This is a genomic window from Dermacoccus abyssi, assembly GCF_003515945.1.
GTDB lineage: Bacteria > Actinomycetota > Actinomycetes > Actinomycetales > Dermatophilaceae > Dermacoccus > Dermacoccus abyssi.
Genome location: NZ_QWLM01000011.1, coordinates 56058 through 110361, shown reverse-complemented (window position 1 = coordinate 110361; position 54304 = coordinate 56058). Strand labels below are relative to the sequence as shown.

Annotated in this window: 63 protein-coding genes (2 of these 63 only partly in view); 30 read left to right on the top strand and 33 right to left on the bottom strand. The window is 68.0% G+C overall.

Annotation, left to right across the window (positions count from 1 at the left end; all coding sequences use genetic code 11):
• The 3 genes from D1832_RS10420 to D1832_RS10410 all read left to right on the top strand — a co-directional run.
• Positions 1 to 704: the 3' portion of a CPBP family intramembrane glutamic endopeptidase gene (locus tag D1832_RS10420; RefSeq protein ID WP_370448538.1), read on the top strand. Its footprint begins 148 nt before the window's first position; only the last 704 of its 852 coding nucleotides appear in the window; its start codon lies off the left edge, out of view; it ends in the stop codon at positions 702 to 704.
• Positions 705 to 785: 81 nt separating this feature from the next.
• A complete protein-coding gene (locus D1832_RS10415) occupies positions 786 to 2264 on the top strand; it encodes a long-chain-fatty-acid--CoA ligase (protein WP_118913860.1) in 1479 nt (492 codons plus the stop codon).
• A 75-nt stretch (positions 2265 to 2339) separates the two neighbouring features.
• The gene (locus D1832_RS10410; RefSeq protein WP_052946913.1) at positions 2340 to 2777 is read left to right on the top strand and encodes a MarR family winged helix-turn-helix transcriptional regulator; all 438 of its coding nucleotides are present in this window, start codon (positions 2340 to 2342) and stop codon (positions 2775 to 2777) included.
• Positions 2778 to 2857: 80 nt separating this feature from the next.
• Here the strand turns inward: D1832_RS10410 and ppk2 are convergent, their stop codons facing one another.
• A complete protein-coding gene (gene ppk2 / locus D1832_RS10405) occupies positions 2858 to 3883 on the bottom strand; it encodes a polyphosphate kinase 2 (RefSeq protein WP_118913858.1) in 1026 nt (341 codons plus the stop codon).
• Between the two features lie 146 nt (positions 3884 to 4029).
• Between ppk2 and D1832_RS10400 the strand changes: the two genes are divergently transcribed.
• From D1832_RS10400 to D1832_RS10390, 3 genes are all read left to right on the top strand, one after another.
• Positions 4030 to 5157 (top strand): App1 family protein, encoded by a 1128-nt coding sequence (locus tag D1832_RS10400; protein ID WP_047310785.1) that lies wholly within the window; start codon positions 4030 to 4032, stop codon positions 5155 to 5157.
• The gene (locus D1832_RS10395; RefSeq protein WP_118913856.1) at positions 5150 to 6010 is read left to right on the top strand and encodes an Fpg/Nei family DNA glycosylase; all 861 of its coding nucleotides are present in this window, start codon (positions 5150 to 5152) and stop codon (positions 6008 to 6010) included. Before D1832_RS10400 ends, D1832_RS10395 begins: the two co-directional genes overlap by 8 nt.
• 98 nt (positions 6011 to 6108) lie before the next feature.
• Entirely contained in the window at positions 6109 to 7005 is an 897-nt protein-coding gene (locus D1832_RS10390; protein ID WP_118913855.1) for a M15 family metallopeptidase, read from the top strand.
• A 131-nt stretch (positions 7006 to 7136) separates the two neighbouring features.
• On the opposite strand, the gene lepB is transcribed toward D1832_RS10390, so the two are convergent.
• Positions 7137 to 7802 carry a signal peptidase I gene (gene lepB, locus D1832_RS10385; protein ID WP_118913853.1) on the bottom strand — a complete coding sequence of 222 codons (666 nt, stop codon included), beginning with the start codon at positions 7800 to 7802 and terminating at the stop codon, positions 7137 to 7139.
• A gap of 224 nt (positions 7803 to 8026) precedes the next feature.
• Positions 8027 to 8344 (bottom strand): rhodanese-like domain-containing protein, encoded by a 318-nt coding sequence (locus D1832_RS10380; RefSeq protein ID WP_118913851.1) that lies wholly within the window; start codon positions 8342 to 8344, stop codon positions 8027 to 8029.
• Between the two features lie 117 nt (positions 8345 to 8461).
• Here D1832_RS10380 and D1832_RS10375 point away from each other — a divergent pair, with 117 nt between their 5' ends.
• Both D1832_RS10375 and pdxY read left to right on the top strand, forming a co-directional pair.
• Complete coding sequence (locus tag D1832_RS10375; RefSeq protein WP_147362676.1) at positions 8462 to 9106, top strand: hypothetical protein; 645 nt, start codon at positions 8462 to 8464, stop codon at positions 9104 to 9106.
• Between the two features lie 254 nt (positions 9107 to 9360).
• A complete protein-coding gene (gene pdxY / locus D1832_RS10370; RefSeq protein ID WP_047311190.1) occupies positions 9361 to 10209 on the top strand; it encodes a pyridoxal kinase PdxY in 849 nt (282 codons plus the stop codon).
• A 50-nt stretch (positions 10210 to 10259) separates the two neighbouring features.
• On the opposite strand, the gene D1832_RS10365 is transcribed toward pdxY, so the two are convergent.
• From D1832_RS10365 to D1832_RS10350, 4 genes are read right to left on the bottom strand one after another with little or no spacing between them, the layout of a single operon-like run.
• Positions 10260 to 10898 (bottom strand): LutC/YkgG family protein, encoded by a 639-nt coding sequence (locus tag D1832_RS10365; protein ID WP_047310780.1) that lies wholly within the window; start codon positions 10896 to 10898, stop codon positions 10260 to 10262.
• Positions 10895 to 12397: a LutB/LldF family L-lactate oxidation iron-sulfur protein gene (locus D1832_RS10360; protein WP_118913847.1), complete on the bottom strand. Its 1503-nt coding sequence runs from the start codon at positions 12395 to 12397 to the stop codon at positions 10895 to 10897. The genes D1832_RS10365 and D1832_RS10360 overlap by 4 nt, the downstream gene beginning before the upstream one ends.
• Positions 12394 to 13197 (bottom strand): (Fe-S)-binding protein, encoded by an 804-nt coding sequence (locus D1832_RS10355; RefSeq protein ID WP_118913845.1) that lies wholly within the window; start codon positions 13195 to 13197, stop codon positions 12394 to 12396. Before D1832_RS10355 ends, D1832_RS10360 begins: the two co-directional genes overlap by 4 nt.
• A 20-nt stretch (positions 13198 to 13217) precedes the next feature.
• A complete protein-coding gene (locus tag D1832_RS10350; protein WP_118913843.1) occupies positions 13218 to 14894 on the bottom strand; it encodes an L-lactate permease in 1677 nt (558 codons plus the stop codon).
• A 221-nt stretch (positions 14895 to 15115) separates the two neighbouring features.
• On the opposite strand from D1832_RS10350, the gene D1832_RS10345 reads away from it, so the two are divergent.
• The 4 genes from D1832_RS10345 (at position 15116) to D1832_RS10330 (ending at position 18908) form a co-directional block, all read left to right on the top strand.
• Positions 15116 to 15838 carry a FadR/GntR family transcriptional regulator gene (locus D1832_RS10345; protein WP_118913842.1) on the top strand — a complete coding sequence of 241 codons (723 nt, stop codon included), beginning with the start codon at positions 15116 to 15118 and terminating at the stop codon, positions 15836 to 15838.
• Positions 15839 to 15949: 111 nt separating this feature from the next.
• Positions 15950 to 17191: an ATP-binding protein gene (locus D1832_RS10340; RefSeq protein ID WP_118913840.1), complete on the top strand. Its 1242-nt coding sequence runs from the start codon at positions 15950 to 15952 to the stop codon at positions 17189 to 17191.
• A gap of 892 nt (positions 17192 to 18083) precedes the next feature.
• Positions 18084 to 18398 (top strand): VOC family protein, encoded by a 315-nt coding sequence (locus D1832_RS10335; protein ID WP_241510971.1) that lies wholly within the window; start codon positions 18084 to 18086, stop codon positions 18396 to 18398.
• Positions 18399 to 18497: 99 nt separating this feature from the next.
• Positions 18498 to 18908: a VOC family protein gene (locus tag D1832_RS10330; protein WP_047310773.1), complete on the top strand. Its 411-nt coding sequence runs from the start codon at positions 18498 to 18500 to the stop codon at positions 18906 to 18908.
• Between the two features lie 76 nt (positions 18909 to 18984).
• Here D1832_RS10330 and D1832_RS16215 read toward each other — a convergent pair whose 3' ends face one another.
• Positions 18985 to 19347 (bottom strand): DUF6226 family protein, encoded by a 363-nt coding sequence (locus D1832_RS16215; RefSeq protein ID WP_047310772.1) that lies wholly within the window; start codon positions 19345 to 19347, stop codon positions 18985 to 18987.
• 813 nt (positions 19348 to 20160) lie between these two features.
• On the opposite strand from D1832_RS16215, the gene D1832_RS10315 reads away from it, so the two are divergent.
• Positions 20161 to 20418 carry a hypothetical protein gene (locus D1832_RS10315; RefSeq protein WP_047310770.1) on the top strand — a complete coding sequence of 86 codons (258 nt, stop codon included), beginning with the start codon at positions 20161 to 20163 and terminating at the stop codon, positions 20416 to 20418.
• A 27-nt stretch (positions 20419 to 20445) separates the two neighbouring features.
• Positions 20446 to 21285 (top strand): hypothetical protein, encoded by an 840-nt coding sequence (locus tag D1832_RS10310; RefSeq protein WP_118913834.1) that lies wholly within the window; start codon positions 20446 to 20448, stop codon positions 21283 to 21285.
• Between the two features lie 146 nt (positions 21286 to 21431).
• Here the strand turns inward: D1832_RS10310 and D1832_RS10305 are convergent, their stop codons facing one another.
• The gene (locus D1832_RS10305; protein WP_118913832.1) at positions 21432 to 22001 is read right to left on the bottom strand and encodes an OBAP family protein; all 570 of its coding nucleotides are present in this window, start codon (positions 21999 to 22001) and stop codon (positions 21432 to 21434) included.
• Positions 22002 to 22022: 21 nt separating this feature from the next.
• The gene (locus tag D1832_RS15365; RefSeq protein ID WP_182434751.1) at positions 22023 to 22199 is read right to left on the bottom strand and encodes a hypothetical protein; all 177 of its coding nucleotides are present in this window, start codon (positions 22197 to 22199) and stop codon (positions 22023 to 22025) included.
• A gap of 166 nt (positions 22200 to 22365) precedes the next feature.
• On the opposite strand from D1832_RS15365, the gene D1832_RS15570 reads away from it, so the two are divergent.
• Positions 22366 to 23022, top strand: a complete 657-nt coding sequence (locus D1832_RS15570; RefSeq protein WP_206609389.1) for an MFS transporter — start codon at positions 22366 to 22368, stop codon at positions 23020 to 23022.
• On the top strand, positions 23013 to 23639 hold the full coding sequence (locus tag D1832_RS15565; protein ID WP_206609388.1) for an MFS transporter: 627 nt from the start codon (positions 23013 to 23015) through the stop codon (positions 23637 to 23639). The genes D1832_RS15570 and D1832_RS15565 overlap by 10 nt, the downstream gene beginning before the upstream one ends.
• 79 nt (positions 23640 to 23718) lie before the next feature.
• Here D1832_RS15565 and D1832_RS10295 read toward each other — a convergent pair whose 3' ends face one another.
• Positions 23719 to 25164, bottom strand: coding sequence for an APC family permease (locus D1832_RS10295; protein WP_118913830.1), 1446 nt, complete (start codon positions 25162 to 25164; stop codon positions 23719 to 23721).
• 286 nt (positions 25165 to 25450) lie between these two features.
• Positions 25451 to 27751, bottom strand: a complete 2301-nt coding sequence (locus D1832_RS10290; RefSeq protein WP_118913828.1) for an ArnT family glycosyltransferase — start codon at positions 27749 to 27751, stop codon at positions 25451 to 25453.
• Between the two features lie 185 nt (positions 27752 to 27936).
• Between D1832_RS10290 and D1832_RS10285 the strand changes: the two genes are divergently transcribed.
• The 4 genes from D1832_RS10285 (at position 27937) to D1832_RS10270 (ending at position 29762) form a co-directional block, all read left to right on the top strand.
• On the top strand, positions 27937 to 28275 hold the full coding sequence (locus tag D1832_RS10285; protein ID WP_147362675.1) for a hypothetical protein: 339 nt from the start codon (positions 27937 to 27939) through the stop codon (positions 28273 to 28275).
• Positions 28276 to 28323: 48 nt separating this feature from the next.
• Positions 28324 to 28632, top strand: coding sequence for a phosphatase PAP2 family protein (locus tag D1832_RS10280; RefSeq protein ID WP_118913824.1), 309 nt, complete (start codon positions 28324 to 28326; stop codon positions 28630 to 28632).
• A gap of 134 nt (positions 28633 to 28766) precedes the next feature.
• Positions 28767 to 29360 carry a phosphatase PAP2 family protein gene (locus tag D1832_RS10275; RefSeq protein WP_118913823.1) on the top strand — a complete coding sequence of 198 codons (594 nt, stop codon included), beginning with the start codon at positions 28767 to 28769 and terminating at the stop codon, positions 29358 to 29360.
• A gap of 207 nt (positions 29361 to 29567) precedes the next feature.
• Entirely contained in the window at positions 29568 to 29762 is a 195-nt protein-coding gene (locus tag D1832_RS10270; protein ID WP_118913821.1) for a hypothetical protein, read from the top strand.
• Between the two features lie 67 nt (positions 29763 to 29829).
• On the opposite strand, the gene D1832_RS10265 is transcribed toward D1832_RS10270, so the two are convergent.
• From D1832_RS10265 to D1832_RS10255, 3 genes are all read right to left on the bottom strand, one after another.
• Positions 29830 to 30222: a hypothetical protein gene (locus D1832_RS10265; protein WP_118913819.1), complete on the bottom strand. Its 393-nt coding sequence runs from the start codon at positions 30220 to 30222 to the stop codon at positions 29830 to 29832.
• Positions 30222 to 30575: a hypothetical protein gene (locus D1832_RS10260; RefSeq protein ID WP_147362674.1), complete on the bottom strand. Its 354-nt coding sequence runs from the start codon at positions 30573 to 30575 to the stop codon at positions 30222 to 30224. Before D1832_RS10260 ends, D1832_RS10265 begins: the two co-directional genes overlap by 1 nt.
• Before the next feature lie 182 nt (positions 30576 to 30757).
• Positions 30758 to 32239: a hypothetical protein gene (locus D1832_RS10255; protein WP_118913816.1), complete on the bottom strand. Its 1482-nt coding sequence runs from the start codon at positions 32237 to 32239 to the stop codon at positions 30758 to 30760.
• 222 nt (positions 32240 to 32461) lie between these two features.
• Between D1832_RS10255 and D1832_RS10250 the strand changes: the two genes are divergently transcribed.
• The 4 genes from D1832_RS10250 (at position 32462) to D1832_RS10235 (ending at position 35542) form a co-directional block, all read left to right on the top strand.
• The gene (locus D1832_RS10250) at positions 32462 to 33376 is read left to right on the top strand and encodes a class I SAM-dependent methyltransferase (RefSeq protein ID WP_118913815.1); all 915 of its coding nucleotides are present in this window, start codon (positions 32462 to 32464) and stop codon (positions 33374 to 33376) included.
• A 52-nt stretch (positions 33377 to 33428) separates the two neighbouring features.
• Positions 33429 to 34598 carry an RtcB family protein gene (locus D1832_RS10245; RefSeq protein WP_047310759.1) on the top strand — a complete coding sequence of 390 codons (1170 nt, stop codon included), beginning with the start codon at positions 33429 to 33431 and terminating at the stop codon, positions 34596 to 34598.
• 104 nt (positions 34599 to 34702) lie between these two features.
• Positions 34703 to 35062, top strand: coding sequence for an ArsC/Spx/MgsR family protein (locus D1832_RS10240; RefSeq protein WP_118913813.1), 360 nt, complete (start codon positions 34703 to 34705; stop codon positions 35060 to 35062).
• 36 nt (positions 35063 to 35098) lie between these two features.
• Positions 35099 to 35542: a YccF domain-containing protein gene (locus tag D1832_RS10235; protein WP_118913811.1), complete on the top strand. Its 444-nt coding sequence runs from the start codon at positions 35099 to 35101 to the stop codon at positions 35540 to 35542.
• A gap of 6 nt (positions 35543 to 35548) precedes the next feature.
• Here the strand turns inward: D1832_RS10235 and D1832_RS10230 are convergent, their stop codons facing one another.
• Entirely contained in the window at positions 35549 to 35788 is a 240-nt protein-coding gene (locus tag D1832_RS10230; RefSeq protein WP_047310756.1) for a hypothetical protein, read from the bottom strand.
• A 146-nt stretch (positions 35789 to 35934) separates the two neighbouring features.
• Entirely contained in the window at positions 35935 to 36561 is a 627-nt protein-coding gene (locus D1832_RS10225; protein ID WP_182434750.1) for a maleylpyruvate isomerase family mycothiol-dependent enzyme, read from the bottom strand.
• A gap of 73 nt (positions 36562 to 36634) precedes the next feature.
• Here D1832_RS10225 and D1832_RS10220 point away from each other — a divergent pair, with 73 nt between their 5' ends.
• The 3 genes from D1832_RS10220 (at position 36635) to D1832_RS10210 (ending at position 38692) form a co-directional block, all read left to right on the top strand.
• Positions 36635 to 36805, top strand: a complete 171-nt coding sequence (locus tag D1832_RS10220; RefSeq protein WP_182434749.1) for a hypothetical protein — start codon at positions 36635 to 36637, stop codon at positions 36803 to 36805.
• A gap of 29 nt (positions 36806 to 36834) precedes the next feature.
• Positions 36835 to 37695, top strand: coding sequence for a fumarylacetoacetate hydrolase family protein (locus D1832_RS10215; RefSeq protein WP_118913807.1), 861 nt, complete (start codon positions 36835 to 36837; stop codon positions 37693 to 37695).
• 172 nt (positions 37696 to 37867) lie between these two features.
• Positions 37868 to 38692: a gamma-glutamyl-gamma-aminobutyrate hydrolase family protein gene (locus tag D1832_RS10210; protein WP_118913874.1), complete on the top strand. Its 825-nt coding sequence runs from the start codon at positions 37868 to 37870 to the stop codon at positions 38690 to 38692.
• Positions 38693 to 38805: 113 nt separating this feature from the next.
• Here D1832_RS10210 and D1832_RS10205 read toward each other — a convergent pair whose 3' ends face one another.
• The 9 genes from D1832_RS10205 to D1832_RS10165 form a co-directional block, all read right to left on the bottom strand.
• Complete coding sequence (locus D1832_RS10205) at positions 38806 to 39390, bottom strand: GNAT family N-acetyltransferase (RefSeq protein ID WP_118913805.1); 585 nt, start codon at positions 39388 to 39390, stop codon at positions 38806 to 38808.
• Positions 39293 to 40666 carry an ADP-ribosylglycohydrolase family protein gene (locus tag D1832_RS10200; protein ID WP_118913803.1) on the bottom strand — a complete coding sequence of 458 codons (1374 nt, stop codon included), beginning with the start codon at positions 40664 to 40666 and terminating at the stop codon, positions 39293 to 39295. The genes D1832_RS10205 and D1832_RS10200 overlap by 98 nt, the downstream gene beginning before the upstream one ends.
• A gap of 182 nt (positions 40667 to 40848) precedes the next feature.
• Positions 40849 to 41949: a winged helix DNA-binding domain-containing protein gene (locus tag D1832_RS10195; RefSeq protein ID WP_118913802.1), complete on the bottom strand. Its 1101-nt coding sequence runs from the start codon at positions 41947 to 41949 to the stop codon at positions 40849 to 40851.
• Positions 41942 to 42481, bottom strand: coding sequence for a MarR family winged helix-turn-helix transcriptional regulator (locus tag D1832_RS10190; RefSeq protein WP_118913800.1), 540 nt, complete (start codon positions 42479 to 42481; stop codon positions 41942 to 41944). The genes D1832_RS10195 and D1832_RS10190 overlap by 8 nt, the downstream gene beginning before the upstream one ends.
• Positions 42482 to 42607: 126 nt before the next feature.
• The gene (locus D1832_RS10185; protein ID WP_118913798.1) at positions 42608 to 43003 is read right to left on the bottom strand and encodes a DUF779 domain-containing protein; all 396 of its coding nucleotides are present in this window, start codon (positions 43001 to 43003) and stop codon (positions 42608 to 42610) included.
• On the bottom strand, positions 43003 to 44046 hold the full coding sequence (gene adhP / locus D1832_RS10180) for an alcohol dehydrogenase AdhP (RefSeq protein WP_118913796.1): 1044 nt from the start codon (positions 44044 to 44046) through the stop codon (positions 43003 to 43005). The genes D1832_RS10185 and adhP overlap by 1 nt, the downstream gene beginning before the upstream one ends.
• Positions 44047 to 44094: 48 nt before the next feature.
• On the bottom strand, positions 44095 to 45618 hold the full coding sequence (gene adh, locus D1832_RS10175) for an aldehyde dehydrogenase (RefSeq protein WP_118913794.1): 1524 nt from the start codon (positions 45616 to 45618) through the stop codon (positions 44095 to 44097).
• 118 nt (positions 45619 to 45736) lie between these two features.
• A complete protein-coding gene (locus D1832_RS10170) occupies positions 45737 to 46855 on the bottom strand; it encodes a GAF domain-containing protein (RefSeq protein ID WP_118913792.1) in 1119 nt (372 codons plus the stop codon).
• A gap of 31 nt (positions 46856 to 46886) precedes the next feature.
• Positions 46887 to 47786 carry an acetoacetate decarboxylase family protein gene (locus tag D1832_RS10165; protein WP_241510970.1) on the bottom strand — a complete coding sequence of 300 codons (900 nt, stop codon included), beginning with the start codon at positions 47784 to 47786 and terminating at the stop codon, positions 46887 to 46889.
• Positions 47787 to 48003: 217 nt separating this feature from the next.
• Here D1832_RS10165 and D1832_RS10160 point away from each other — a divergent pair, with 217 nt between their 5' ends.
• A complete protein-coding gene (locus D1832_RS10160; protein WP_118913790.1) occupies positions 48004 to 49347 on the top strand; it encodes a glutamine synthetase family protein in 1344 nt (447 codons plus the stop codon).
• Positions 49348 to 49377: 30 nt separating this feature from the next.
• Positions 49378 to 50670 carry a cytochrome P450 gene (locus D1832_RS10155; protein WP_118913789.1) on the top strand — a complete coding sequence of 431 codons (1293 nt, stop codon included), beginning with the start codon at positions 49378 to 49380 and terminating at the stop codon, positions 50668 to 50670.
• Positions 50671 to 50894: 224 nt separating this feature from the next.
• Here the strand turns inward: D1832_RS10155 and D1832_RS10150 are convergent, their stop codons facing one another.
• From D1832_RS10150 to D1832_RS15835, 5 genes are all read right to left on the bottom strand, one after another.
• Positions 50895 to 51131, bottom strand: coding sequence for a ribonuclease HepT family protein (locus D1832_RS10150; RefSeq protein WP_118913787.1), 237 nt, complete (start codon positions 51129 to 51131; stop codon positions 50895 to 50897).
• Positions 51128 to 51601 (bottom strand): nucleotidyltransferase domain-containing protein, encoded by a 474-nt coding sequence (locus tag D1832_RS10145; protein ID WP_118913785.1) that lies wholly within the window; start codon positions 51599 to 51601, stop codon positions 51128 to 51130. The genes D1832_RS10150 and D1832_RS10145 overlap by 4 nt, the downstream gene beginning before the upstream one ends.
• Positions 51602 to 51643: 42 nt before the next feature.
• Positions 51644 to 52135, bottom strand: coding sequence for a hypothetical protein (locus D1832_RS10140; protein WP_118913783.1), 492 nt, complete (start codon positions 52133 to 52135; stop codon positions 51644 to 51646).
• 76 nt (positions 52136 to 52211) lie between these two features.
• Entirely contained in the window at positions 52212 to 52691 is a 480-nt protein-coding gene (locus D1832_RS15840; protein ID WP_241510969.1) for a hypothetical protein, read from the bottom strand.
• A gap of 48 nt (positions 52692 to 52739) precedes the next feature.
• Entirely contained in the window at positions 52740 to 53126 is a 387-nt protein-coding gene (locus D1832_RS15835) for a pyridoxal-dependent decarboxylase (protein WP_241510968.1), read from the bottom strand.
• A gap of 89 nt (positions 53127 to 53215) precedes the next feature.
• Here D1832_RS15835 and D1832_RS10130 point away from each other — a divergent pair, with 89 nt between their 5' ends.
• Positions 53216 to 53833, top strand: a complete 618-nt coding sequence (locus D1832_RS10130) for a PaaI family thioesterase (RefSeq protein ID WP_118913781.1) — start codon at positions 53216 to 53218, stop codon at positions 53831 to 53833.
• A 23-nt stretch (positions 53834 to 53856) separates the two neighbouring features.
• Here the strand turns inward: D1832_RS10130 and D1832_RS10125 are convergent, their stop codons facing one another.
• A complete protein-coding gene (locus D1832_RS10125; RefSeq protein WP_118913779.1) occupies positions 53857 to 54090 on the bottom strand; it encodes a hypothetical protein in 234 nt (77 codons plus the stop codon).
• A 21-nt stretch (positions 54091 to 54111) separates the two neighbouring features.
• Positions 54112 to 54304, bottom strand: the end of a protein-coding gene (locus tag D1832_RS10120; RefSeq protein ID WP_118913777.1) for a type 1 glutamine amidotransferase. The gene runs 533 nt beyond the window's last position; the window shows 193 of its 726 coding nt (coding positions 534–726); its start codon lies beyond the right edge, outside the window; the stop codon is at positions 54112 to 54114.

Genomic DNA, 54304 nt, shown 5'->3' with positions numbered 1-54304 from the left:
TCGGTGCAAGCGCCATCTGGTCGACCATCTCGCTGCTGCGCAAGGCGCTCGAGGCCCGCGCCGCCGGCACGTCGCTCAGCACGAAAACCTCGACGCTCAACGCGTCCCGCTCGTCGCTCGAGTGGCTCGACGCCCTCAGCCAGTTCATCGGCATTGCGCTCGCCCTCGTGCCGGCGGCGCTCGCCGCCCACCTCCTCGGGCGTTCGATGCGCAACCCGCTGGGGTTCATCGGCCTCGACGGCACGCGCAAAGGCCCCGACGCGGTGCTCGGCGCGCTGCTCGCCGCCGTCATCGGTTTGCCCGGCCTCGCGCTGTACCTCGGCGCCCGTGCTGCGGGCCTCAACACGACCGTCGTCGCGTCGGGCCTCTCCGATCACTGGTGGGTCGTGCCCGTCCTCGTCCTCGCGGCTGTGCAGAACGCGCTGCTCGAAGAGGTCGTCATGGTGGGCTACCTCTTCACGCGGTGGTCGCAGGCGGGGTGGGGGCGCACGAAGGTCATCGTGGTCAGTGCGCTCATCCGCGGTGGGTACCACCTCTACCAAGGCATCGGCGGGTTCGTCGGCAACGTCGTCATGGGCCTGATCTTCGGGTGGCTCTACACCCGCACGCGCCGTGTCATGCCGCTCGTCGTGGCCCACACGATCCTCGACATCGTCTCGTTCGTCGGGTACGCGCTGCTCAAGCCACACGTCTCCTGGCTCTGACCCGTTTCGCTCCGCGAACAGACGGTACGAACCTCTATTGATCATTGCTCAATACGGCGCGAAGTGACTAGGCTCACGTTCATGACGAACCTCGCTGACAACCTCGTGCGCACGGCGCAGAAGCTGCCCGACGGGGCCGCCATCAAGCTCGACGACTTCACCCTCACCTGGCACCAGCTCGATGACGCCACGCAGCGCGTCGTCACCTTCCTGCGCGACCACGGCATCGAGCCCGGTGACCGCGTCGCGCTGAGCCTGGCGAACGTCCCCGCCTTCCCCGTCATCGCCTACGGCGTGTGGCGTTCCGGTGCCGTCCTCGTGCCGATGAACCCGCTGTTCATGGCGCGCGAGGTCGAGTACTACCTCGAGGACGCGGGAGTGAAGCTCGTCTTCGGCATGGGCGGCGAATCGGCCAAGGGCGCGGCCAACAAGAACGTCGAGTACGTCGAGGTCGGTGCCGATCAGCTCCAGGGCGTCCTCGGTGCGCTCGAGCCGACGCCGGATGTCGTCGACCGCGCCGACGACGACACCGCCGTCATCCTCTACACCTCCGGCACGACCGGCCGCCCGAAGGGCGCCGAGCTCACGCACCGCTCGCTCGACATCAACCAGGAGGTCTCGGCTCGCACGCTCATGGCGATCACCTCCGACGACGTCATCATGGGCTGCCTGCCGCTGTTCCACGTCTTCGGCCTCACGTGCGGCCTCAACACCTCCGTCGCCACGGGCGCCACGCTCACGCTCATCCCGCGTTTCGACCCGAACAAGGCGCTCGACGTCGTCGGCCGCGACAAGGTGACGATCTTCCAGGGCGTGCCCACGATGTATCAGGCGATGCTCGCCGCGGCCGCGAACCGTGACGACTACGACATGTCGTCGCTGCGCACCTGCGCTTCGGGCGGTTCGGCGATGCCCGTCGAGGTGCTCAAGAAGTTCGAGCAGCGCTTCGAGGCGACGATCCTCGAGGGCTACGGCCTCAGCGAGACCTCGCCCGTGGCGTCGTTCAACCACCCGAACGCAGAGCGCAAGCCCGGTTCGATCGGTACGCCGATCGAAGGCGTCGAGATGATCGTCGCGGACAGCGACGGCAAGCCCGTTGCCCAGGGTGAGGTCGGCGAGATCGCCATTCGCGGCCACCTGCTCATGAAGGGCTACTGGAACCGCCCCGACGCCACGGCCGAGGCCATCCGCGACGGCTGGTTCTTCAGTGGCGACCTCGCCCACCAGGACGAGGACGGCTACTTCTTCATCGTCGACCGCGCCAAGGACATGATCATCCGCGGCGGGTACAACGTGTACCCGCGCGAGGTCGAGGAAGCGCTCTACGAGAACGAGGAGATCGCCGAGGTTGCGGTCGTCGGTGTGCCCGACGAGCACTACGGCGAGGAGATCGCTGCCTTCGTCGTGCGCACGCCGGGCTCGTCGCTCTCCGAGGACGACGTCAAGGAATTCGCGAAGGCCCGCGTCGCCGCCTACAAGTACCCGCGCACCGTCACGTTCATCGACGCGCTGCCGAAGGGCGCCACCGGCAAGATCCTCAAGCGCGAACTGCGCAGCTGACCCTCCACGCGAACGCCACCGTCGGACTCTCGAAGAGCCCTGCGGTGCGTTCGCGTGCGAACTATCATGGACGGCATGACCAGTTCGCGTGGCGACCATCTCCTCCTCATCGTGGCCCGACTCAACCGGTGGGCCACTCGCCGCGCCCAACTGCCTGCGCCGGCGGCCCAGCTGCGTCTGCTCTCCCTGATGAACGATCTCGGCCCGTCCCGCATCGGTGATCTGGCCGTTGCGGACAACTCCTCACAGCCGACGATGACGACGCAGGTGCAGCGCCTCGAGGCACTCGGCCTCGTCTCGCGCACCGCCGACACGCGTGACGCGCGCGCCACGCTCGTGTCGATGACGGAGGCGGGCCGCGAGGTGCTCATGGAAGCGCGCGCAGCGCGTGCGGAGGTCGTCGTCCCGCTGCTCGAGGGGTTCACCGAGGACGAGCTGGAAACCCTCGACGCGGCCCTCGACATCCTCGACCGTGGCCTCACGGCACAGCGCAACAGCAACGGACGGCGCTGACACCGTCACGCATCAAAGCACCACGACGCGGATCGCGCGGGCACGGAGCCCGCGGCCGATCCGCGTCGTGGCAGTGAGCGTCAGCTCTTGTCGCCCTGGGACGACGCCTCGTCGTCCGCAGCCTTGTCGGCAGCCGCCGCCGCCTTGGCCGCCTTCTCGGCGCTCACGGCAGCCTCGCGGGCAGCCTTCTCCGCCTTCTCACGCGCGGCCTTGGCCGACTTCGACTTCGGCGCCATACCGGGCTTCGGCTTCTTGCCGCCGTTCGACCGGTCGGGGTAGCCGTGCTGGAAGCCGCCCTCACCCTCGTCGAGGATCTGCTTGGCCGAACCGACGATGAGCGGGTCGGGCTCGTGGATGAAGTCCGTGTTCTTGCCCGGGTAGTCGAGCGAGTCGAGCACGTAGCGCATCACCTCGACACGGGCGCGCTTCTTGTCGTTGCTCTTGATGACGGTCCACGGAGCCCACTCGGTGTCGGTGTGCTCGAACATGGCCTCCTTCGCCTCGGTGTAGGCGTCCCACTTGTCGAGGGAGGCGAGGTCGGTGGGCGACAGCTTCCACTGGCGCACCGGGTCGGTGCGGCGCTTCTCGAAGCGCGTGAGCTGCTCGGCCTTGCCGACGGAGAACCACAGCTTGCGCAGGTGGATGCCGGAGCCGACGAGCATCCGCTCGAACTCGGGCGCGGTGCGCATGAACTCGTCGTACTGCTCGTCGGTGCAGTAGCCCATGACGCGCTCGACGCCGGCGCGGTTGTACCAGGAGCGGTCGAAGAAGACGATCTCGCCCTTGGTGGGCAGGTGGGAGACGTAGCGCTGGAAGTACCACTGACCGAGTTCTTCCTCGGTGGGCTTGTTGAGCGCGACGGTGCGTGCACCACGGGGGTTGAGGTGCTCGTTGAACCGCTTGATCGACCCACCCTTTCCGGCGGCGTCACGCCCCTCGAAGATGAGGACGACCTTCTCGCCCGATTCCTTGACCCAGGCCTGCATCTTGAGCAACTCGATCTGCATCTGTCGCTTGAGGTACTCGTACTCCGTGCGTGTCATCTTCACGTCGTACGGGTAGTTGTGCTGCCAGGTCTCGTCCTGCGTCTTGAACTTCTTTCCCATGTGACTATTGTCCGCCTTCGAGGCGCTTCCCGGAAGGGGTCGGGGGCATCGTTGGGACGTAGGTCCCCTTCCGTTCGCCTGCGCGTCGCGTTGGGGCCCATCGTGTCGTGGAGGGGGTCGTCAGACCGGCGTTCTACAGTGGGCCCATGGCGCGCCCCCACTTCGCCTCACGGGTCGAGGACAAGCTCAACAGCTCCGCCGCGTCCGTTCTCTCGCGGCGTGACTGGTCGACGCGCGTCTTTCCCTACGTCGGGTACGGCTCGGTCGATCCCGCGCTCGAAGGTCGCGACCCGTTGGAGCGCACCCCGAAGCCGTCGACGTCGCGCTGGCGCGCCTCGTCCGGCCCGAAGCGACGCATCCCCGAGGACGGCATCGCGCGCGTCCTCGGTCGGGTCGTGCTCGGCAAGGACGGGCAGCCGTCGGTGCCGACGGCGAGCGACGACTCCCTCGTCCGGCGCGGCTTCAAGGCGTTCTTCTCCGTGCCGGAGACCGAACGCGAGGTCACGGTGACGCTCGGGGACGCCACGGCGACGGGCCTCACCGATCGCGGCGGCTACTTCGAGGTCGAGGTCACCGGGCACGGCCTGCGTCACGGATGGCACGACGCCCACGTCGAGTGCGACGGCGTCACCGCGGTGGCTCCGGTGCAGATCATCGGCGGGCACGTGCGCTTCGGCATCGTGAGCGACATCGACGACACGGCCCTCATCACGGCGCTTCCGCGCCCGCTCATCGCCGCGTGGAACACGTTCGTCGTCCGCGAGACCGTGCGCCGTGAGGTGCCGGGCATGGCCGCGTTCTACCGCTCGGTCCTCGCGCAGCACGAGGACGCGCCCGTCTTCTACCTCTCCACCGGCGCCTGGAACACGCAGCCGGTGCTCACCCGCTTCCTGCGCCGGCACGGATTCCCGCGCGGCACACTGCTGCTCACCGACTGGGGCCCGACGGAGACGTCCTGGTTCCGCTCGGGGCAGGCGCACAAGCGGCGCTGGCTGCGGCGTCTGGCCGCCGAGTTCCCACACATCGAATGGCTGCTCGTCGGAGACGACGGCCAGCACGACCCGTCGATCTACGAGCAGTTCGCGCTGAGCTACCCCGATCACGTCGCGGGTGTCGCGATCCGGCAGCTGACGGTGGCGCAGCAGGTGCTCAGCCACGGTCACCCGCTCCAGATGGACGACGTCGTCGGCCGCGTGCCGGGGGTGCCATGGTTCGAAGGTCCCAACGGATTCGTCCTGCACGGACACGTCTCGAAGGTGCTCGGTCATGCCTGAACTGCCCGAGGTGAGCGGCCTCGTCGGATTCCTCACCGAACGACTCGTCGGACGCGCCGTCGTCGGCGTCGAACTGGCGTCGTTCGCGGTGCTCAAGACGTTCGACCCTCCGCCGCAGGCGTTCGAGGGGCTCGTCGTCGACGCCGTGCACCGCCACGGCAAGTTCGTCGACATCGAGGCGTCGGGCCTGCACTTCGTCTTCCACCTCTCGCGAGCGGGGTGGCTGCGCTGGTCGGACAACCTCCCGACGACGACGCTGCGCCCCGGGAAGTCGCCCATCGCCGTTCGCGTGCGCCTCGACGACGGGGCCGGTTTCGACCTCACCGAGGCGGGCACGCAGAAGCGCCTGGCCGTCTACCTCGTGCGCGATGTCCAGGAGGTGCCCGGCGTCGCGAAGCTCGGCATCGACCCGCTCTCGGAGGAGTTCACCGAGGAGGCCTTCGCGGCCCTCGTCGCCGACCGGCGCATGCAGATCAAGGGGCTGTTGCGCGACCAGTCGGAGATCGCCGGCGTCGGCAACGCCTACTCCGACGAGGTGCTCCACGTCGCCAAGCTGTCGCCGTTCGCCATGACGACGGCGCTCACGCCCGAGCAGGTCCACACCCTCTACGAGGCGCTGCGCACAACGCTCACCGACGCCGTCGCGGCGGCCTCGGGCAAGCCTGCGAAGGAACTCAAGGACGCCAAGCGCGCCGGCATGCGGGTGCACGGCCGGACAGGGGAGGCGTGCCCGGTGTGCGGCGACGTCGTCCGCGAGGTGTCGTTCGCCGACCGCTCGCTGCAGTACTGCGCGACGTGCCAGACGGGCGGCAAACCGCTCGCCGACCGGCGCATGAGCAAGCTCTTGAAATAACCCGGATCACACGAATTCACAGCACGACAAGGTGACACCGGCCTTCGGGGCTCGATACCGTTGAGGCCGCGAAGGGGCCGACAACGAAAGAAGCCACCATGAGTGACCTGACTCGCCGCGAGGCGATCGCAGGATCCGGTGCTGCCCTGACTCTGGCGATGCTGGGTGCCGGAACGGCACAGGCCGCACGAAGCGACGGGAACGAACCACGCGTCGTCGTCCTCCCCGTGACGCCGGATCGTGTCGCCGTCGTCGCCCGGGTGCACTCGGGCGAGGTGCTGACAGCTTCGCAGGGCTCCGAGCGCCGTAGCCGGACGGCTGAGAAGAACGTCGCCGTTCTCGGACTCGCGGTCGCGAAGAGCGCCCGTTCGCGTGTCGTCGTCGAGGTCGCCGGGGCGAGCCGCACGCTCGACGTCGACACCAGGGTCGAGGCGCTGCGCGCGTCCGAGCTGCGCGTCGTCAACAAGCGTGTGGCTCTCACGAACAAGGACAAGCCGAAGAAGCTCGCGACCGCAGGTGCGGTTGTCGTCGATGCGCGCCTGCAGCACCCCATCAAGCGCATGATCAAGGCGGCGAAGAAGGACAAGGTCGACCTCGAGGCCGTCAGTGGCTACCGCTCGTTCGAGTATCAGGAGAGCCTCTACGCCCGCTACGAACGTCGTGACGGTCGCAAGGCCGCCGACACGTACTCGGCGCGCGCGGGTCACAGTGAGCACCAGCTCGGTCTCACGATCGACGTGCGCGGCGCCGACGCCCTGCACGAGCTCGAGGAGTCGTTCAAGGACACCCCGACGGGCAAGTGGGTGGCCGCCCACGCGCACGAGTTCGGATTCGTCGTGCGATACCAGGAGGGCCAGGAGAAAACGACGGGTTACCGCGCCGAGCCGTGGCACCTGCGCTACGTCGGTGACGACGTCGCTCGCTTCCTCCACGAGCGCCGCGACATCAAGACGCTCGAGGAGCTCTTCGACCTGCCGGCCGCGCCCGGCTACTGACAGACCTTCGACAACGCCGCCGCTCGATTCCGAGCGGCGGCGTTCGTCGTGTGCGGGTGGAGCCGGAGTTTAGGGGCCGCAGGGTTGACGATGCCCCCCGCGCCTTCGGCACAGGGGGCGTCGCTCGGGGCTCACTTAGCGGCAGGCACCTTGGCGAAGGCCTCTTCCGCGTTGTGGCCACCGGAGACGTTGCCGATCGGCCAGACGACCGCGAGTCCCTTTCCGGTGATGTCGGAGAGCGGCACACTGCCGAGCTTGCCGGTGCCGTCGTCGTGGAACCGGCTGTCGGCGGAGTCGCTGCGGTTGTCGCCCATGACCCAGACCTTGTTGTCGGGCACCGTGATGGAGAACTTCTCGGCGCACGGCTGCACGCCGGACTTCAGGTAGGGCTCGTCGACCTCGACACCGTTGACCTTGAGCTTGTTGCCCAGGCCCTCGCACGAGACCTTGTCCCCACCGACGCCGACGACACGCTTGACGAGGTGCGAGCCGCTCGCCGACAGGTGCGTCACCTCGGCGACCTTGCGGATCGCGCCGAACACGGCGTTTCCGCTCGGCACGGGCTGCGTCCAGTCGCCCGGGTCCTTGAAGACGACGACGTCTCCCCGCTTGACCTCGCCGAAACGCGGCGTGATCTTGTTGACGAGAATGCGGTCGCCGATCTGCAGGGTGTTCTCCATCGACGCTGAAGGGATGCGGAAGGGCTGCACGACGAACGTCGTGATGAGTGCCCAGATGGCCCACACGACCGCGACGAGAATGACGCGATCGCGCCAGAGCTTTGCTTTGCCTGCCATACGGGCCAGTATGACGGGTCGGCCTGTGCGTTCCGTGGACGTCGGGCGATCTGCCCAGGTCTGCCGCCGACGGACGGTGGGGCTGCGATGCGCGGTGGGCAAACCCTCCTGCCGCTGGGCAGGGCGTCCTTCGGCCGGGCCGCAGGGAAATCTGCCCAACCGTCCGACAGACGCGACGGGGCGGCAACCTTCGTCAGGTTGTCGCCCCGTCGGGTTCGTCAGGCTCAGATGATGCTGGCGTCACCGGAATCGGAGACGATCGTCTTGCCCTCGGCGTTCCACTGCTTCATGCCGCCCTCGACGTTGGCGACGGCGCGTCCCTGGCCGGTGAGCCACTCGACGGCGCGGCCGCTGCGGGCGCCGCTGCGGCACACGACCGGGAGGTCGCCGTCCACCTCGGGCAGCTCGTTCAGGCGGTTCGGCAGGTCACCGAGCGGAATGTGGATGGCACGCGGCGCGTGACCGGCGTCGTACTCGTCCTGCTCGCGCACGTCGAGAACGACGACGTCATCGGCGATGTCCTTGGGGTTAACCGTGTTCATGCCTCCACCCTGCCATGTTCGCGCCGCCATCGGCAGGGGCGACCGCTGCGCAGAATTCACGCCCTGGGAGCGATGGTGGAGGTCTTCTTCGTGCGAGGCAAACTTCTTGCCAACTAAGTGGACTTCTACAGATACCTTGGTTGTGTTGAGGAAGTGGGCTCAGAAAACGTGAAGGGATGGCGAGTCGTGGGAGTCTTGGGTGCGTTCATAGTCATGGTGGCGACTGCTATGCAGAGTCAATTGGATGTGGCTGAGATCTGGGCATGGCAGAGGGTGTCGAAAAAGATTGCGCCGGAGATGGTTGATCAAGCAATTCCCAAAGGCACAATGTTTTTCCCGAGGGAGGGGTACAAAAAACCAGATAGGCTCGCATGGATACCTGAAGACGTGAAAGTCAAGTTCGAGGAGCGTTCTAAGCGATCGGCCGCTTGGATGGTGCTACTGCTGGGGGCTACGTTGGTCTTCGTTTCCGAGGTCGAAAGTGCGCTCCCGCAGTGGGGTGTGTTTGTTGGACCGGTATGCCTGGTGGCAGCGCTCTGGGTGGGCGACCTCTTTACCAAGTCAATTTCTCGGCCCGCAGAAGAGCGGTGCACTGAGGCGATCAAGGTAAAAATTCCAATCTACTATGCGCAGCGTAAAGAAGAGATGGAAAGTAAGAAGTTTGCTGCGCGAATCAAGAGGGGCGCGGTTCGGATTCTTCGGCCTGTGACCTCTGCGTTCAGTTTGTTTCGCCGGTTCGTGAGAGAGGGCTCTGCGAAGTAGTGCGCGTCAAAGTTCGTGGCAACGTGTAGTTCCGGTTCTCACGCGCGACCCGCCTCTGGGTGGCCACTGCGGCTTTGCGCTCGTCCGGGGGATCGCCAGCTGTTGATGACCAAGGTGGCCCGGGGCGCGGCCCTCCTGTCGTCTCGTAGTTTGTGGTGCTGGTTTGAAGGTGGCACCTTCCGGTCGTGGCTGATTACTGCCTGAGCCCCGTGGCGCGTCGTCGACGAACGGCCTTCCGATTTAGGGTGGCGGACGTGAACATCCTGTCGATCCAGTCGTCGGTGGCCTACGGCCATGCCGGAAACTCGTCCGCAGTCTTCCCGCTGCAGCGACTCGGGCACGAGGTGTGGCCGGTGTACACGGTGCACTTCTCCAACCACACGGGGTACGGCGAGTGGCGTGGCCCGGTGTTCGAACCCGAGACGGTGCGCGACGTCATCACCGGTATCGAGGAGCGCGGCGTCCTCGACCGCTGCGACGCGGTGCTCTCGGGCTACCAGGGTGGCGAGAAGGTCGGCGAGGTCATCCTCGACGCCGTTGCCCGCGTCAAGGCCGCCAACCCGAAGGCCCTCTACTGCGCCGACCCCGTCATGGGTGACGTCGGTCGGGGCTTCTACGTGCGCGAGGGCATCCCGGAGTTCATGCGCGACGTCGTCGTGCCGGCCGCAGACATCCTGACGCCCAATCAGTTCGAGCTCGAGTTCCTCGTCGGTCAGAGCGTCTCGAGCGTCGCCGACCTGCTCGCCGCCGCCGACGCGTTGCGTGCCAAGGGGCCGCAGGTCGTCCTCGTGACGTCGGTGCAGACCGACGAGACGCCGGCCGACTCCGTCCAGATGGCCGTCGTCGACGCCGAGGGTGCCTGGATCGTCACGACGCCGCTGCTGCCCATGTACGTCTCGGGCTCCGGCGACGCGACGGCCGCCATCTTCCTCGCGCGCTACATGACGTCCACGCCGGCCGAGGCACTCGCGGCCACGGCGTCGTCGATCTACGACGTCATGGAGCGCACGCACGCCGCAGGCTCGGGCGAGATCCTCCTCATCGAGGCGCAGGAGGCCATCGCGCACCCCGCGAGCGAGTTCGAAGTCACCCGGTTGCGCTGATTCTGTAGACGTTGCGCGCGCTATGTGACGCGCAACGTCTACAGAATCAGCTACTCCGTGACGATGACGTGCAGTGTCCTCGGGCCGTGCACGCCTTCGACACGGGAGAGCTCGATGTCGCTCGTCGCGCTCGGGCCGGAGATGAACGTCATCGGGCGACGTGACGTCGCTGCGTCTCCCAGGCGCGTGATCGCCTCGGGCACGTCGGAGACCACCTGATCCGCGGCAACGACGCAGACGTGGATGTCCGGCACCAGGGAAAGCGCACGCCGGCCCTGGTCGTCGGCGTGGTCGAGCACGATGGTGCCCGTCTCCGCGACGCCCACCGCGCACGCGGTGACCACAGCGTCGATCTCGTTGAGTTGCAGCGGTGTGAGAGCAGAATCCTCGATCACCTCGACGCCGTCGAGTTGCGTCAGCCACGCGTCGTCGAGCCCGGGCGGGCGGACGAGCGACGTCGCGCCGTAGTGGGCCAGCGCCGCAGCAACACGCGCCGGAACCTCGTCGGCCCCGCAGCGCTCGACGACGGCGCGGTAGTCCTCGACGCGCTCGACGAAACGGTCGAGCACCGGCTCGTCCATCGCCGTCGGGGCTCCGTAGGTCCACTCGACCGGAGCCTCGTCGGCCGCGCCCGAGACGTCGGAGAGCGCCTCGCGCACCCGAGCCAACACGACGTCACGGCTGCTCATCGCTTGCCCCCTCGTTCGCGGGCCCACCAGTCGCGGAACGACTCGGTCGGCATCATCTTCACGTCACGCGCGTTCGTCCACCGCGACAGCGGCGGAGGCAGGGGCCCGAACGACTCCATGCGCCGCCCGAGCACCCGCCCCGCGAGCCCGGAGGACTTCGTCGCCACCGACCAGCGACGGTGGTCGGCCATCATCCACGACGCACTCGCCATCACGGCGGCCTCGGCGTGCGGCATCGTGTCCTTCTTCTTCGCCTCGACGACGCGGTTGCGCTGGTGCACGAGCAGTTCCGCGAGCGGGATCTTGACGGGGCACACGTCGTTGCACGCGCCGCACAGGCTCGAGGCGAACGGTAGCGACCGGTCGATCGGGGACGAGGTGCCGCGCAGCGCCGGCGTCAGGACGGCACCGATGGGGCCGGGGTAGACCGAGCCGTACGCGTTGCCGCCGACCTTCTCGTACACGGGGCAGACGTTGAGGCACGCCGAGCAGCGGATGCAGCGCAGCGCGTCGCGCCCGACCTCGTCGGCGAGGACGTCGGTGCGCCCGTTGTCGAGGAGGACGACGTGCATCTCCTGCGGGCCGTCGCCCTCGGCGGGGCCGCTCCACAGCGACGTGTACGGGTTCATCCGCTCCGCCGTCGAACTGCGTGGCAGGAGCTGGAGAAACACCTCGAGGTCGGCGAACGTCGGCAGGATCTTCTCGATGCCGACGATCGAGACGAGGGTGTCGGCGAGCGTCAGGCACATGCGCCCGTTGCCCTCTGACTCGACGACGGCGAGCGTGCCCGTCTCCGCGACGGCGAAGTTCGCGCCGCTGACGGCGACCTTGGCGCGCAGGAACTTCTCGCGCAGGTGCTCGCGCGCGGCGCCGGCGAGGTGGGCCGGTTCGGTGTCGAGATCGTCAGGAGCGGGCTTGCCGTAGCGGCCCATCTCCTCGAGGAAGATCTCGCGCACCTCGGCGCGGTTGCGGTGGATGGCCGGCACGAGGAAGTGCGTAGGGCGGTCGTGGCCGAGCTGCACGATGAGCTCGGCGAGGTCGGTCTCCCAGGCCGCCACGCCGGCGTCCTCGAGGGCTTCGTTGAGCTCGATCTCCTGCGTCGCCATCGACTTCACCTTGACGACCTCGCGGGGTGCGCCGACCGCGTCCTCGCGGGCGAGGCGCTCGTCGACGATCTCGCGGACGATGCGGTTGGCGTCGTCGCCGTCCGTGGCCCAGTGCACCTGAACGCCGTTGCGCTGCAACGACTCCTCGAGCTGCACGAGGTACTCGTCGAGGTGACGCAGCGTGCGGTCCTTGATCTGCGCCCCGGCAACGCGCATCGCCTCCCAGTCGGCCTTCTCCGCGACGACGTTCGCGCGCTTGGCGCGGATCGTCGTCATGGCGTGATGGAGGTTCTTGCGCTGCACCGGATTCGCGAGCTGCACAGGCGCGGCCTTGGGGAACGGGGGTGAGTCGATGAGTTCGCCGGCGGGCGGCGCGGGCGTCAGACGGGTCATGACAGGGCTCCTTCCACGTCGGGTTCGGCGGCGGCGAAGTCTTCCTCGCTGTGCGCGAGCAGTTCGGCGAGGTGGATTCCTCGCACCTGCGATCGCTGACGGGACAGCATTCCCTGCACGTTCATGAGGCACGAGTTGTCGCCCATGACGACGTACTCGGCATCGGTGTCGGCGACGTGGCGGGCCTTGTCGGCCGTCATCGCCGTCGACACGTCCGGGTTCTTCACGCTGAACGTTCCACCGAACCCGCAGCAGCGGTCGGCGTCGGGCAGCGTGACGAGTTCGATGCCCTTCACGTTGCGCAGCAACTCGTACGGGCGATCCCCCACCTTCGTGATGCGCAGCGAGTGGCACGTGGGGTGGTAGGTGACGCGGTGGGGGAAGTAGGCGCCCACGTCGGTGACACCGAGGACGTCGACGATGAGTTCCGTGAGGTCGTAGGTCTTCGCGGACGTCCGTGCGACGCGCGCCGCCAACTCGTCGTCACCCGAGCGTTCGGCGAGCATCGGGTGCTGGTCGCGGATGCTTCCCACGCACGAACCCGACGGGGCGACGATGTAGTCGTAGGGCTCGAAGGCGTCGAGGTACGTGCGGATGCTCGGCAGCGCCTCGTCGAAGTAGCCGGTGTTGGTGAACATCTGCCCACAGCACGTCTGCGCCGGAGGGAAGTCCACCTCGCATCCGAGCCGTTCGAGCAGCCGGACGACGGCCTTCGGCGTCTCGGGGAACATCACGTCGTTGACGCAGGTGGCGAAGAGGGCGACGCGTTTGCCCGCGCCGGGTAGGTCGTTCGTGGTCATCACGTCTCCTTGCTGGAAGGTCACGGGAGCATCCAGGAAAGAACTGGGGTGGACTGCAGGCCGACGAGGAGGCACAGCGCGGCCAGCATGCCGAGGCTCCACCAGATCACCTTACGGAGGATGGCCGACTCATGGCCGACGAGGCCCACCGCAGTGGCCGCGATCGTGAGGTTCTGCGGGGAGACGAGCTTGCCGACGACGCCGCCCGTCGTGTTCGCGGCGACGAGGAGCGTCGGGTCGATGCCGGCCTTCTGCGCGGCGGTCTGCTGGAGCGTGGCGAAGAGGGCGTTGGCGCTCGTGTCGGAGCCCGTGACGGCGGTGCCGAGCCAGCCGAGAACCGGCGAGAGGAAGGCGAACGCCGCGCCGGTGCCGGCGGCCCACGAGCCGATGGTGATCGTCTGGCCCGACTGGTTCATGACGTAGGCGAGGGCGAGCACGGCGGCGATCGTCAGGGCCGAGAAGCGCAGCTGGTGCAGCGTTTTGCCCATCTCCTTGACCACCTTGCCCGGTCCGACGCGGTAGACGATCGCGACGACGATCATCGTCAGGATGAGCAGTGTGCCCGGGCTCGAGAGCCACTGGAACTTGTAGATCGTCGTGCCGGAGACCTTGCCTGCCGCGGTGACGATGTGGCCGTCGAGGCCGGGCCAGTGGATCTTGAGGTCGGTGCTCGCGAGGAAGTCGCTGAGCGGCTTCACGAGCTTCGCCGCGGAGAAGACCGCGATGACGAGCAGGTAGGGGAAGAGCGCCATGAAGAGTCGGCCGGCGGTCATGCGCCCGACCGGCTCCGCGTTGGGAGCCTCGACGGTCTGCGCGTCGACGGGGAGCTTCGCGCGCTCCTCCTCGCGCTCGGCGGTGAGGCGAGCCGTGGCCTCCGCGGTGCCCTTGGGCTTCCACACGCGAAGGAACGCGACGGCGGCGGCGAGGCCGACGAGCGAGGCGGCGATGTCGGTGAGTTCGACCGAGACGTACGACGCGCAGATCCACTGGGCAACCGCGAACGCGATGCCCGTGACGAGAGCGATGGGCCACGCGTCCCTGACGCCGCGGCGGCCGTCGGCGAGGATGAGGAGGAACAGCGGCACGAAGACGGCGATGACCGGCGTCTGGTGCCCGACGTAGGCGCCGATCTCCTGGTAGGGGATCTTCGTCAGGTCACCCGCAGTGATGATCGGGATGGCGATGGCGCCGAACGCGACGGGCGCCGTGTTGGCGACGAGGACGACCGTCGCGGCGCGCAGCGCGGAGAAGCCTGCGGCCACGAGCATGACGCCGGTGATGGCGACCGGAGCGCCGAACCCGGCGAGGGCCTCGAGCAGGCCGCCGAAGCAGAAGGCGATGAGCATGGCTTGGATGCGCGGGTCATCGCTGAGGATGTCGAAGACGGCCGCCAGATCCTTGAACCGGCCGCTGATGACGGTGACCTGGTAGAGCATGATCGCCGCGAAGACGATCCACACGATGGGGAAGAGGCCGTAGACGGCGCCCTGGCTCGCGGAGAGGAGGGCGAGCTTCGCGGGCATCCCGTACGCGGCGATGGCGACGACGAGCGCGACGGCCAGGCCGGCGAGGCCCGCCTGGTAGGCCTTCCAGCGCAGCACGCCGAGCGTGAGGAAGACGGTGAGCAGGGGCAACGTCGCGACGAGCGCGGAGCCCCACAGCGACCCGAGGGGCGCGAGGTCAGGGGTGTAGCTCATGGGAGTTCAGCCGTTTCAGGAGGCGCCACGCAGGCGAGAGGGGCCTGCACTTATTCGGCAGACCATTTGACGAATGTAGAGGCGAATGTGATCTACGTCAATGGTTTGACCATTTCGAGTGTGTCGATGGGCGGCCTGTGCTCGCGGTCGCGGAGTGCCTCGACGACGGAGGTGATCGGTCAGTCGCCCTAGGATGTGGCGAACATCGAGAAGGGTGGCCCATGCCGAACAAGCCGAAGGCGTTCGACATCGTTCGGGCGCACATCGAGGAGCGCATCCTCGACGGGTCGCTCGACATCGGCGACACCCTCGCCGCCGAGCGTGAGCTCGCCACGGAGTTCGGTGTCTCGCGAGGTGCGGTCCGTGAGGCCATCCGGGCGCTCGAGGCGCAGGGCGTCGTCGAGTCGTCCGTGGGAGCCGGGGCCACCGGCGGAACGCGCATCATCCGGGCGCGAACGCGCGCACTGACCCGGTTGTTGCGCCTGCACGTGGCGCTCGCGGACGGACGGCTGCGCGAGGTCGTCGAGTTGCGTGTGGCGTTGGAGCGTTCGAGCGCGACGCTGGCCGCGGCGTCCGTGACGCCAGAGGCGCTGGAGACGATGAGGACGTTGCTCGCAAAAATGCGCGGGGAGGGCGTCGACATCGAAACGTTCAACCGACTGGACACCGACTTCCACGTCGCCATCGCGCGGGCAGCCGACAACACCCTCGTCACGGACCTGACGATCGCCGTGCGCGAGTCGCTGCGCGCCCCGATCCTCGTCGCCGAACAAGGTTTGAGCAGTGGGGAGTACGCAGATTTCCGCGGCATGCTCTGCGAGCAGCACGAGGGCATTTTCGCCGCACTCGAAGCAGGTGACGGCGAGGACGCCGCGCAGCGCATCGAGACGCACATCCGTGCCGCCTACAGCGCGCTGCCGGTGCTGACGGCCGCGCCTGAGTAGTCGCTTCGGCAATGGTCGACAGCCGGAGGATCGGAGCCGAGCAGACGAGTGGTTGCCGCCACGCCGCGCAAATCTCAATCTTCGCCTAGAGCGCGCAATACGGTGGTGAGCATGGATCCGATTCGTAACCCGTACGCGCCCGGCGCAGGTCAGCGTCCGCCCGAGTTGGCGGGGCGTGAGGAGCAGATCAGCACGTTCGACGTCGTCGTCGCGCGCATCGCGAAGGGCCGCCCGGAGCGCTCGATCGTGCTCATCGGGCTGCGCGGCGTGGGCAAGACGGTACTGCTCAACACGCTGCGATCGGGTGCGGTGCGGGCGCACTGGGGCACCGGCAAGTTCGAGGCGCGCCCCGACCAGCGGCTGCGTCGGCCGCTCGCGAGTGCGCTGCACACCGCCGTGCGCGAACTCGGCCACCCGCAGGACGACGACGTCGACCACGTACTCGGCGTCATCAAGAGCTTCGCCCAGCGTGACGTCGACCCGAAGGCGAAGCTGCGCGACCGGTGGAACCCGGGCATCGACGCGCCCGCCGTCACCGGCCGGGCCGATTCGGGCGACATCGAGATCGACCTCGTCGAGTTGTTGACGGATGTCGGCGGCCTCGCGGCCGACGTGGGCAAGGGCGTCGCCATCTTCATCGACGAGATGCAGGATCTCGACCCCGAGGACGTGTCGGCCCTGTGTGCGGCGTGCCACGAGATGAGTCAGAGCTCGCTGCCGGTCATCGTCGTCGGGGCGGGGCTGCCGCACCTGCCGGCGGTATTGTCGGCGTCCAAGTCGTACAGCGAGCGGCTCTTCCGGTACGCGCGCATCGACCGGCTGCCGAAGGAGGCGGCGTTCCGTGCGCTGCAGGGCCCGGCGCAGGAGGAGGACGCCGAGTTCACCGACGAGGCACTCGAGGCCATGTACGCCGCGACGGGCGGATACCCGTATTTCATCCAGGCGTACGGCGCTGGGGTGTGGGATCTGGCGCCCGCGTCGCCGATCACGGTGGACGATGTCAAGGTGGCCATGCCGGAGGCCGAGGCCGAGTTGGCCGTCGGGTTCTTCGGCTCGCGCTACGAACGCGCGACGCCGGGGGAGCGCGAGTACCTGCGCGCCATGGCCGACGCGGCGACGGCGATAGCGGAGGCCGCTGCAGCCGACGAGACGGGGGAGACGCCCGGGCTCGACGACATCGAGTCGGTGCCGACGTCGAAGGTGGCCGAGGTGCTCGGGCGCAAGCCGCAGTCGCTCTCCCCGGCGCGCGACTCGCTCATGAAGAAGGGCTTGGTCTACTCGGGCGAGCGCGGGCGCATCGCGTTCACCGTGCCCCACTTCGGGCGCTACCTGCGCAGCGTCGGCGGGGAGTAAGGGCGCAGCCTGGCTTTTCGCTGATCGTCCTTCATCGGGATGGCCGCGTCATGAGACATGACGTGTGCTGCGATCGGCCTCGGCGTGCCGCGCCCCTGAGAGCCTGAGAGCATCTGTCTTCGCGGGTGAACCTCACCGCTAGTTGACGTTGCCTTGGCAACGGATTATCTCGGGTGACCGCGGGTGTATCGCATAAAGGACAGTGGGCGACACCTCCACGGCAACCCGAGCCAGGGAGAAATCGGGCTATGTTCAAGTTCCTGGCTTTTCCACGCACGGAGGTTGCACGATGGCCGAACAGTCAGCACCGATCACCGAGGTGCATGTTGTCTGGCATTCCGAGTCGGCCCACGACAACATCCTGGGCGTCTTCGCAGATGCGAGTGAGGCCAAGGCCTACATGGGAAGCATCCGCAACGACTACGCGGGCGGCGTGTTCAGCACGCTCTTCCCCATCGGCATGAAGGGGCACCGATCCGGAGCGTCGATACCTCGACTGACGGATACCGCAGCCGCGCAGGCGGGCGCGTCACGTACCGCAGCGACGACTGGGTCGAGACGCAGTCCTCCACCGGAACGCTGTTTCCCACGCAGTTGCCGACACGAGTTCGCCGCGTCGTCACCGACCCCGCGATCAGCGACTCGGTCTCCTCGATCAGGCCCATCTGACACGCGAGTTTCGCCAGACGTTGGGGCAGAGCCGAGTTCGTACCGCGACGCGACGGCCTGACGCGGAAGCTGCCTGGCGCGCTGCATCGCCCACCGCGGGCTCAAGGGCCCGGCCGAACCACCGAACGAGGGCCGACCGGTTCCGGTTGAAGCCTTGCTCACCGTCGGGTGAGGGTGTTGGCTGACGCGGGTGAGAGTCGAACGTGTTGTTCCCAATCTGGTCGTGGCCGACCTCGACGCCGGGGTGGCCCACCACCGCGCCGTTCTCGGCCTCGACGTGCTCATGGATCACGGGTGGATCGTCACCCTCGGCGACGCCGACGGCCACCAACTCAGTGTCATGACGCAGGACGCATCGGCCGCGATGAATCCGGGCGTCTCCGTCTTCGTCGACGATGTGCACGAGGCGTATCGGCGCGCGCAGGAGGCCGGGTTCGACATCGTTCATCCGCTCACCGACGAGCCATGGGGCGTCACCCGGTTCTTCTACCGCGACGAGAGCGGAAACGTCGTCAACGTCGGGATGCACACGCCCTGAGCGAGGCGATGGGTCGCGAGTTCGAGCAGATCAAGGCCGAGGCCGCAGCCCCGCCCGAATGAGCCCACAGAGCTGCAGACGTGGGCCCATGATGGGCTCATGACTTCACCGAGCATCGTTCTGCATTCCGTCGCCATCGACACGCCTGACCCTGAGCGTCTCGCCGCGTTCTACTGCAACCTCGCAGGCGGGCGCGTCACGTACCGCAGCGACGACTGGGTCGAGACGCAGTACCCCACCGGTCAGCGACTCTCGTTTCAGTTGTCGCCCGACTACGTGGCTCCGACCTGGCCTGCCAACACCGTGCCGCAGCAGGCGCACGTGGATTTCCACGTGCCTGAATACGAGGCGGCGCACGCGCATGCGCTCAGCCTGGGTGCGACGTTCCTCGAGGACGAGAGTGCCCACGCCGATTTTCGTGTGTACGCCGACCCGGACGGGCATCCCTTCTGCCTGTGCCTCGAACAGCCGGAGCGATACGAAGCCGCAGAATCGACGCCGCAAGCCTGACCGGAACTGGGCGACCGCCGCGTCGGGTTGTCGTCAGGGTCAGCCACAGCGGGGCCTGGGCGTCGCCCGAACGTCATCACGTCATCGGCGTGATGAGCGGCAGGGGTTCACGACCGGGAAACCATGAGGCTCCTCGGACGGCGTAGTCACCCTGACCGAGCCAGTCGCTTCCCGATGAGCCGTCCCATGCGCTGCGCTCGCGCCGGACACCTCCGGTCGCGACGACCTCGATCGAGCCGTCGACGATCGACAGCAACGTCCGGTCGAGACCTTCCAAGAGATCAGCCGAACCGTCATCGCATGCGTCGCAGGGGCAATCGGGCACACGATCGATGATGACGATCGGGTCGCTCAAACCCACCTCGACCTGAGTGCCGAGCTCGTCCAGGGGCCACGCCGCTACGCGTAGGGTCGGCGCGTTCTCGTGCGGGATGGCCATCCACACCACCGACGGTTGTCGCGGACAATTCGGCCACGCCGGGCCACCTTCGCCACGCTCACCCACTGGGCTCGGTTCGACGAGGTGGTCGTGTTGGCCGAGTCCATCGCGTCCATCGAGGCCGGCATCCGCGGCGCGAGGGCGACTCTCGTCGGCGGAGGCACAGGGTGTTGTTGCCTGCCCCTGAGTCGGCAGTGGTCCAGCTCCGTGTGGTGCCACGTGAGCGAGACCGAGTTGGGCGAGGGCGTCCATCCAGGCCCGCACGCGAACCTCGAGATGACGTAGCGCTCGGGGTGGGTGAGGCGGCTGTACTCGTCGTCGGTGGGAGCGCTGCAGCCGCCCGGCGAGCTGGGGTCTGCGTGTGGGTCCGGCCAAGCCGAGGAGCCGCCCGCTGCCACGAAGCAGGCCTCCACGGCATCGAGCAGGCTCACCAGATGATCGGGAAAGCATGGATTCTCGGTTGATTCGTCGGGATGAGCGCGCCAGTAGGCGTTGTGGTCGTGCCACCAGGTCGACATCGCGCCTCCAGCAGGACGGGTACGGGCGGGTCTGGGAGCGCCTGAGCGCTCTCCCTCACACTACGGGGGCGCGGCCGGGTTAGGCGACGAGGTTTTCTGCGCGCCGACGTGCCGGGGATCGTCCGAAAGCGCGCCTCGTCCCCGGCTGCGGTGTAGCGACTCCGACACGCGTCAGGCGAAGAGGCGGCGAGCCCATCCCGACACGGCGCGTTGCCTACGCGCCCCGAGCCGGGGCGATAGGCAACTTCACCGCTATGGTACTTTGGTACCAAGAACTCACGAAAGGACACTCTTCATGCCTGCCGTTGCGCCTATCAAGGTGTCCTCTTCGACGGACGCGCTCATCTCTCACGCAGCGCACTTCCTCTCGACGTCCAAGAAGGATGTCGTCGAGGTTGCTGTGCAGGAATACATCGATCGCCACCGTGACGAGATCAACGCCTCCGTGCAGAACATTCTTCGCGAGATCAACGGTTCGGACGCTGCCGCCGTTTCGGCCCTCAGCGGCTTCTCTGCGCAGGAGCTCGACGATCTGGGTGGATTGCCCGACTGACATGTGAGGACTCGCTAGTCTCTCGCTATGCAGGCTGATGATCATTCAGGTGTACGTCCCACCCGACGTTGCCTCGACTCGCTCGAGATCGAGATCCCGAAGTTGGACGCTCCCCTGCATCTGCTGGCCCACGAGCTCGTCGAGGAAGCACAGTCGCTTCCGGCCCGCATGCTTGCTGGCCGAGCCACCCGCATCGGGGTGCTCAAAGACCGAGTCTGGTTCAAGGTGAAGCGCGGGCGGTGGCGCGGCGTCGCCACCCGCCTCACCGACGCGGACCTACACGAGAACGCACGACTCGATGATGCCGCTGGGTGGACGCGAAGCGTGGACGAATCCTCGCGGTGGTGGCTTGGGGCCGCTGGGTGGCGGGAAGACGGCGCGCGTCGCGACTTTTACACCAGAATCGAGTCCGAGTGCCGGTGCGTCTGGAGCGAAGCGAAGAAGGACAGGATCAACACCGATTCGCTTCTGCCCCAGGAATGGGATCGACGCAGAATCATTGCCGAGCGCGCCGTAGCGGAGCAGCGCGCCTATCGGACGGTCATGATGCAGTGCGCTGCGCGCAGCTTGCGCAGTGGGAAGATCGTCATGGCACACTTCGATGCCTTCGCAATGGGTGTCCTGATCCGCGCGGATCGCGGAGAGCAATTCGTTGCCTTCATTGCGAGACAGGTTTACGACCCGAAAAGGCTCGCGGTCATGATGTCGGCCCTCCCGGGTGTGTCCGGGGACGACTGGGGTCCGGAGCCTGCGGGGATAGCGGACCTGGCGCCTGGTCCGGGTGAAGTTGTCTGGTCGGCCGTCCTGACGCCGGAGGCAGCTAACGCGATTCTCGACGCGGTGCCCTGGAGCGACGAGCCTGTGTGACTCGGGAACGCTCACCTCAAGCCGCCGAGGGGAGCGGGTTCGACACACGGGACGTTAAGCGGCTCGCACCGACAGCATCTGCTCCCGCGGGACGAGGAGCGCCTGCAGTCAAAGCACCCGCCCTTATCGGCAACGTCCCGCCTTCCTCAGCGCGTGAAGTCGACATCCTCGAGCGTTGTCTGCACCGAGCGTCCGCTCTGCCACGAGTTCGCGGCGGGGTCGACGTCGGGCATCGGGATGTCGGCGCGGTCGCGTCGCTTGTCGGGCGTGGAGACGCCGAGGCGCTCGTCGCGTTCGCGCGTGGCGTTCTCGTCGGCCTGTCCGTCGTCGGTGAAGCCCATCATGAGTTGCGGGATGCCGAACGGGAAGTCGGCTTTGTCGTACTGCCACGTGTGGAACGTCTTGCCGTACGTCGAGACGAGATCTTCGAAGTAGGAACGCTCCGCGAGATCCGGAATGCCCGGCGCCACGAGCATCCCCGACTTCACCTCGTAGTGGTGGCTGTGCCACAGCTTCTTCTCGTCCTCGGGCAGCGTCGCGAATTTCTCTGCGCTGATGATGTATTCGATGCCGATGAGGCGAGCGTCCGCGGCGTTGCTGTCGTAGATGACGCACTGATGCAGGTCGTGACGCAGGTGGGTGCAGAAGTGCGTCGCCTCGACCTGACGGCCCATGTCGTCGGCGTAGAAGTGGAAACCGTTGAGGTAGGTACTCATCGCGTCGAGCGGGTACTTCGGCTACGCGGTCGCCGACGCGAAGTCGAGGGCGCGGTGCTTGGCCGAATGCCCCTTGCCGGTCCTCATGATCGCGGTGACCTTCTTGGCAAGGCCCAGACCTGCCGCCGTGAGGGCGCCGGCGCCGAAGGCGGTGAAGGTGTGACGGTGTTCCGAGCTGAAGAGGTGACGGGAAGTCATGACTCCACGCTAGAAACCTCATGAGCCCTGCTGCCCACCCGAACAGGCGGGCAGCGTCATCACGGCGGCGCAGCGCTGGGCGTGGACCGAGGGGTGGAAGTGCGGTAGGTCGGTTCGTCAGGAGTTCGTAGCATCGAGGACTCGCCACCCGCACGAGGAGCCGCCCGTGAGTACCGCCAGCCGCCATCCCGCCTGGGGAGTCGCGTGCGTGACGGCGGGTGCGCTGCTCGCCGCGTCGGCCTTCCTTTCGACGACCGGTGTGCTCATGGAACCGATCGAGCACTCGACGGGGTGGTCGCGCGACGTGACGTCGGGCGCCGCGAGCCTCAACCTCGTGCTCTACGGCATCGCTGCCCCGTTCACCGCAGCCCTGATGCAGGCGTGGGGCGTGCGCCGCACGGTCACGTGGTCGCTCGTCATCGTCGGGTTGGCCAGCGCGGCCGTCACTCTCGTCGGTGAGCCGTGGCAGCTGTGGCTGCTGTGGGGCGTCTTCATCGGCCTCGGCAGGGGCACGATGGCGCTGACGTTCGGCACGATCATCGCGAACCGCTGGTTCGTCACGCATCGGGGCACCGTCACCGGCGTCTTCTCGGCGGCCACGGCCGCCGGTCAGGTGCTCTTCGTGCCGGTCATTGCCATGATTGCGGCCGGGCCCGGTTGGCGCACAGCGTCATTGGTCGCCGGGGTGTGTTCCCTCGTCATGGCGGTGCTCTGCGCGCTGTTCCTGCGCGACCGGCCCGCCGACGTCGGGGTCGGCGCCATCGGTGCCGCGAGTGCGCAGGATGTCGAGGACGAGGGCCCCGCTTCCGGTCGATGGCCCTGACGGCCTTGCGCAGTGCCGCTCGACACTGGGCCTTCTGGGTGCTCATGCTGACGTTCCTCGTGTGCGGCTGGTCGACGAACGGCATCGTCGTCACACACCTCGCGCCGGCCGCACACGACCACTCGATGGCGCCGACGACGGCCGCCACCCTCATCGGCATCATCGGAATCTTCGACATCGTCGGCACGGTCGCCTCCGGCTGGCTGACCGACCGCTACGACCCGCGCATTCTTCTCGCGATCGACTACGTCACGCGCGGCATCTCGCTCGTGTTCATCAACGGCCTGCTCGGCCCGAGCGTCGACATGCCCATGTGGGCGTTCGTCGTCTTCTACGGCCTCGACTGGACGGCCACGGTGCCACCCACCGTCGAGCTGTGTCGCCGTCACTTCGGGCTGCACGCGTCGGGCGTCGTCTTCGGCTGGATCTACGCGTCGCACATGATCGGCGCCGGAATCGGCGCGAGCGTCTCGGGCGCGCTGCGCTCGGGAGCTGGCTCGTACGCGTCCGCGTGGCTGCTCACGGCCGGCCTGTGTCTCGTCGCCGGGGTGCTGCCGCTGACGATGAAACGCGGCCCCAAGACCCGCGACGACGACCAGATCGCCGTCCCCCTCTGAGAAACGCATCAACGCCTCGCGACGTGACGGCGCCCGCTCGACCGTGAGGGTCGGGCGGGCGCCGTCGTCGGGAGAGGGGTTACTCCTCGAGGTTCTCGATGTCGCTGAAGCGCGTCTTCTCGTGGTGACGCGTGTGGACGAACCACGTGAACAGCGACAGCACGACGCCGATGGCGAGCAGGGCCGCGCCGATCTTGTACTGGATGTACTTCTCCGGGTCGCGTGCCCACGGGCCGGCGAGGAAGGCGCACAGCACCGCACCGAGGATCGGGATGACGGTGGGCGCACGGAAGGCCTCGGGGTGTGCCTTCTCCCGGCGCAGCACGAGGCACGCGATGTTGACGATGGTGAACACGATGAGCAGCAGCAGACCCGTCGTGCCGCCGAGTGCGCCGACGACCGGCGTGCCCTTCTGCATCGACACGTAGATGATGAGCGCCAGGGCGAGCGCCGTCGTGAAGAACACGGCCGCGTAGGGCGACTGGCGGCGCGACACCTTGCCGAGTGCCGGCGGGAGCACTTCCTGCTTCGCCAGGCCGTAGATGAGGCGGCTCGCCATCATCATGTTGATGAGTGCGGTGTTGGCGACGGCGAACACCGTGAGGAACGGGAAGACCGCGTCGACGGGGAAGCCGGGCATGCCGGTCTTGACGACCTCGAGCAGGATGCCGGTCTCGCCGTCGAAGTTCTGGATGTCCTTGATCGGCAGGACGAGCACGACCGACACGGCGACGAGCATGTAGATGAGCACGGCGATGCCGAGGCCCGTGAGCATGATGCGCGGGAAGACCTGACGCGGGTTCTCCGTCTCCTCGACCATGTTGACCGAGTCCTCGAAGCCCACCATCGAGAAGAACGCGATGGCGGTGGCGACGGTCGTCGCGGCGAACATGTTGCGGTCCGAGGACGACTCGAACGTCGTGAGCTGGCTGAAGTCGGCGCTCTTCGTGGCCATGGCGTAGAAGCCGATGCCGATGACGACGGCCAGTGCGAACAACTCGACGACGGTGAGCACGACGTTGAACTTCACGCTCTCGCCGACGCCGCGCAGGTTGATGAGCGCGAGCAGCACCATGAACGCGAGGGCGACGAGCATCGTGCCGAGGGCGCCCGGGCCGTCGTCACCGCCGACGCCGAGACCGGTGAGGAGGTTCGCAGCGAGCAGGTTCGACGACGTCGCAGCGCTCGTGATGCCCGAGCAGACGACGGTGAACGCCACGATGAACGTGAGGAAGTGGATGCCGAACGCCTTGTGCGTATAGAGAGCAGCGCCGGCGGCGTGCGGGTACTTCGTCACGAGTTCGAGGTAGCTGAACGCCGTCAGGGTGGCGACGGTGAACGCGATGAGGAACGGCAGCCACGCCATGCCGCCCACTTCGCCCGCAATGTCGCCGGTGACGGCGTAGATGCCTGCGCCGAGAATGTCGCCGACGATGAACAGAAGCAGCAGCTTCGGGCTGAGGACCCGCTTGAGCTCGGTCTTCGGCTCGTGCGCCTCGGCTTGCGCCGCGTCCGTCGCAGCCATGATGTGTCCTCTCACCCCGTGATGCGTGTCACTCACACTGTCGCGTACGCAGCGGTAGAGCAACCCTGACATGCCGCCCCGCCGCGACTTTCACGAACGCCTTTCGGGTGCCGACCTATTTTGCACGCTGACGAACACCGTTGTGGGTGTTGGCGGCTCACGATTCCGGCAGATCGGTTCGGGTCATGAGGCTCGGCGGCTACCAGCCGCAGCCGGTGCACTTGTGTGGATCTGGCCGCGATATCTCGCGGCCAGATCCACACAACGTACCGAGATAGGGGGAGGCTTACGACGTCGCCTTCGTCAGGTCGTACATCGTCACGCCACCGACGGTCGTCGCCGTGTAGTGCGCCTTGACCCAGGCCGTGATCTGCGCGGCCGACCCGTTGCCACCCTGGCCACCGCCCATGCCGCCTCCGGCGATGAAGTACGTGATGTCGCCGTTCTTCACGTACTCCTGGAACTGCGCGAGCGTGACGTTGTTGTCGCTGCCGCTCCAGCCACCGATCGACATCACCGCGGTGTCGGAGGCGAGGATGTACCCGGCCGCACTCTGGTCACCGATGACCGCAGCGGACCACGTGGATGTCGTCGCGTCGAGCTTGGCGCTGAGGGCCGTGTTGCTCGTCGCGCTGCCCTGGCCGCCGGGAGCAGCCTGCATCGAACCGGACGTTGCCGATCCCGACGTTGCACCGCCCGACGACGCGGACCCGCTCCCGGGGGAGTTCGTCGAACCTGACGACGACTGCCCGTTCGTGCCGGACGCTCCCGGTGCGGCACCGTTTGGTGCCGATCCACCCGGGCTGCCGGACGGCGGCGTTCCCGTCGGCGGCTGCCCGCTCGGCGGCGTTCCGGTGGCTGCTTGCGCCGACGATGACGACGACCCGCCTGTCGTGCCGCCCTGTTGGGCGTTCTGCTGGGTGCCCTGCTGACCGCTCGATCGAGTGCCGGCCTGGCCAGCCGACGGGTCACCACCCATGGGGCCGCCACTTGCCCCGCCGGCCACGGCCGGGCCTGACGCCGGCATCGAGCCGGTGTGACCCTGCGTGATCGTCGCGAGCGTGTACGCCGTCGTTCCGCCCAGGCCACTGAGCACGCCGATGACGAGTCCGATCGTCGCGAAACGACGCACTCGCGCAGGGCGAGCACCGGCGACCACGAACGTCAGCGCCCCGATGACGGCGAGCACCAGCGACACCCACTTGAGCCACGGCATCCACGACGCAGCGTTCGTCGACAGCACCTGGAAGCTCCAGGCCGCCGTCACGACGACAGCCGCGGCGATGACGAGCCGCCACACCGACGAGTCGCGTCGGGCCCACGCCTCACGGCCACCGACGGCGACGCACGCCGCGATCGCCGGAGCGAGAGCCACCGCGTAGTACGAGTGGACGGTGCCCTGCATGAACGACAGGCACAGCACCGTGACGACGAGCCAGCCGCCCCAGAGGATGAGCGACGCGCGAACACGGTCGGTGCGCGGCGCCCGTCCTCGAGCGACGAAACCGGCGACGAGTAGCAGGAGAGCGGCCGGCAGCAACCATGAGATTTCACCGGCGAACTGGCTGTTGAACATGCGCAGGAGGCCTGCGGTGCCACCGAAGCCGCCTCCGCCACCACCTCCGCCGCCGTTGCCCGCGCCGCCGAGGATGCGGCCGAGGCCGTTGTAACCGAGGGCGAGCTCCCACAGCGAGTTGTTCGCCGAGCCGCCGATGTACGGGCGTGCCGACGCCGGCCACAGCGAGACGAGTGCGACGAGCCAGCCAGCTCCGACGACGACGCCGACGAGACCCACGACGAGGTGCGCGAGGCGCTGCTTGAGCGAGAACCGGGCCGCGACGAGGTAGGCCAGGCCGAGGCAGGGCAGCACGAGCAGGCCCTGGAGCATCTTGGTGAGGAACGCGAAGCCGATGAGCAGACCGGCTCCGATCATCCACCGCAGAGCAACGCGTCCGCGTGTGGTTTCCACAGCGCGCACCACCGCGTAGGCGGCCGCCGTCATGAGGAGAACGAGCATCGCGTCGGGGTTGTCGAAGCGGAACATGAGCGCCGCAACCGGCGTCAGGGTGACGAGGAGACCGGCGAACAGCCCGGCCGCGTGCCCCGACCACCGACGCACCGCGCCGTGGGTCAGCGCCACCGTGCCGACGCCCATGAGCGCCTGCGGCAGGAGGAGGGAGAAGCTCGAAAACCCGAAGATCCGAGCAGACAGACCCATGACCCACAGCGAGGCCGGGGGCTTGTCGACCGTGATGGCGTTGCTCGCATCGAGCGACCCGAAGAGCCAGGCCTTCGCGTCCTGGGTCGCCGACTTCACTGCGGCGGCGTAGAACTCGTTGGCGTAGCCGGAGTTCGTCAGATCCCACAGGTAGACGAACGCAGCGAACGCGAGCAGCGCGAAGAGCGCGGGACGCGCCCAGGTTGGGTCGTCCTGCCTGCCGCGCAGGAGAGTGGCCGCGCGCCCACGGCTCGAGGTCTGGCCCGTGACGGCGTTCGTGCGTGACGCGCCGCCCGTCAGGTGTTTGTCATGAGGCGCGGTGTCGCTGCGTAGGCGCCGCAGCAACCGCGCTGGGGTGGTCGTCGTCATCGCTGATCCTTGGTCCGTTCGACGGCCGCCGAGTGCGACCGTGACGAGACCAAACTCCCGGCCCGCTCTTTGCCGGTCACTGGGTGGCGCTGTGGGGTTCCTGTGGACGAATCTGCCCGAATCGTGGGGTGGTCGTCATCGCCGAGCGCCGCGGCGGTGCCGGACGCCACGCGTACTCTGACGGCGTGTCCCCAGCAATGTCGGGCGCGTGGTTCGTTCGCGTCGTCCTGCCCCGCCTCGTGCGCGGTGCCCTCGCAGCCGCAGTGCTCTGCCTGCCCGTTGTCGTCCTCGCCGTGCTGGTCACACGTCACTGGTCGCCCATCGTCGACGCCGACCAACGCGCCGTCCTCGCAGCCACGAACGTGACGCGCGAGCGGGGTTTCCTCCCGGCGCTCGAGGCGTGGCAGTGGTGGCTTCACCCGATGCGGGTCTACATCGCGGCCGTGCCGATTGCGCTGTGGACGTGGCACCGGCGTCTTCGCGGGCGCACCATCTGGGGTGTCGTGACGATGCTCGTCGGCTAAAACCTCGGCCTCCAGGCGAAGCTCCTCGTCGAGCGCGCGCGGCCACTCATCGACGATCCCATCGCCCACGCGCCGGGCTACAGCTTCCCCAGCGGGCACGCGTTCAACGTCGCCATGATGCTCACGACGAGCCTCATCATGCTCTGGCCGCTCGTGCGCGAAAGGGCGCTCGCGCTGCGTGCCCTTCTCGTCGCGGGCGCCGCCGTCATCGCCGTGCTCACGGCCCTCGACCGTGTTTTCATCGGCGTCCATTACCCGAGTGACGTGACGGCCGGCGTTCTGCTGGGGTGCGGGTTGTCGGTGGCCTCGTTCCTCGGCTTCAGTCACCGACCGCGAGCGACGAAGGAGCCGGTGTGATGGCTAATCGGCCCATTGCGAACACGTGCGCCGCTCGGCCCACCGTCCGCGAGGTGCTGCGATCGGTACTGCTTCGCGCCGTTCTTCCTGCGCTCGTGATGTTCGGGCTCTTGTTCGGTATCGGCTAGGCACTCATGACGGTGTTCGACGAGGTGCCGTCCGAAGAGCGCATCTCGCAGAAGGTGGCCGCCGAGCGTGACGGTGTGCTCAACACCGTGACGAAGGTCGTCTCGACGGTCAACGACACCTGGTTCACGATCGGCGGAGCGATCGTCATCGGGCTCGCTCTTCTCGCGCTGACGCGGAAGTGGTGGCTGAGCGTCGTGCCGCTGCTCGCCATCAGTCTCGAAGCGAGCGTCTTCGTGCCCGTGACGCACCTCGCCGGCCGACCGCGCCCCGAGGTCGGTCGGCTCGACAACGCGCCGCCGACCTCCAGCTTTCCCAGCGGCCACACGGCCGCGTCGTTCGCGCTGTTCTGGTCACTCGCGATGCTCGCGACGCGCATCGAGAACTCGGCTCTGCGACGCACCGTGCAGACGCTGTGCGTCCTCTTTCCGTTCGGCGTGGGCGCCGCACGTCTCTACCGCGGCATGCACCACTTCAGCGACATCGTGTTCGGTGGCCTCCTTGGCATCGGGTGCGCGTTCGCGGCCTACCTCGCTGTTCGAGCGGCGGATCGCCATGCCACCGAACGTCAGGTGGATCGGGAAAAGCTGACGACGGCCTGAAGCGTGAGCCCAAGGTGTCCAATTTGGGGCGGATCGCGGTGTTCGGCCGTGTTGTTCAGGTGGTTGTGGACCGGAAAGCAGGACCGCGAAAATTTCTCGGTTCACTTTTCGATGCACGCTCGATTTCACTCCCGTCGAGGTGAGAAGGTCAGACTCCGTTCCCGGACGCCGGCGCACCACGGTGGCGGCTTTCTTCGAGGAGAGACCATGAAACGACTCACCGCAACGGCTGCTTCGATGCTCGTCGCCGGATCCTTCGTCGCCCTCTCCGCGGGGGCGGCCAACGCTGTGACCCACCCGGTCACCTCGAAGCACGGTGAGGACAACGCCCCCACGGCGCGCGGCGAGGACAACGCCCCGCCCGTTCGCGGTGAGGACAACACACCCGGCGCGTGTGGCTGACGATGACGCACGAGGCGCCCTCCACGACGAATCGCGAAGGGCGCCGACGAGGTGAGGCGTGCAGGCTTCAGCCCATGCGTTCGATCGACTCGGCGCTGATCTCCGTGACGTCGTTGATGCCCTGGGTGCGCTGCCCCGTCACCGAGCCGCGCACGCGAACGACGCTGCCGAGGCGGAGGTGCTGGGTGTTCGGCAACGGGCAGCACAGGGCGAGACCCGAGACGACGGTGCGGAAGCAGTGGCGCACGATGTCCGGGCCGTCCTGCGCGTGGCGGGGGGTGGTGCCGGCAACGCGTACGACGATCTCGAAGGGCTCGCCGACCTCGCCGAGGTAGCCCGACGACGTCGTGCGGGTGGAATCCTGCTCGGCCGGGCCGGCAGCGACCCCGGCGAACCGGTCGTCGCGGGCCGCGCCGCGACGTTGCGCGGAGACGCGGGAGAGGGTCAAGGGGCCGAACATCAGGTCATCCTCAGCGGGTTGAAGCACTCGTGGAGCGTCGTGATGCAGACATCGTCACGACGGATGTGGGCCTGTACGAGGCCGGACAATTTCACTCGATCGCCCACGCGGAATCCGTAGCGGCGGGCTGATGACCATTCAAGCAAATTGCGCGTGCCGATTTGGCGGACGAGATAACGCTGAATTCGGTGACCCACGTCGGTGATGGCGACGATCTCCACCGGCACGCGCACGTGCTCGGCCTGTTCACCGATCCATTCACTCGCCAGCGACGGGACGAACGGGCGCTCAGGGGTGCGGCTCGCGGCACCCGTTGCAGTCGCCGTACGGGTGCTGGACGAGACGAGGTTCACCGGAGCGAAAGTGCGCACGAGGGCACGACGAAGAGCGAAGGTCGCCACACGAACTCCAAAGCTGATCGACAGTTCTGACAGAAGTAGGACGCTCGATCAAGGTTTGGGTTGCACGTCGTGACGTGATCAACGGAAAACGTGTGCGCGTCGTCGGGCCGAGATGCTCGAAGCCGGTGCGTGTGTCAGCGGCGCACGACCTTGGGCAGGCCGAGCACGGCGGCCACGCCGAGCGCGGAACGCGGGGCCCACGCCGTCCGCCACAGCCCGCCGTGAGCGGCGCCGTCGCTGAAGAGTGCCTCCGGGTGGTCGCGGTGCGGCGCCTCGCCGGGCGCCAGGTCATCGCGCATGACGTCGTGCACGAGCAGCGCAGCCATGAGGGCGCGGCTCGTATCGGGCGCGAAGACCTCGACGCCGAAGTGGTGGGCGCCGCCGTACGCCGCGCGCAGGACGGGGTTCTTCGTCACCGATCGCGTGAGCGTGGCCGGGGCGACGTTGAACGACACGCGCTTGCCGTCGGCCTCCGCCGCCACAGCACGCCAGCGCTGCAGTCGCTTCGCGACGGCGTAGTTCGGGCCCTGCTGCGCGACGAGGCAGTCGGCCACGTGCGAGTGCTTGGGGTACGGCTCGCTGAACAGCTGGCCCCGCGAGGCCAGTCGTAGCCCCTTCTTCGCGACGCCGCGACTGCCGTGGCGCTGCCAGCGTCCCCGCGAGGCGTCGACGATCTCCTGCGGCACGACGAAGGCGTCCGTCGGAGTGGCGAGGTACGCGAGGGCCGTGGTGGGGCGCATGCGTTGCAGGTACTGGCCGATGGTGTCGGCCGCCAGCGTGAGGCGGATGTGCATGCCCGAGTCGGCGTAGGCGTGCATGCCGAAGACGATCGTGTCGTCGCCGGCGTTGTCGGCGAACCAGGCTGCAACACCGGCCGGGTCGGCCACGATGTCGGCACCCGCCTCGCCGTCCCTGACGGGCAGGGTGATGCTGCCCGCCCCGGCCTCGGCGAACTTCGCGAGACGCTCGCTGACGCGCGGAATGTCCACGGCGAGGATGCGTGCGCCCCAGCGCGACAGCATGTCGGTGGGGCCCATCTCGGCGCCCGCGCCGACGCTCGCGAGGACGTGACCGGGCAGGCTCAGCCATTCCGGGTGGTTGATGACGCGCTTGACCGCTTCGGCGCACGAGGCCTCGATGACGCCCTTGGCCACCCAGGTGTCGAGCTGACGCTCGAGGTCGTGGCCCGTGAGATCGCGTCCCTTGTAGGGCACCGCCAACGCCTCGACCCGAGGCTTGCGACCGTCGATCGTGCGGTTCTCGTACGTGCCGTGAGCCGCTTCGACGGCGTCGTCGAAGGCCCACTCGGCGAGTGGTGTTTCGTGGCCGTCGTCCCCGACGACGCGCATGCGGCGGTAGGCGGAGTCGAGCCCCGCGCGGGCGATGTCGACAGCGGCCAGCGGCGTGGAGGCCGTCGTCATCGTGAGGTCGCGAACCGCGGCGAGGTAGGCCTCGCGCCAGTTATTCGCGCCCTCCACGCGTGCGGCGAGGGCCGCGTCGCTGCCGCGGACGGCGTCGGTGACGATGCCCCGAACGGTCGGGGTGGTGGGGCGCTCGGCGTCAGCGCTCTCCGCGGTGTCGGGCGCGGGGAAGGTGATGCCACGAAGCGTCGTCATCGTCTGTCTCTTCCTGATCGGGGCAGCGGTCGCTTCCACGAAATCCCACGCGGTGTGGCCGGATCATCCGAAGAACCGCCAACGTCGGACGGGCGTCTTTGGAGGTTTCCTCCAATTTCTCGATGATGAGCGGTGACCGCGGCACCCGTGCCGCGTTTCCGAGGCAACATCGTCGGAGATATTCGGTCGCGCACCGGGAGCACCTGCGTCAGACTCTCATCCATGAACTCCTTCACCACGAGTTCTCCCAGCGCCGACGCGACGTGGGAGAACTCCCGCTCGCACAATCAGGCCAACTGGGACGAGCGCGCCGCCGCGCACGCTTCGAGCCCCGACTACGCCGTCCAGCGCTTCGCCGACGACCCTGACGCCCTCAGTGGCGTCGTCGAGTTCGACCGACCTCGTCTCGGCTCGATCGCGGGCCTCGACGTCGTGCACCTGCAGTGCCACATCGGCACGGACACGCTCTCGTTGGCGCGTCTCGGGGCAGCGTCCGTCACGGGGCTCGACTTCTCGACGGCGTCGCTCGAGCAGGCGCGCAGCATCACCGAGCGCGCCGGGCACCGCGACATCCGGTTCGTTCAGTCCGATGTCTACGACGCTCCGGCCGCGCTCGAACGACAGCAGTTCGACCTCGTCTATACCGGCATCGGCGCGTTGTGCTGGCTGCCGAGCGTCGAACGGTGGGCCGCCGTGGTGGCTGAGCTGCTGCGACCAGGCGGACGACTGTTCATCCGCGAGGGACACCCGATGCTGTGGGCGCTGGGCGACAACCCAGCCACCGGTCAGCGCACCCTCGCGGACGGCGAGTTCACCGGCCCCGCGCTCGAATTCCCGTACTTCGAGATGCCCGAGCCACTCGTGTTCGACGACGGCGGCACCTACGTCGAGACCGAGCGCGAGTTCAACGCGACGGTCACGCACGAGTGGAACCACGGTCTCGGCGAGATCGTCACCGCGCTGCTCAAGGCGGGCCTGCGCCTCGACTTGTTCACCGAACACCAGAGCGTCCCCTGGAACGCGATGCCCGGCCAGATGGTCGAGATCGGCGCCGGCGAATGGCAGCTCGCCGAAGCGCCGGAACGTCTCGCCGCCACGTACACGATCACCGCCACGAAGATGGCACCCGAAACCTGACCTTGCTCTGTACTCCGTTGCGGTGCAGGGTGACCCGCAAGGAGAAAGAACAATGGAGCGCATTTCCCCGACCCTCTTCAACTGGGCCTCGATCCTCGAGGATTCGACCCGCGAGCAGGCCGTCACCACGGCGTCGATGCCGTTCGTCTTCCCGCACCTGGCCCTCATGCCGGATGCCCACCTCGGCCGTGGCGCGACCGTCGGCTCGGTCATTCCGACGCTCGGGGCCATCATCCCGGCCGCCGTCGGTGTCGACATCGGCTGCGGCATGATCGCCGTCCGCACGCAGCACACGGCGGCAGATCTGCCCACCGAGCGTGCGTCCGTGCGTCAGGCGATCGAGCGCGCCATCCCGCTCTCGGCGGGTGGGGCCAACCGCAAGATCAGCCGAGAGCACACGCAGGTGCGCATCGACGAGCTCGAGACGATGGCCGAAGAGGCCGGGTTCGACCCGGCCGCGTACGCGAAGAAGTGGAAGCTCCAGCTCGGATCGCTCGGTTCCGGTAACCACTTCATCGAGATCTCGCTCGACGAGGAGGACCGGGTGTGGCTCTTCCTGCACTCCGGTTCGCGAGGTGTCGGCAACCGCATCGCCCAGCACCACATCAAGGCGGCCGAGGCGTACTGCCGGACGAACTGGATCCAGCTGCCCGACCGTGACCTCGCCTACCTCGTCGAAGGAACGCCGCAGTTCGACGCCTACATCCGTGAACTGCGCTGGGCGCAGCACTTCGCGCTCCTCAACCGCGAGGAAATGATGGACCGCGTCGTGCGCCAGTACGCCGAGTGGGTGGGCGAGCCGGTGACAGAGCTTGAGCGCATCAACTGCCACCACAACTACACGGAGCAGGAGAAGCACTTCGGGAAGAACGTGTGGCTCTCACGGAAGGGCGCGATCAACGCCGAGGCAGGGCGTCCGGGTCTCATTCCGGGCTCGATGGGTACGGCGTCGTACGTGGTCGTCGGCAAGGGCAACGCGCTCTCGCTCAACTCGTCGCCGCACGGTGCGGGTCGTGCGTTCTCCCGTTCTGCGGCGCGCAAGCGCTTCACTGGTGACGAGCTGCGGGAGGCGATGAAGGGCATCGAGTACCGCGACACCGATGCCTTCATCGACGAGATCCCGGGCGCGTACAAGGACATTGACCAGGTGATGGCGGACGCCGCCGACCTCGTCGAGATCCGGCACACGCTGCGTCAGATCGTCAACGTCAAGGGCGATTAGTCGTAGCCCGATTCCCCCGATGGTGTGTGGCCCCTCCGCCGCGCGGCATCGGGGGAATCGGCGTTCCCAGCGGGTTGTCGGTGGCGACGGGTAGCGTCAGGGGCATGGCTGAGACCACCGTTCTGCACAACCCGCGCTGCTCGACGTCACGCGCCGCCCTCGACGTGGCGCAGGAGGCGAGCGTCGACGTCGAGGTCGTCCAGTACCTCAAAGAGCCCCTCACCCGTGAGGCCCTGCTCGAGTTGCTGGGCAAGCTCGAGGACGCACCCACTGACCTCGTGCGTCGTGACGCCACGTTCAAGGAGCTGGGCCTCACCGACGCCGACGTCGCGACGCCCGAACAGGTGGCCGACCTCCTCGCGGAGCACCCGAAGCTCATGCAGCGCCCCGTGCTCGTGCATGGCAACCGCGCCATCATCGGGCGCCCGAAAGACCGCGTGCCCGCGTTCCTCGCAGGCAACTGACTTCTCGCACTACTGATCACCACTGGGGGAGGCCGCGTGAAGACGCTGCTCAACATCATCTGGTTTGTGCTGGCCGGCTTCTGGCTGTGGATCGCGTACGCGGTCGCGGCTCTCGTCATGTGCATTCTCATCGTGACGATTCCGTTCGGCATCGCGTCGTTCCGCATCGCCAACTTCGCGGCCTGGCCCTTCGGCCGCACCTACATCGACAAGCCGACCGCCGGCGCGGCGTCGATGATCGGCAACGTCATCTGGTTCGTGTTCGCCGGCCTGTGGATCGCGCTCGCGCACATCGGCACGGCCATCGCGCTCGCGGTGACGATCATCGGTATCCCCTTGGCGTGGGCGAACCTCAAGATGATCCCGCTCGCGCTGTTCCCCCTGGGCAAGGAGATCGTGCCGGAGGGTGCCCTCGCTCCGCCCCGGTACACACCGCCGCAGGCCTACGTCCAGGGCGGCCCGCCACTTTCGCGCTACTGAGTGGCCTCACGTGTAGGGGTAGGGCTTGGGCGTTCCGTCGTCGTCAATGCCGTAGCCGCTGCGAGGGCTTTCCTTCGGTTCGTCGAAACTCACCCAGCGGCGCAGCAGGCCGGGCACGAGGAAAACCACCCACGCGATCTCCCACGCGTGGAAGGCGAAGCCGAGCACGAAGAACGTGATGAGCGCCAGGGTGCCGGAGACTGCGAGCAACTTCTGCGCGGTGGTCATGGGCTGGTTGGTCTTCATGCCTTCACTCTTCCCCCGTGGTGGTCGCGCAGCCCGGGGTTGGTGTCACGAACGCCCCATGACATTCGTCAGGGGGATGACGAAGGGCGCCCGCCGCCGACACGAATGTCGGAGACGAGCGCCCTTCGTTCCTGAGCGGCGCCGCGTTACTTCGTGAGGCGGGCGCGGTACTCGGGCAGGCCGTCGCCGGCGAGGTCGTCAAGGTACTCGGCGCGGCCCGTCATCGTCATGATGAGCGCGAGCAACGGGCCCTGGACGATCTCACCCTTGCCGTGATCCCACTTCTGGTCCGTGGCCATGAGGTGCAGGCCGTCGATGCGCTTCTTCACACCGAGGCCACTCGAATCCTTGTAGTAGTCGCCGAGCTCACGCAGCGTCTCGAGCGGGTACTCGCGGGTGAGCCCGAGCGAACGGCGGATGTCTTCGGCGTGCACGAGCGTGTCACCCAGCATCGCTTCGCCGCTCAGCGGGGCGGTGCGCTCGTGGAGCACGGCCTTGAACGCGGCGAGCGTCTCGGCGGGCGTGCCCTTCGAGTACTCGGCCACGCCGGCGTCGATGGCGGCCTGGAAGTCGCCCTTGTGCTTGAGCACGAGCTTGGCGACGTCGGCCTTCGACGTCGAGGCGCCGGAAGCGAGGTGGGCGACGACGTCCTGGATCGTCCAGCCCTCGCACAGCGACGGGCTGCGCCACTGCTCGTCGGAGAGCTGCTCCAGCTCGGCGAGGAGAGCCTCGCGCTCGTCGTGGATCTTCGTCCACACCATCTCGTGCGACATGACGTTGCCTTTCGTCGGGGCCGAATCTTGGCTCCAGTCTGCCGAAACGGCGAGCGATCGGCCATCCGAGCGCGTGAACCTGATCACAGCGCGACGGCTGTTCGCGCGCGGGAAATCACTCGACGGCGGCTTCCTGGCGCCGCGCCGCACCGACATCGACGACGACGTCAAGCGTCAGAAGGCTGCCGCAGCCGATGAGGAAGCCGGACCCGAGCACATCCCCGACCTGCCCGCCGCCGGCTGACCACCCGAAAACTTCGAGGAGTAATCACCATGGTCACCAAGGAATTCCGTCGCATCCTGCTCGACGGCAACCCCGTCGACGTCGTCGTCGAGGGTGACGAGCTCGTTGCCGGTGACGGCCGCCGCGTCGCCATCGCCGACGCCACGCACCTGCCGCCGGTGACGCCGAGCAAGATCGTCTGCGTCCACCTCAACTACCGCAGCCGCGTCGAGGAAATGATGACGTCGCTGCCGAAGGCGCCCACCTACTTCCACAAGCCGGTCTCCGCGCTCAACACGCACGAGGGTGCCGTCGTGCGGCCCGAGGGCTGCAAGTGGCTCAACTACGAAGGCGAGATCGCCATCGTCATTGGCAAGACGTGCCGCAACATCTCGCCCGAGGAAGCCGGGGACTACATCCGCGGTTACACCGTGGCCAACGACTACGGCCTGCACGACTTCCGTGACACCGACTCCGGTTCGATGCTGCGCGTCAAGGGCGCCGACACGCTCTGTCCGGTCGGCCCGGGCATTGTCGAGGGGTGGGACTTCCGCGGCAAGCGCATCCGCACCATCGTCAACGGCGAGGTGAAGCAGGACGGCACGACCGACGAGATGGAGTGGGACATGCACTACCTCGTCGCCGACATCGCCCGCACCATCACGCTGCAGCCGGGCGACCTGCTGCTCTCGGGCACGCCCGCGATCTCGCGCACGGTGTACCCGGGTGACGTCGTCGAGGTCGAGGTCGAGGGTCTCGGCACGCTGCGCAACCACATCGTCACGGGGCCGACGCCGATCCGCACCGACGTCGGCGCTCAGGTGACCGAGTCCGAGGAAGTTCTCTCCACCGCCCAGGGTGGCGACTGGGAGTTCCGCGGCATCCGCAAGCCGAAGCCGCCGCAGCCCTGATCGTTCGGGCCGGGGCGCTTGCCCCGGCCCGCTCAGGTTTCGGCTTCAGGGCGCGACGTGGCGTCGCGGCGCCTTCGCACCTGAACCGCCCTGCTTGAGGTGCCGAATCGTCATGGAGCCGGTTCGGTACCTCGAGCAGGGGCACGATGTGATCGTCAACGAAGGAGGGGGCATGGGTCGGCCCATCATCGCTATCCCGGCGCGGTTCTCGGCGTCGGCATCGGCGCTGCGGTTCGGCGCCGACGTGACGGCGCGCAAGCTGCTCGACGCCGTGTGGGCCGCGGGTGGCGAGCCGGTCGTCATCCACCCGGTGGCGCCCGTCGGCGACGACCTACCGGCCGACCGGCGCATCGACCCAGCGCGTGGATTCAGTGCGTTGACACAGGATTTCGTCGACGAGGTCGCCGAGCGTGTGGCCTTTGCCGACGGCATTCTGCTGCCCGGTGGCGGCGACGTGTCGCCGGTCTGGACCGGCGATGCCCTGCACGAGACGCACTACGACGTCGACGTTGAGCAGGACGCGTTCGACTTCGCCCTGGCACGCGTCGTCATCGAGCGCGGTGTGCCGGCGCTCGCGATCTGCCGCGGCATGCAACTGCTCAACGTGGCCCTCGGCGGCACGCTGCACTTCGACATGGACGACGAACTCTCCGTCGAGGCGCACCGTCACCGGGTCGAGGGCGTCGAGGTGGACGCCGATTCGCGCCTGGCGGGAGTACTCGGCGTGCCGCAGGTGCGCGCCAGCTGCTACCACCACCAGTGCCTCAAGGACGTGGCGCCCGGATGGCGCGTCGTGGCGCGGTCGTCGGACGGCGTCACCGAAGCGGTGGAGCTGGACGGCGGCGCTGCGGGTGAGGGTGCGAGCGGTGCGGCCACCATTGCGGGCGGCGCGAGCGTTGTCGCGGTGCAGTGGCACCCGGAGGACACCTTCGACACCGACCCGCAGCAGGCGAAGCTCTTCGCCGACCTCGTCGAGCGGGCGCGTCAACGCGCGTGAGCGATCGCTGATCGGCGCAGTGCCAGAGGTTGGGCAGACTTCCCCGCGGTTGGGCAGTGTGTGCCTCTACCCAGCCGCGGGAAACTCTGCCCAGCCACCTCGACGGGGTGTCGTCAGGCCGGTCCGCCCGACGAGCGCCACGCGCCGAGCGGCTCGTCAGGGTAGTCCATCTCGTCGACGCTCTCGTCGGTGAGCGTGAACCCGCGCTTCTCGTAGTTGGGAAGCGCTGCGGGGCCGTCGAGGTCGCACGTGTGAACCCAGACGCGCGACGTCGCGGACAGGCCGTCGTGACGCTTGCCGAGGCTCCACGCCGAGGCGATGCCGTGCTCGAGCAGCGCCCGGCCGATGCCGCGTCCGATCGCTTCCTCGACGAGGCCGAAGTAGCGAATCTCCACCGAGGCCGGGTGCTGATCGTCCTTCGTCGGCTGGATCTGCACATACCCAGCGGGTGCGCCGTCGGCGTAGGCCACCCACGTCTCCGTGCCGGGAACGCCGAGGTCCTCGAGCCACTGCTCGCGTGACCACGCGAGGCGGTCGGTCCACGTCCACGGTCCGCCGACGACGGCGTAGAGGTAGCGCGCAAACTCCGGGGTGAGGTGCTCAGCGAGGTCGATGCGCACGCCGTCGGGCAGCGTCGCAGCCAGTTCGGGGCGCGTCGTCATCTCGAGCGTCCAGGTCGTGACGGTGCGTGCGGGCATGGTGACCTCCGGCCGGTGCGTGGCGTTGTTCTCGCAGCCTACGAGTCGGCACGTGTCGAGAGTGCGGCGGCATCGTCACCTCACGCCGTTGGGCAGAGTTTGCTGCCCTTGGGTCGAGGCGGTGACTACCCAACCGCAGGGAAGTCTGCCCAGCAATGAGGGGAGCATCCGGTGGGGGACGGGGGCGCCTCCCGTCCCCACCGCGCGTCACGCCGTCGCGGGAGCCGAAGCGCGGGGCGCTTCGATGGCGCGGGCCACCTCCAGCGCGGTCTGCCAGAGCAGTCCGTCGATCGCGGTGACGCCGAGGGCCCGGCGGATCTGTTCGGCTGCGGCGTCCGTCGTCAGCCAGCGGTACTTCGGCGTAGACGAGAGCGACCGACGGCGTGCGGTGGTGAGCGTGGACGCAGTGCAGCAGCACGTGGTGTCCCTGGGAGCGCAGCTCAGCGACGACGTCGGCTGCGTCGATGAGGGTGGCGGCGAGGTCGTTGTGCGTCGCGGGGTCGTCGGAGTCGACGAGCCAGAACTCGACGTGGCGCTCCGGGTAGTCGGCGAAGAGCCGCTCGGCGGAACCGATCCGCGAGAGGCTGACGACGGCGTCCGCGTCGGTCGTCGTGAGGCAGCTCTGAGTGCCGAGCCGCAGGCCGCCGTCGAAGGCCACGGTGACGGCGGGGCGGCTCGTGATCTCCGGTTCGTGCGCGCGGCGCGGCCACGCGTCAGCGGGTGCTTCGCCGGCGGTGCGCAGGGCGAGCTCGACGAGGTCGCGAGCGCGCAGGCCCGGCCAGCCGTGGATGCGGCGCCGCCACGTCGCGGGGATCGCCGAGACGCCGTAGACGGCACCGAGGAGGGCGCCGGTGATGGCGGCGACGGTGTCAGTGTCGTGCCCGGCGCTCGCCGCGGTTTCGAGGGCGGCGCGAACGACGAGCAGAGCCTCGCCGTCTCGGCCGCGGAAGGCTGCGCGGGCGCTCGTGATGGCGGCGTGGGCGGCCCGCAGGGCGCCGAACGTCGAGCCGTTCGCCTCGATGGTGGAGGCGTCCGCGCGGGTGGCCGACTCGAGCCAGGATACCCACTGCCCGCGACGCTCCTCGGGCAGGAGATCGAGCCCGGCGAGAAGGTCGTACTCGCCGGTGAGCACACCGCGGCGCACAGCCTCCGCGTGAAGGACGCAGGAGTCGAGGACGAGCGGGTCGGCGTGCGTCAGCTCGGCGACACGGCGCGCGTTGGCCGCTGTCAGCTCGCGGTCGTCGAGTGCCGTCACGCCCCCGGGCGTGGAGGGCACGGCGGAGGCTCATCTCTGGTGACGTGTCACGGCGGCGCTGCCCGCGCTTGCACCGCGAGACCATGGCGTCGGCCGGAACGGGTTTCACCCGACTGAAGTTACCCATCTGCCCCCGGTTTGCGCAGTACCTGGGGACGGCATCGAGGCAAGCTGTGCGCTTGTCCCGGCCCGCCCGGTCAGCGTCACGCCCCGAGGTAGGGGAACTGGGCGTGCAGACGTTCAGCGTCGTGGGCCACGTCGGCGGGCAAGGTGTCGAAGCCGACGACGTCAAGCGCTCGTCGGCCGGGACGCCCGCCGCGACGCCAGGTGCCGACGATGGTGCCCGCGTGCATGATGCCGCGCTGGAAGACGCCGTTGTTGCCGGGCACGAGTCGCGGATGGTGTGCCTCTTCGAGCAGGGCCAGCCGGTCGGGGTAGCCGAGCACGATCTCGTCGAAGCCGGGCAGGAGGAACAGCCCGTCGGCGGCGTCCCCCGCGGCGTCCACCTCGTCGTCGAGTGTCTGACGCCAGTAACGGCCCTCATCGGAGTCGTCGCCGACGAACTCGTCTGCGATCGTGGCGAAAGCGCGGCGAATCTTCGTGATGGGCAGCTTGGTCCACCAGGCGAAGTCGCGCAGCGTGGCGGGGCCGTGGCTCGTGAGGTATCGGCGCAGCAGTTCGGCGATGGCGGAGGTTTCGTCACCGTTGAAGCGTTCCCCGAGCGACGACCCGGCGGGCAGCCAAGCCTGAGCTGACACGACGTTGTTGTCCGAACCGTTCCACGGCCCGTACACGGCAACGCCGGTCGCGATGAGGTACGACAGCATGTGGTAGCCGCGGCCGCCGGCGGGGGCGAGGCCCGCCGCCTCCCAGTGGGCGAAGAGGTCGCCGCGCGACAGCCCGCGCGGTGAGGCGGTGCACTTCGTCAGGAGAATCTCCTGCGCCCGCGCGATCTGCTCGTCGTCCAGCTCCAACTGGGCGCGGCGCCTCACCTGGGCTTTGACGGCCGGTCCCGCGCAGAGCTCAGTCATCCATCGGACGTCCTCGGCGGCCACGGCGAAGACAGTGCCACGCATCGGATATCCGCGGACGACGGAGCCGTCGTCGAAGGCGGCCACGACGCCGTCGAGCCCGAAACGCCCACCCGGCTCGCTCAACCGCAGCGCAATGGACGCCATGACGCCCTGCAGGTCCTGCCCCTGCATGGCACCGAACGCAGCCACGGCGTCGTGGGGACTGCTGAAGGGCCGGGTCGCCAACCCTTGGGCCACGAGGCGGCGGCGGACCAGCGCGGAATCAACCATGAGTCACGCCTGACTCGGGCCTCGGGCCGTCGGCGCTCATGGACTCGGCCGTCGTGACGACCTTGCGCAGCGCCTTCGTCAGGACGTCGACTTCCTCGGGCGTGAGACCGGAGATGAGTTCTTCCTCGAGGGCGTTGAAGCGCGGGAAGAGCTCCTCCATGAGGGCCACGCCGGCCGGGGTGAGGCTCAGGTGGGCGAAGCGCTTGTCCGTGCTCGACTGGCTGCGCGTCAGCCAACCCCGCGCACTGAGCGTCTTGACGACCCCGCTCAGCGTCGCCTTCGAGATGCCGGCGCTGTCGGCGACCTCACGCGTTTCCGGGGCGTCGAAGATCCACACGCTCCACAGGACGACGAACCCGGTCCACGACAGGTCGTGCGGACGCAGAACGGTGTTCATCATGTGATTGCGCGACGCGTTCGCGGCGCGGTGGATGCTCGAGACGGCGTGCATCGCGTCAGCGTTGATGTCGACGTTCGCCAAGCGACCGGTCACGGCGGCCTCGGTCTCGACGAGCGTGTGATGGCTTGGCATGCGGACAGATTAGCCGTCACGCCACAGCGATCTCCTCCTGGCACGGCCTCGCCCGACGCTCACACCGACAACGCCGAACGCGGAGGCCGTGGCGAACCACGGCCCCCGCGCTCGACGATCGAGCCGTCAGCCTCCGAGCACGTCCGAACGGATGAGGAAGCGCTTACCGGTCGGGCTCTCCACGGAGAAGCCGCCACCGCGTCCGTCGACGACGTCGACGGTGAGGTGAGTGTGCTTCCACGTCTCGAACTGTTCCCGGCTCATCCAGAACTCCAACTCGGCATCGTCGCCTGCCACGTCCGGGAGCGTGAACGTGCCGAGCAGGACGTCGGCCTGACCCGTGCGGAACTGTCCTGCCGGGTAACACATCGGGGTCGACCCGTCACAGCACCCGCCGGACTGGTGGAACATCAGACGACCGTGCTCGGCCACGAGCTGGTGCAGCAGAGCGACGGCGTCCGGCGTCAGGGCGACCCGGCTGACGGTCTCTCCGGCCACACCGGCTCGTGACTCGAGGTTCATCACTTGTCCTCGCGCTCCGTCGTGTAGTCGATGACGACGCGCCCGTCGATCTTGCCGTGGTGCATCTCGTCGAACACCGCGTTGATGTCGTCGAGGTTCCGCTTGCTGAACGTCGGGTGGATGAGGCCTCGGGCATAGAAGTCGAGGGCCTCCACCATGTCCTGCCGGGTGCCGACGATCGATCCGCGGATCGTCAGGCCCTTGAGGACGACGTCGAAGATCGGCGCCGGGAAATCACCCGGGGGAAGGCCGTTGAACACGATGGTTCCCCCGCGGCGCGCCATTCCGATGGCCTGACCGAACGCCTTGGGGTGCACCGCCGTGACCAGCACACCGTGAGCGCCGCCGCCGGTGGCGTCGAGGACGGCCTGCGTCGGGTCCTCGACCGCGGCGTTCACCGTGACCTCCGCGCCGTGCTTCTTCGCGAGCTCCAGCTTGTCGTCGGCGACGTCCACGGCGACGATCCGCATGCCCATGGCCTTGGCGTACTGGACGGCGATGTGCCCCAGCCCGCCGATGCCGGAGATGACGACCCACTGCCCGGGGCGCACCTCCGTCACCTTCAGACCCTTGTACACGGTGACGCCGGCGCACAGCACGGGAGCGATCTCGTGGGGGTCCGCGCCCTCGGGGATGCGAGCGGCGAACGTGGCGTCGACGAGCATGTACTGCCCGAACGAGCCGTTGACGCTGTACCCGCTGTTGGTCTGCTTCTCGCACAGCGTCTCCCAGCCGTTGCGGCAGTGTTCACACGTGCCGCACGCGGAGGCGAGCCAGGCGTTGCCCACCATGTCGCCGACGGCGAGTTCGGTGACGCCCTCGCCGAGTTTCTCGACGACGCCGACTCCCTCGTGGCCGGGGATGAACGGCGGTTCGGGCTTGACCGGCCAGTCACCGTCCTTGGCGTGCAGGTCGGTGTGGCACACACCCGATGCGATCAGCTTGACGAGCGCTTGACCCGGCCCGGGTTCCGGCAGTTCCACATCCTTGACGTTCAGGTCTTCGCCGAAGACCTCCACGACTGCAGCTTGCATGGTGCTCATGACTCTTCCCTTCGTGTGGTTGCGATCTGATCCGTGATGCGGGTCGGCTCAGAAGAAGCCGAGCTTGTTCTCCGAGTAGGAGACGAGGAGGTTCTTCGTCTGCTGGTAGTGGTCGAGCATCATGAGGTGGTTCTCCCGCCCGATGCCGGAGCTCTTGTAGCCGCCGAACGCGGCGTGTGCCGGGTAGTTGTGGTAGTTGTTCACCCACACGCGGCCCGCCTGGATGTCGCGGCCCGCGCGGTAGGCGGTGTTGCCGTTGCGGGACCACACACCGGCGCCGAGGCCGTAGAGGGTGTCGTTCGCGATCTTCAGTGCCTCGTCGTACGTGCCGAACTTCGCCACGGACACGACCGGCCCGAAGATCTCCTCCTGGAAGATCCGCATGTTGTTCGTGCCCTCGAAGATGGTCGGCTCGACGTAGAAGCCGCCGCCCAGATCGCCGTCCAACTCGGCCTGCCGACCACCGGTGAGCACCTTCGCGCCTTCCTTCTGGCCGATGTCGAGGTAGGACAGGATCTTCTGCAACTGGTCGTTGGAGGCCTGCGCACCGATCATCGTCGAGTCGTCGAGCGGGTTACCGGCCTTGATCTTCTTCGTGCGCTCGACGACGTCGGCCATGAACTGGTCGTAGATCGACTCCTGGACGAGCGCGCGTGACGGGCAGGTGCACACCTCGCCCTGGTTGAGAGCGAAGAGGGTGAAGCCCTCCTGCGCCTTGTCGTAGAACGCGTCGTCCGCCTGCGCGATGTCCTCGAAGAAGATGTTGGGGCTCTTGCCGCCGAGTTCGAGGGTCACCGGGATGAGGTTCTCCGAGGCGTACTGCATGATGAGGCGGCCGGTCGTCGTCTCACCCGTGAACGCGATCTTGCGGATGCGCTTGTTCGATGCGAGCGGCGCTCCGGCCTCGACGCCGAACCCGTTGACGACGTTGACGACTCCTGCGGGGAGGAGGTCCCCGATCAGTTCGATGAGCACCATGATCGACGCGGGCGTCTGCTCGGCGGGCTTGAGGACGACGCAGTTGCCGGCCGCCAGCGCCGGCGCGAGCTTCCACACGGCCATGAGGATGGGGAAGTTCCACGGGATGATCTGCCCGACGACGCCGAGCGGCTCGTGGAAGTGGTAAGCGACGGTGTCCTCGTCGATCTGCGAGAGGCTGCCTTCCTGCGCGCGGATGGCACCGGCGAAGTAGCGGAAGTGGTCGATCGCGAGGGGGATGTCGGCGTTGAGCGTCTCGCGCACCGGCTTGCCGTTGTCCCACGTCTCCGCGACGGCGATCTTCTCGAGGTTCTCCTCCATCCGGTCGGCGATCCGGTTGAGGATGAGTGCCCGCTCCGCGGGCGAGGTCTTGTTCCACGTCGGTGCCGCCGCCCATGCCGCGTCGAGGGCTGCCTCGATGTCCTCGGCGGTGCCGCGGCCCACCTCGCAGAACGTCTTGCCGGTGACCGGGGTGGGGTTCTCGAAGTACTGCCCCTTCTTCGGCGCGACCCATTCGCCGCCGATGAAGTGCTCGTAGCGCTTCTTGAACTCGACCTTGGAGCCCTCGGTTCCCGGGTTGGCGTAGACCGTCATCGCAGCTTCCTTTCCCTGAGCCCGCGGGATGTGACGCGGGGTTGCGTGATGTGCGTCACGTTACGAAGGGCTGCGTTGCATCAACGTTGCACTGCCCGTGCAACGCGCTGTGCGGGCGTCAGTTCGCCTGGCGCAGACGAGTGTCGAGCTGTTCGAGATGCGTGAGAACGATGGCCCGCTGTGGCGCGCGCGGTGGCAGGACGGTGAGTGCCATGTGCCACGACTCGACGTCATCGGCGGCCTCGGGCAGGTCGAGGTAGCGCAGAAGGGTCTCGGGAGTGGCGTCACTGAGCATCGCTTCGCGCAGCGACCCGGACGTCGAACGCAGCAGGTCGACGACGGGCTCCGCCTCGCTGTGCGTCAGCGAGGCTCCGCGATACAGCTCGAGGGCTTCGTCGTGCTCGCCGCGACGCAGATGCTCCGTGACCTGGACGGCATCGATGAGCAGTGGCCCCGTGAGGCGGTAGGGGCGGCTTTCGAGGTTCGGCGCGCCGGGAATCGTGTCGAGCCGTCGACGAAGCCGCAGCAACTCGCCGCGGATGGTGGCGGGCGGCGTGCCGTCCGGGTAGACGAGGGCCCCGATCTCGTCGGCGCTGAGGCCTTGGGGTTCGAGCGCGAGCGTCGCGAGGAGTTCGGCGTGGCGGTCGGTGAGTGCGTGGGTGGCCGTACCCGTTTCGATGCAAGGGCGGCCGTGGTGGACGAGACGCAGCCGCGCGCTCGTGTGCGGTGGAGGGCCGGCCGGCACCCCGGCGAGGCGAAGTTCACGAGCCACCGCGGCCGCGGTGGCCTGCACGAGTGCGAGGGTGCGCCGGTCTGCCGCAGCGTCACCTCCCGTCACGTCGAGAGCGCCGAGCACCTCGCCGGTGACGGGGTCGACGAGCGGCGCCGCGGAGCAGCTGAACGGGTGGACGTCCGGGCGCGTGTGCTCCTCGCGATGGATCGAGACCGCCTCGCCGCGGGCCACAGCTCGGCCCGGCGCGTTCGTGCCGACCTGGGCCTCCGACCAGTTCGCCCCCGCGGTGAAGCCGATGCTCTCGGCGCGGCTGCGGGCGCGGGAGTCTCCGTCGACGTAGTGCAGGCGTGCCTCGCGGTCCGCGATGGCGATGACGAGACCCTCGTCGCGTGCCGTCGAGCTCAACAGCGAACTGACGAGGGGGATCGCGTCGGCGAGCCGAGCGTGGACGCAGCCGGGGCCGCACCCGCAGGCGCAACCCTGTGGACGGGATTTGTGCCGCATCCCTTCCCCTCTCGTAGTGATCTACCTCACACTACACCCGTCCGGGGTGGGGTGGGTCGGCGGCGTGACGCTGCGTGCCGTGTGTCCACGAACTCATCTGCGACGCAGGCTGCCGCCCGGCCGCCTGGCTCACACGAGACGTTCGAGCGTCTCGCCGCCGTTCCAGACGACGCCGATCTGCCGGTAGTAGCCGCCGATGATCTCGTCGACCTCCAGGGCGGCGAGTTCCTCCGTGGGCGATTCGAACAGGCGCAGATCGGACGTCACCACGCCACGCCTGCCCGCCTTCGAACTCGGCCGCGCCGGACGAGATGAGCTCGCTGTAGGCGTCGCCCGTCGCCCCGCGGGCGATGTCGGGGTAGATGCGGTGGTGGGCCATCGGGTGGCCGTTGACGAAGCCGTTCGTCTCACTCGGCTCGCGCAGCGTCAGCACGGCCTCGGCGAGACGACGGTCGCCGGCGGCGAGCGTCGCACCGAACATGCCGCCCTCGGCGATCTGCGGTGCACCCTGCGCGAAGGGGTGGGGGCGCGTCTGCCACATCGAGCCGAGCTTCTTCGGGTAGCCCTGGTGCAGGCCGCGGCCGATCGCGAAGTCCTTGTCGACCCAGATGTAGACGCAGCGGCTGAACGTCTTGCCCTTGTACGAGCAGCGGACGACGACGAACGCCTCCTTGTACTGGGCGCGCACCGGGTCGAGCAGCTCCTCGCGGGAGCTGGAGCAGCTCTGCCAGTCGGCCCAGATGAGCGCGACGGCGCCCGGGTCCTCGTCGGCGAGTTCCAGTGGGGCGGGCAGGAGTTCGCGCACACGCTCCGGGTTGGTGCGGTACTCGAACGTCAGCAGGTCGCCCGAGTAGTACCACGGCGGGCTCGGGATGATGCCCGAGGTTCCGCCGGCGGTGCGGGGGTAGAAGAAGCCCTTCTGGTCGCTCATGTGCGTGCACCCTTTCACCGTCTGCGGCCCGTGCCGCAAGTTTGTTGCCGAGAAATCGTTCGTGTCCGTACGACACCGGCTGGGCTACCCGATCAAGAGGGGTTGTATGGCCTGAGTCACACGGCTACTGTTCGGCTCCGAACGACCTTTTGACTCACTCCCGGTACGGCGACCGCCGGGGGAGGCGTTCGCTCACAAAGGCGTGAAAGGCGATGGCATGACGAAGATCGACTCGAGGCTCATGGCGGAAGCCATGGAGGAGTGTGCGGCGGAGGGCATCGACGTCGTCCGCCTCGGCTACTCCGACATCATCGGCACGGACCGCAGCAAGGATCTGCTCGTCAACCGCTTCGAGCGCACCACCGGCCACGGCGTCGCGTTCTGCCGCAGCGTGTACGGCACGACGCCCATGGGTGACGTCGTCGACATCGAGGGCGGCCTCGCCGCTGGTCTGCCCGACATCGTGGCCTACCCCGACATCGAGACGATCAAGACCGTGCCGTGGGAGCCGGGCGTCGCCCACGTCATCGCCGACGTGTTCAACCCGGACGGTTCGCCGTCCGCCGAGAGCCCGCGCTACGTGCTCAAGCAAGTCATCGAGAAGTTCAGCTCCATCCCGGGCACCCCGATCTGCGGCCCGGAGCTCGAGTTCTACCTCCTCGAGGAGTCGGACACGAACGACTCCGGCTGGGCGCGTTACGGCGAGAGCCCCGGCAACGTCTACGTCTCCGGCCTGCGCGGCGACCCCGAGAACGTCCTGCTCGCCTCGCTGCGTCAGCTCGGCGCCTACGACCTCGACGTCATCGCCGCGAACCACGAGTTCAGCTCCGGCCAGTTCGAGATCAACCTCTGGCACTCCGACGCACTCGACGCCTGCGACCGCGCGTTCCGCTTCAAGGCCGCCGTCAAGGAGATGGCGCGCGCCGGCGGCAAGCTCGCGACGTTCATGGCCAAGCCGTTCAACGACGAGGGCGGCTCGGGCTTCCACCTGCACTTCTCGACGCAGGACGCCGCGGGCAACCACCTCTTCGGCGACCCGAACAGCCACAACGGCCTCTCCGCCGTCGCTCACCACGCGATCGGCGGCATCCTCAAGCACGCCCCGGCGCTCGCGAACCCGACGATCAACTCCTACAAGCGCTTCGGGCCGGACACGCTCGCCCCGTGGCTCATCGACTGGGGTCTCGACAACCGCAGCGCGATCGTGCGCATCCCCCCGGAGCGTGGCTCGGCGTCGCGCCTGGAGCTGCGCCTCGGCGACGCGTCGGCCAACCCCTACCTGCTCACGGCGGTGACGCTGGCTGCGGCCTACCTCGGCATCAAGAACGAGATCGACCCGGGCCCCGCGCTCGAGGGCTACGGCTACGACCCGGAGCGTTCGCCCAAGCTGCCCTCGTCCCTGTGCGAGGCGCTCGACGCCCTCGAGGCCGACTCGGAGATGCGCGAGGTGCTCGGCGAGGGCTTCGTCACGACCTTCCTCGCGTACAAGCGCCACGAGATCGAGCGTTTCAACGCCTTCATCACGGACTGGGAGTTCCGTGAGTACACCTACCACCTGTGATCCAGACTTCAGCGATCGAAGGAGACCGACATGACCACTGACGTGGGTGCCGCACCCAGCAGCCAGTACACGCTCGAAGACGTCGACCTCGCGAACCTGGACCGGTTCCGCGACAACGAGGGTTGGGCCCAGTTCGCCGCCCTGCGCGCCGGTGACCCGGTGCACTGGAACGAGGAGTCCGACGGCAAGGGCTTCTGGGCCGTCACGAAGTACGACGACATCTGGGCCGTCGACAAGGACTCCGAGACGTTCACGTCGGAGAAGTTCGTCAACCTCGAGGACGTCGACGACGACCTCATGGACTTCCGCCGTTCCATACTGGAGACGGACGGCGCGCGTCACACGGCGCTGCGCAAGCTCATTCAGCGTGAGTTCTCGCCGCGCAACCTCCTCAAGAACTACGAGGCGTTCCTGCGCGAGCTGACGAAGAACACAATCGACGAGGCGAAGAAGTCGGCGCCCGACGGCGAGTTCGACTTCGTCGAGAAAATCTCGGCCGACTTCCCGATCCAGGTGCTCGCGCGCCTGCTCGACGTGCCGCGCGACCACACGCCGCAGCTCATCGCGTGGGGCAACGAGATGGTGGCCAACACCGACCCGGACTACACGCAGCACCTGCTCGACTCGTCCGAGTCGGAGAAGTACCACCACCTGCCGTTCCGTTCGCCCACCGTGCAGGACGTCTGGGACTACGGGCGCGACCTGCGTGACAAGCGCGTCGGCGGCGAGGGCAAGGACCTCGTCTCGATCCTCGCGAACAAGATGCCCGAGGACGGCGTGCCGCTCTCGGACCAGGACTTCAACAACTACTTCTCGCTGCTCGTCATCGCCGGCAACGAGACGACGCGCCACGCGATCAGCCAGATCATGCTGGGCCTCATCGCGCAGCCCGACCAGTTCAAGCTGCTCAAGGAGGACCCGTCGCTCATCGAGTCAGGCCTCGAGGAGTTGCTGCGCTGGGCGACGCCGGTTTACCACTTCCGCCGCACGGCGACAAAGGACGTCGAGCTCGGTGGCAAGCAGATCAAGGAAGGCGACAAGGTCGTCATGTGGTTCGGCTCGGGCAACCGTGACGAGGACGTCTTCGAGAACCCGAACAAGATCGACGTGACGCGCAAGAACGTCGACCACATGACGTTCGGCAAGGGCTCGCCGCACCTGTGCCTCGGCAACAACCTCGCCCGCCTCGAGATCCGCCTGCTGCTCGAGGAGCTGCTGCCGCGCATCGAGAAGATCGAGCTCGTCGGCGACGTGAAGCGCGTGCGCTCCAACTTCGTCAATGGTGTGAAGAAGTTCCCGGTGAAGGCGACCTGGGCGGAGTGATCCGACCGCCAAAGATCCCCACTTGCGCGACGAATCGCGCGAGTGGGGATCTTTGTGCCTGGTCTGTCCCCAATTGCGACATCTCGCGCGAGTGGGGGCGAGGGATGCCCGACGCACGCTGACGCGCGGTCCGATCGTCAGGTGAGCTCGGCTGCGAGGCGAGTCAGAAGGGTTGGGACATCCCGTTCTGCGGTGGTTCGCAGGAGGCGTCCGTCCGTCAGTGCCTAGCCGTGCGCGATTCGATTGCGCATGCCCCACATTTCCTTCCACTCGCCCATGCAGACGCGATCACGCATCTCGACGGGCAGTGCGGAGATCGCCTCCAGGGCGGCCGACAGGCGCATGGCGATGGCGTCCGTCGCAACTTGCGTAGCGGGTTCGTCGAGGTATGTCACGACGAACTGCACGTGGTAGCGGGCTTCTTCAACGTTCTCGGCGGGTGTGCGTCCGGTGGGGCTCACAGCGGAACGGCTTCCTTCAGGACGCGTTCGCGTAGGTAGGGCCTCAGCCCCGAGTCGGGCGTGAGTTCCACTGTCGCGCCCACTTCTTCGGTGAGTCGTGACTGGAGGCGCTCGAGGTCGAGCAGGCTGAGGTCAGCGAGGCTGAGGTCCGCCAAGAGATCGATGTCCGAGCCGGCGTGCTCGCGGCCCGTGGCGACGGAGCCGAAGACACGCACATTGCGTCCCCCGGCATCCTCGATGAGGTGGATCACCGCTTGGCGGTGGGCGCGCAACCTGCGGGCAAGAGGTCCGGACCCGTGAAAGCGGATGAGGCGCGACACCTCAGGCTGGCTGCGTCCGATACGCCGGGCGATCTCGCGCTGGGACAGTCCCTCGCGGTGTGCGTCGCGGACGGCAGCGGTCAACATGGCGCGAGCGTCACGCGTCATGCGGTCGCTCGCGGCTGCGATCTCCTCCAAGCCCGTCGCCATGGCTACAGACTACAGCCGATAGCAAGACCTATCGGTGAATCCTCAGTCCTCGACGATGACGAGGACGCCCTTGTCGGCGACGACGGCGTCGAGGTCGATGCCGGTGAGGTCGACGACGGCCTGCTTGAGGGTCTTCTCGGGGTCGCCGTCGATGATGGCGGTCGGTTCGCCCTCGACGGGCTCGCCGTCCTCCGCCGTGACGCCCGACGCGTCGAGCGTCAGCATGTGGCTCTGCTCGACGCCGTCGACGATGAGCAGCCATGTCTTCGAGTTGCCCGCGAAAACGGCGGTGACGGCCTCGTCCGCGATATCGGGGATGAGGTCGGGCTGCAGCATGAGCTCGTAGCCGACGAGGACGACCGCGTCCTCGTCGTCATCCGTGCGCGCCGTGAACGCGCCGACGTACCCCGCCGGCAGCGCGTTCGAGATGGCCTCCTCGCCCGTGACGTAGTCCGTCGTCGGGTCGAGAATGCCGCTGGGCAGCGTGTCGATCGTCAGACCGGGCAGGACCGCAAAGGCCGTGTTGAGTGCCATGCCTCCACCCTACGGCGTGGCGCGATGTTGCCTGGGAAACGCGGCACCGGTGCCGCGTACGCCGCTCAACATCCGGTCAGGCGTCGACGGCGCGGGCGAGCTTCTCGACGGCGGCGTGGATGTCGCCGATGAGGGGCTCGGTCTCCGGCTTCATCGTCACGCTGCGCAGGATGCGCGCGCCCGCCTCGGGCGCTCCGCCGGGCACGTCGTGGCCACGGTTCGTCATGTCGTCGGGCTTCACCTTGTACGTCGCGACGAAGAGCGACTCGTCACGCGGCGCGTTCATGCCGTTCGTGAGGATCGCGCCCGAACGGCGGTCGACATCAGCGAGGGAGTCGCCCTTCGGGAAGTAGCTGACGATGTCGAGGTCGGGCTCCTGGTAGAGGTCGAACACCTCCGAGTCGCGCAGCTTCTCGGCCCACGCCAGCGCGGCGCGACGTCCCGGCGCGACGATCTCGCCCATGCCCTCCCGCGTGAGCGGCAGCAACTGGAGCGTCATCCACAGCGCCGCCGCGGACGCGCCCGAACGCGAGCACTCGAGCGAGATCTCGCCCATGTGCAGGTCGTCACCGCTCGTGAAGTACGTGTACGGCGAGGTGTGGTTCTAGAAGTTCGCCACGTTCGGGTCGCGGAACAGCACCGCGCCGCAGCCGTACGGCTGCAGGCCGTGCTTGTGCGGGTCGATGACGACGGAGTCGGCCTCGTCGATCGCCCGGAAGGCGGCGGCCACGTCCGGCGCCAGCAGGTCGTCGCCCTCCTCGGCGAGCAGGCGGAAGAAACCGCCGTACGCCGCGTCGACGTGCACGCGCACGTCGTACTTGCGGCACAGCGGAATCGCCTTGTCGACGGCCAGGCGCTCACTCAGTCGCTGCGCGCCGCGTGGTCCCCCGATCATGACGCAGCGGGCGAACTGGCCGCGCTCGCGGAGGACTTGCGTGACTTCTGCGCGCGTCAGTACGCCGACGACCTCGCCTGAACCTGCCCTCGTCACCAGGCATCCTCGACGTACTCGCCCTGCTCGGGGCATCATGCGCACAGGCCGGTGCCCGCCCCGGCGATGCCGAACTCAGAGGAGTACCGATGACCGAGCGCGACGCCATCGCCGCCCTGCACGCCCTGCGTGAGAACACGGTGCCGCCCGAAACGGTCGATGCCCACGATTCGGTGGCGACGCAAATACGCGAGCTGCTCGACCTCATGGCCGCCTCTCGCCTCGACGCCGCTCAGGCCGCCGAAATCACGGAACACCTGCGCGAGGTGAACACCATTCTGCGCGGCGCCGGAGCCCCCGAACCCGAGCGAGTCTGGGGTCGAGTCGACACCGTCGGCCGCGCGCAGACCCTCGTGCCGTCCGTCGTCGACGGCACCTACGTCGGCGACTCGTTCTCCGGCAGCGTCCGCTTCGGCACGTTCCACGTCGGGGAGAACTCCGTCGTCCACGGCGGCGCGATCTGCATGCTCTTCGACGACGTCCTCGGAGCGCTCGCTCTGGAAGCCGAGCTCGACCCCAGTCGCACGGCGTACCTCACCGTGAACTTCCGCTCCGTCGCGCCGGTCGACGAGACGCTGACGGTGACGGCCACCGTCGATCGCATCGAGGGGCGCAAGCAATTCATCCGCGGCTCGCTGTGGGCGGGCGAACGCCTGTGTGCCGAAGCCGAGGGGCTGTGGGTGGCCCTCAAGCCCGGCCAGCCCTGACCCCGTGAGTGGGCGGCCGCGGCTCAGTCCGGATCGTCGAAGGAGTGACCGCTCCAGAGCACGAGGTCGTCCAGTTCGTCCGCGGGCCCGACCTGGCTCAGGATTTCCGTGTCGCGCATGGCCAGACGATGGCGCAACTCTCGCTCGAGCGCGATCGTGATGAGCGCGGCTCGACTCGGCGCTTCGCCTGCAGCCACGCTGTGGTCGAGGAAGCCAACCGCAGTGCTGGGCAGGCTCACGGCAATCTGAACGCTCATCGGTTCATCCCATCACGGCATTCACGAGGCACGGGCCTCCTGTGACGCCACGTTGACGAGGAATCCGTCGACGACGGCGTGGGCGCGCTCGCGACCGCGCTCGTCCCAGTCGCGCGCCTGCGCGATGAGGTCGTCGGCGCTGCGGCCCATGCCGGCGAGCATCTCGCGGCCGCCGTTGTCGCACCAGCCGGTCAGCACGTCCGACGACAGCTCC

Coding starts and splice junctions, on each gene's coding strand:
- D1832_RS10215 (WP_118913807.1), top strand. CDS start 36,835: ATGGTCACCAAGGAATTCCGTCGCATCCTGCTCGACGGCAACCCCGTC.
- D1832_RS10130 (WP_118913781.1), top strand. CDS start 53,216: ATGACCGAGCGCGACGCCATCGCCGCCCTGCACGCCCTGCGTGAGAAC.
- D1832_RS10155 (WP_118913789.1), top strand. CDS start 49,378: ATGACCACTGACGTGGGTGCCGCACCCAGCAGCCAGTACACGCTCGAA.
- D1832_RS10270 (WP_118913821.1), top strand. CDS start 29,568: ATGAAACGACTCACCGCAACGGCTGCTTCGATGCTCGTCGCCGGATCC.
- D1832_RS15840 (WP_241510969.1), bottom strand. CDS start 52,691: ATGGGCGAGATCTCGCTCGAGTGCTCGCGTTCGGGCGCGTCCGCGGCG.
- D1832_RS10340 (WP_118913840.1), top strand. CDS start 15,950: ATGGATCCGATTCGTAACCCGTACGCGCCCGGCGCAGGTCAGCGTCCG.
- D1832_RS10275 (WP_118913823.1), top strand. CDS start 28,767: ATGACGGTGTTCGACGAGGTGCCGTCCGAAGAGCGCATCTCGCAGAAG.
- D1832_RS10395 (WP_118913856.1), top strand. CDS start 5,150: ATGCCTGAACTGCCCGAGGTGAGCGGCCTCGTCGGATTCCTCACCGAA.
- D1832_RS15565 (WP_206609388.1), top strand. CDS start 23,013: ATGGCCCTGACGGCCTTGCGCAGTGCCGCTCGACACTGGGCCTTCTGG.
- D1832_RS10305 (WP_118913832.1), bottom strand. CDS start 22,001: ATGAGTACCTACCTCAACGGTTTCCACTTCTACGCCGACGACATGGGC.
- ppk2 (WP_118913858.1), bottom strand. CDS start 3,883: ATGGGAAAGAAGTTCAAGACGCAGGACGAGACCTGGCAGCACAACTAC.
- D1832_RS10165 (WP_241510970.1), bottom strand. CDS start 47,786: ATGAGCGACCAGAAGGGCTTCTTCTACCCCCGCACCGCCGGCGGAACC.
- D1832_RS10250 (WP_118913815.1), top strand. CDS start 32,462: ATGAACTCCTTCACCACGAGTTCTCCCAGCGCCGACGCGACGTGGGAG.
- D1832_RS10255 (WP_118913816.1), bottom strand. CDS start 32,239: ATGACGACGCTTCGTGGCATCACCTTCCCCGCGCCCGACACCGCGGAG.
- adh (WP_118913794.1), bottom strand. CDS start 45,618: ATGACGGTCTACGCCAACCCGGGAACCGAGGGCTCCAAGGTCGAGTTC.
- D1832_RS10310 (WP_118913834.1), top strand. CDS start 20,446: ATGCAGGCTGATGATCATTCAGGTGTACGTCCCACCCGACGTTGCCTC.
- D1832_RS10415 (WP_118913860.1), top strand. CDS start 786: ATGACGAACCTCGCTGACAACCTCGTGCGCACGGCGCAGAAGCTGCCC.
- D1832_RS10400 (WP_047310785.1), top strand. CDS start 4,030: ATGGCGCGCCCCCACTTCGCCTCACGGGTCGAGGACAAGCTCAACAGC.
- lepB (WP_118913853.1), bottom strand. CDS start 7,802: ATGGCAGGCAAAGCAAAGCTCTGGCGCGATCGCGTCATTCTCGTCGCG.
- D1832_RS10245 (WP_047310759.1), top strand. CDS start 33,429: ATGGAGCGCATTTCCCCGACCCTCTTCAACTGGGCCTCGATCCTCGAG.
- D1832_RS10265 (WP_118913819.1), bottom strand. CDS start 30,222: ATGTTCGGCCCCTTGACCCTCTCCCGCGTCTCCGCGCAACGTCGCGGC.
- D1832_RS15365 (WP_182434751.1), bottom strand. CDS start 22,199: ATGACTTCCCGTCACCTCTTCAGCTCGGAACACCGTCACACCTTCACC.
- D1832_RS10205 (WP_118913805.1), bottom strand. CDS start 39,390: ATGCCCGCACGCACCGTCACGACCTGGACGCTCGAGATGACGACGCGC.
- D1832_RS10195 (WP_118913802.1), bottom strand. CDS start 41,949: ATGGTTGATTCCGCGCTGGTCCGCCGCCGCCTCGTGGCCCAAGGGTTG.
- D1832_RS10145 (WP_118913785.1), bottom strand. CDS start 51,601: ATGGCGACGGGCTTGGAGGAGATCGCAGCCGCGAGCGACCGCATGACG.
- D1832_RS10185 (WP_118913798.1), bottom strand. CDS start 43,003: ATGAACCTCGAGTCACGAGCCGGTGTGGCCGGAGAGACCGTCAGCCGG.
- D1832_RS10225 (WP_182434750.1), bottom strand. CDS start 36,561: ATGTCGCACGAGATGGTGTGGACGAAGATCCACGACGAGCGCGAGGCT.
- D1832_RS10170 (WP_118913792.1), bottom strand. CDS start 46,855: ATGCGGCACAAATCCCGTCCACAGGGTTGCGCCTGCGGGTGCGGCCCC.
- D1832_RS10190 (WP_118913800.1), bottom strand. CDS start 42,481: ATGCCAAGCCATCACACGCTCGTCGAGACCGAGGCCGCCGTGACCGGT.
- D1832_RS10315 (WP_047310770.1), top strand. CDS start 20,161: ATGCCTGCCGTTGCGCCTATCAAGGTGTCCTCTTCGACGGACGCGCTC.
- D1832_RS10230 (WP_047310756.1), bottom strand. CDS start 35,788: ATGAAGACCAACCAGCCCATGACCACCGCGCAGAAGTTGCTCGCAGTC.
- D1832_RS10360 (WP_118913847.1), bottom strand. CDS start 12,397: ATGACCCGTCTGACGCCCGCGCCGCCCGCCGGCGAACTCATCGACTCA.
- D1832_RS10365 (WP_047310780.1), bottom strand. CDS start 10,898: ATGAGCAGCCGTGACGTCGTGTTGGCTCGGGTGCGCGAGGCGCTCTCC.
- D1832_RS10210 (WP_118913874.1), top strand. CDS start 37,868: ATGGGTCGGCCCATCATCGCTATCCCGGCGCGGTTCTCGGCGTCGGCA.
- D1832_RS10350 (WP_118913843.1), bottom strand. CDS start 14,894: ATGAGCTACACCCCTGACCTCGCGCCCCTCGGGTCGCTGTGGGGCTCC.
- adhP (WP_118913796.1), bottom strand. CDS start 44,046: ATGAGCACCATGCAAGCTGCAGTCGTGGAGGTCTTCGGCGAAGACCTG.
- D1832_RS10390 (WP_118913855.1), top strand. CDS start 6,109: ATGAGTGACCTGACTCGCCGCGAGGCGATCGCAGGATCCGGTGCTGCC.
- D1832_RS10295 (WP_118913830.1), bottom strand. CDS start 25,164: ATGGCTGCGACGGACGCGGCGCAAGCCGAGGCGCACGAGCCGAAGACC.
- D1832_RS10410 (WP_052946913.1), top strand. CDS start 2,340: ATGACCAGTTCGCGTGGCGACCATCTCCTCCTCATCGTGGCCCGACTC.
- D1832_RS10160 (WP_118913790.1), top strand. CDS start 48,004: ATGACGAAGATCGACTCGAGGCTCATGGCGGAAGCCATGGAGGAGTGT.
- D1832_RS10355 (WP_118913845.1), bottom strand. CDS start 13,197: ATGACCACGAACGACCTACCCGGCGCGGGCAAACGCGTCGCCCTCTTC.
- D1832_RS10290 (WP_118913828.1), bottom strand. CDS start 27,751: ATGACGACGACCACCCCAGCGCGGTTGCTGCGGCGCCTACGCAGCGAC.
- D1832_RS10140 (WP_118913783.1), bottom strand. CDS start 52,135: ATGGCACTCAACACGGCCTTTGCGGTCCTGCCCGGTCTGACGATCGAC.
- D1832_RS10330 (WP_047310773.1), top strand. CDS start 18,498: ATGACTTCACCGAGCATCGTTCTGCATTCCGTCGCCATCGACACGCCT.
- D1832_RS16215 (WP_047310772.1), bottom strand. CDS start 19,347: ATGGCCATCCCGCACGAGAACGCGCCGACCCTACGCGTAGCGGCGTGG.
- D1832_RS10125 (WP_118913779.1), bottom strand. CDS start 54,090: ATGAGCGTTCAGATTGCCGTGAGCCTGCCCAGCACTGCGGTTGGCTTC.
- D1832_RS10345 (WP_118913842.1), top strand. CDS start 15,116: ATGCCGAACAAGCCGAAGGCGTTCGACATCGTTCGGGCGCACATCGAG.
- D1832_RS10240 (WP_118913813.1), top strand. CDS start 34,703: ATGGCTGAGACCACCGTTCTGCACAACCCGCGCTGCTCGACGTCACGC.
- D1832_RS10380 (WP_118913851.1), bottom strand. CDS start 8,344: ATGAACACGGTTAACCCCAAGGACATCGCCGATGACGTCGTCGTTCTC.